Here is a 56343-nt window from a genome sequence, read left to right on the forward strand (position 1 = left end):
TGGTCGTCAACACTAAGCGGCACACGTTGACGCAAAACGGCCCCGAAAGGGGCCGTTTTGCGTTAGTGCATCAGGCTTACTGCTTGTCCTGGGTCTTGTGCTCGAAGTCGCTGGCGTCGTGGCGCTCTCTAAGCTGCTCGCTTTCTTCGCCCTTGATGTTGTTGACCATACGCCCGCGCTTGACCGCCGGGCGCGCGTCGATCTCGTCGGCCCAGCGCATCACGTTCTCGTAGGTGTGTGCCTGTAAAAACTCCGCCGCCTCGTACACGCGGTTTTTCATCAGCGCCCCGTACCAGGGGAAGATCGCCATGTCGGCGATGGTGTACTCGTCGCCGGCCATGTAGCGATTCTCGGCCAGGTGCTTGTCGAGCACGTCGAGCTGGCGCTTCACTTCCATGGTGTAGCGGTCGATCGGATACTGGTAGCTTTCCGGCGCATAGGCATAGAAGTGGCCGAAGCCGCCGCCGAGCATCGGCGCGCTGCCCATCTGCCAGAAAAGCCAGGAGAGCGTTTCGGTACGTTTGGCCGGCTCATGCGGCAAAAAGGCGTCGAACTTCTCAGCCAGGTAGAGAAGAATCGAACCGGATTCGAAGACCCGCTGGGGTGGGTTGACGCTGTGATCCATCATCGCCGGGATCTTGGAATTCGGGTTTATCTCGACAAAGCCGCTGCCGAACTGGTCGCCTTCGCCGATGTTGATCAGGTAGGCGTCGTACTCCGCCTGCTCTATCCCCTTTTCCAGCAGCTCCTCGAGCATGATGGTGACCTTGATGCCGTTGGGCGTGGCCAGCGAATAGAGCTGAAGAGGGTGTTTGCCCACCGGCAGCGGTTTCTCTTCCCGCGCGCCCGCCGTTGGGCGGTTGATGTTTGCAAACTTGCCGCCGTTGCCGGCTTCCCACTCCCATACGCGGGGCGGCGTGTAGCTATCGCTCATCGTCACTGCTCCTTTTCGCTCAATAGTGGCCTATCGATAGGGTGGCGCATCGAGGTGATGGGCGCTTGAAACCCGACCCTTGTAACGTAGCCTCTGGTCATCAATGGGGCTAGTGAAACCCGGCTACAAGGGTGTATGTTGTATTAGTTTTTATGCAAACAAACGAATGAACGATAAAACTGCACGATAGGGCTGCACGAAAGGAGAGGCGGATGCGAACGATCGGGGTGCTGGGCGGCATGAGCTGGGAGTCCACGCAAAGCTACTACCAGGCGTTGAACGAAGGCGTCAATGAGGCGCTGGGTGGCTTACATTCGGCCTCTCTCATCATGGAGAGCGTCGATTTCGCCGAGATCGAGGCACTGCAGCGCGCGGGTGACTGGCACACGGCCGGCGAGTACCTGGCCCAGGCGGCAAAGCGTTTGGAGCGCGCCGGCGCCGGCTGCTTGGTGCTGGCCACCAACACCATGCATAAGGTCGCGCCCGCGATCGAGGCGGCCATCGACATTCCGCTTTTGCACATTGCCGATGCTACGGCCGAGCAGTGCCAGAAAGACGGCATCAAGCGGGTCGGGCTGCTGGGTACGCGCTTTACCATGGAGCAGGATTTCTACAAGGCGCGGCTCAAGGAGCGCTACGGCATCGACGTCGTCATTCCCACGGACGACGAGCGCGAAAGCGTTCACCGGATCATCTTCGAGGAGCTTTGCCGCGGCGAGATCAAGGAAGAGTCACGCAAGCGCTATCTCGATATCATCGAAGGCCTGCAGGCCGAGGGAGCCGAGGCGGTGATTCTGGGTTGTACCGAAATCGCGCTGCTGGTGGAGCAGCAACACACTAGCGTCGCGCTTTTCGATACCACCGCCCTGCACGCGGCGAAGGCAGTGGCATGGTCGCTGGAAGGCGCCGCTAAGCCTTAAACGACGGTCAGGGTGACGTCGATGTTGCCACGGGTGGCGTTGGAGTAGGGGCAGACGGTATGCGCCTTCTCGACCAGCGACTGAGCGGCGGGCTTGTCCATGCCGGGCAGGCTCACCTGCAGCTCGACTTCGATAGCAAAGCCAACCTCGACGGCGCCGATGCCTACTAGCGCATCGATGCTCGCATCCGAGGGCAGCTTGACCTTCTCCTGGCTTGCGACGTGCTTGAGCGCGCCGAGAAAGCACGCCGCGTAGCCGGCGGCGAAGAGCTGCTCCGGGTTGGTGCCACTGCCGCCGGCGCCGCCAAGCTCTTTGGGCGTGCTGAGATCGACATCCAGCGCGCCGTCAGAGGATTTTGCGTGACCTTCGCGGCCACCGCTAACGTGGGCCTCAGCGCGGTAAGCGATTTTTTCGATAGACATGACGTCTCCTTATCGTGAACAAAAAAGCGAGGGCAGGTCGTGGGTGCCCATAAGCTGGAGGTAATGTAGTACCTCTGCGCCCATATCGCTATGATTGGACGTTAGTCGTAGCAAAGGCGTTTTGCTTTGACACGCTACCGGGGGCTGGTTAGCCTTCTGCGTTGTATTGTTACCGGTAACAGAGCGCTGTCGAGCAATGCGCTGCCGGTGTAGTGCTTTTCTCTTTTCATACGTCGGTCGAGCGCCGCGCACCCCTGGGAGACGAAACCAATGACCGCCACTTCCTGCCGTATTCTGGTCATGGGCGTTTCCGGCTGCGGAAAATCCCTGGTGGGCCAGCGCCTCGCCGCCGAGCTTGGCGCCGAGTTCATCGATGGCGACGACTATCACCCGCCGGCCAACGTGGCTAAAATGGCCAGCGGCACGCCGCTCGACGACGGCGACCGCCAAGGGTGGCTGGAAACCCTGGCCGGGTTGTTCGCTACGTATCGCCGCGAGGACAAAACCGTGGTGATCGCCTGCTCCGGGCTCAAAAAGCGCTATCGCGACTGCCTGCGCACCGGCGACCCGGCGCTCGAAATTTTGTACCTCGAAGGCGAGCCTGCGCTTTTGAAAAAGCGCCTGACCACCCGCGAAGATCACTTCTTCAAGGGCGAGGCGATGCTGGCGAGCCAGCTCGAAGCGTTGGAGGCCCCCGACGAGCAGGAGGCGATAGCGCTGTCGATTGCGCTGACACCCGAACTCATTGCCAAGCGCTTCATCACGCGCTTGGCCGGCAAGCGCTGATACACGGTGCACTTTTCGCGCCGACGTTTGAGGCTGGCTTGGCGCGTTCGATAAAAGGCCCGTAACTTGTGAAGAAAAAACGTCCCACCCTGCAGGACATCGCCGAGCGCGTCGGTGCGACGAAGATGACCGTCAGCCGCTGTCTGCGCGACCCGCAAACGGTGTCCGAAGGCCTTCGCGAGCGGATCTTTAGCGCCGCCGAGCAGGTGGGCTACATTCCCAACCGTGCCCCGGAGCTTCTTTCGCGAGCGAAAAGCCGCTCCATTGGCGTGCTCGTACCTTCGCTGACCAACCAGGTGTTCGCCGACGTCATCCTGGGCATCGAAACCCATACCGAGCCTGCGGGTTTTCATCTGATGCTCTCGCACTACGGCTATAGCCCGGCGCTCGAGGAGCAAAGCCTCGCCTCGCTTTTGTCCTACAACGTCGACGGCGTGATTTTGTCGGATCACGAACACACGCCGCGCAGCCTGCGCATGCTGGAGACCGCGGGTATTCCCATCGTCGAGATCATGGATACCCACCGCCTGCCGCTTCATCAGGCGGTGGGCTATGACAACGTTCAGGCCGCCGACGACATGGTCAGCGCCATGATTGCACGCGGGCGCCGGCGCATCGTTTATCTTGCCGTTCGCTTGGACGAGCGTACCCGCCAGCGCCAGCAGGGCTACGCCCGCGCCATGACTCGCCACGGGCTCGAGCCGGTCACGCTGCAAAGCGCCGAGCGCTCTTCTTATAGCGTCGGGGCGTCGCTGATGCAGACCGTGCTGCGCGACTACCCAGGCACCGACGGGCTTTTCTGCACCAACGACGATGTCGCCATCGGCGCCTACTACGAGTGCCTGCGCCTGGGCGTACGCGTACCGCAGGCGATGGCGCTGGCAGGCTTTCACGGTCACGATGTGGGCCAGGCGATGACGCCCAGGCTTGCCAGCGTCATCACCCCGCGCCGGGCGATCGGCGAGGCGGCGGCGAAAGCGCTGCTGGAGCGCATCGATAGCGATACAGGTAAAGACAGAGACGCCCACCCGATGCTCGATCTGGGCTATCGCATCGAGCTGGGCGAGACGCTGTGACGCGCTGGTGGGTGCCCGGGGAGTTCGCTAGAGTAGGGGCTCGATATCGCCACGGAGCGTTAATGTGAAGATCCAGCAGTTGACCATCTACCCGGTAAAATCCCTTCAGGGCATTGATCTTGACGAGGCGGTGGCCACGCCCCAGGGCTTGGCCTGGGACCGTCGCTGGATGTGGGTCGATTCCGCCCAGCGCTTCGTCACCCAGCGCCAGCTCCCCGCGCTTGCAAGCATCGGTGTGGCGCTCACCGACACGGCGCTGGTGCTTTCCCACCGAAGCGCCGGCGAGATCGAAATACCGCTCGAGGAGCCTGCGGGCAAAATCCGCCTGGTCACGGTGTGGCAGGATCACTGCAAGGCCATCGCCGAGCGTGAGGAGGTGTCGCGCTGGCTGGTGGCGGCGCTTGGCGAGCAGGCCCAGGGGCTTTGTTTGGTGCGCTTTGCCCAAGGCTTCACTCGTTACGTGGAGGCCGACTATATGGACGGCGATGTCGCCGATACCCACTTCGCCGACGGCTATCCGTATCTGGTGGCCACCACCGGCTCGCTCGCCGCGCTCAACGAAGCGCTCGAGGCCCAGGGCCAGGACGCGGTGCCGATGGCGCGCTTTCGCCCCAATATCGTCCTCGACGGCTTTGAGGCCTGGGCGGAAAACGGCTGGCAGGCGCTCGATATCGACGGCGCGGCGCGTTTGACGTTTCGCAAGCCCTGTAAGCGCTGCACCATCATTACCGTAGACCAACGCCTGGGCGTCATCCCCGTCGCTTCCGAGCCGCTAGCGACGCTGGTCAAGCTCAAGACTCAGCCCGCGCTCAAGGGCGGCTACTTTGGTCAAAACGCCACGCTCGACCAGCGCGCTGAAACGACACTTCGTGTGGGGGCGGCGGCTGCACCAGTGCCGCTACGCACGTGAAAATAACAGGAACGTCGATAGCGCTCGCTTCGAGCCATGGTGACCCTTTCAAAGTAGGGCATTTACGTTGTGAAAAAGCCGCTTTTCGGCACTTTCGCTGAAAGTAGGCTACGCTTGGGGATGGGATAACGGGATGGTTTCCCGGCCCTTTTGAGTAACCAGGCAATTGATTGCAACAGGAGTGTTCCATGGATAGTAAAGCGAATGCGCATTGGGAAGGTGGCTTAAAAGATGGCAAGGGCAAGATCGCGACCGAAAGCGGCGCGGTAGATGCCGGCTACTCCTTCAAGCAGCGTTTCGAAGGTGAGAAGGGCACCAACCCGGAAGAGCTGATCGGCGCCGCGCACGCGGGCTGCTTTTCGATGGCGCTTTCAATGATTCTAGGCGACAAGGGCTACACCGCCGACGCCATCGATACCCAAGCCACGGTCACGCTGTCACAAAGCGACCAGGGCTTCGATATCTCTAAAATTCATTTGGACGTCGAGGCCACCGTTAGCGGAGCCGATGACGCCGCGTTCCAGGAAGCCGCGGAAACCGCCAAGGCCAACTGTCCGGTCTCCAAGGTGCTAAAAGCCGAAGTGACCATGAACGCCAAACTCAAAGGTTAAGTCATTGGTGGGTTAGTTCGAGTCCGATTAAAGGCGCTGTCTTCGACAGCGCCTTTTTAATGCAAAATAGTGGCCGCTTTAGAACAAGTGCCACCCTGAAAGGGCAGGCGATAGGTCTCACTTCATTTTATACCCATAAAAAAGCCCCGACCTGAGCCGGGGCTTTTAGTGTGGACCTAATAGAATTAGCTATTCGCGTCCATTTCTTCGTCGTCCATATCGGCATCGTTTTCCATGCCGGTATCGCTGTTCATGCCGTCATCATTCATTTCTTCGCGATCGCCGTCACGATCATAACCTTCGGCTTCTTCGAGCGCTTCCTGGGTGGCGTTGACACGAATCACGTAATCATCGTTGTCTTCGTCCATGGTCAGGTCCAGAGAGTCCCATTCGATGGCGACGTCTTTTTCGCCCATACCCAGGAAACCGCCTACACCTACTACGACCGCTTGGATTTGGCCATCCATATCAATGATCAGATCGTTGATGGTGCCGATCTCTTCGTCTTCTTCAACGGCGCTGAGTACCGAGTTGCCGGTCAGTGCATCAGCGTGAAAGCTGTTTTGCGGCGCGGACGTGAGATACGTTGCATCCATGTCGCCAGAGTGCTGCATGGTCGCTGAGTTGTCGGACTGCGCGTTCGGCTCGGCGGCGTTGTCGGACTGAGCGTTGGCGCCTGCAGCGAACATGAATGCCGGTACCATCAGCGTGCCGAGAAAAGCGGGTTTGATCATTTTCATTGCGATTGCTCCTTGCGTTCGTAGTAAGGCATGGGCGTTAAACCGATACCTCAACCTTGAATAGCCACAGCCTTTAAAAACGCGATTGAAAAGGTCTTTAAAAGACAGCTGGCTATTTTCCTGGTGGTAAAACCACTTCTTGCTTTACACCCTGCGCGCCAAAAGGCAGTTAGGGCGTGTCGTGCGATCAGGCTTGAAACTACGGGGGTAGCTCGTTGACCTTGTCGTGCGCTTTCCTGCGCGGACACTTCTCAAGGTAGACGCTGTGGATGGCTTTGCAATAGCTATACAGGCTGATTTTTCTAAAAAGCCTTTATCTAATTTTTTTACAACCACTTGGCTCTTTTTTTTAATTTAGATTAACGCGCTGGATCGAGCACGCCGCTCAAGGAAGCGTTGCGCCGGAACCAGCCGGCAATGCTGCTTCTGGGGTGGCGGGTGGGTAGCACTTCGTGTGGGATGGTGTCGGAGAGAAAGCAGGCGAAGGTGCCGGCTTCGGGTACCACGCGTGCCACTTCGCGCTCCGGGTCGTTGGGATCGAAAATCACCATCTCGCCGCCGCCGTCACGTGGCCACTCGGGCGTCAGGTAGCCGACCGTTGAGACTACCCGGTTGGCGCGACCGCGAAAGCTATCCAAGTGGCGCTTGTAGAAGGCGCCGGTCGGGTAGTGGGCGAAGTGCGCCTCGTACTCGAACAGCCCCAGAAACAGCGTCTGGTTGAGTGCGACCTGCAGGCGCTGCATGGCACTTAGATAGGCGCGCTGCGCTTCGCTTTCCCGGTTCAGCCAGTGGATGGCGTCGCCGCGAATGTCCTTGCGCAGATGGTGCTCGCGGCCGCGGCCGATCCCCGCCTCTTCGAGCGCCTGGGCCTCCTTGAGCCCGTAAAGCTCCCGCTCGAGGCTCGCGCAAAGGCCCGCGTCGATCACCCCTTTGCCTACGTACCAGCCCTGTTCGACCAGCGCGTCGATCAGCTCGCCTTCGGCGCGGGAGGCGAACGCCTCGACAGAGGAGAAAGGGGCGTGGGTCATGATCGACTCCGACGTTTCGGAGCCGCGTCGATATCGCCTTTTTTAGGCACGCGCTGGGTGCGCTCCGGGTGGTGTTTGAGCGTGCCGGCCGGGCGCTGGTAAAGATCGATCTCCATGCCGAAGCCCTTGGCCAGAAGCTCGACCAGCATCATGGCGGAAAGCCCCCAGATGACGTGATCGTCGATCTGATAGCTCGGCACGTAGTGGGCAACGCCGTCCACGTTGATGACATCGGTGTAGGTTCGCTTGTCTTGTAGAAAGTGGCTCAAGGGCACCTCGAAAATGGCGTCAAGCTCGCCGGGGTCGGCTTTCAATTCGAGATCCGGCGCGATGATGCCGACCCAAGGCGTCACGCAGAGCCCGTGCAGCGAAATGATGTCGGAAAGCTGGCCGATACGCTCCACCTCGTTCGGCGCCAGGGCGATCTCTTCTTCTGCTTCGCGCAGCGCCGTGTGGTAGAGATCCCGGTCGCCCGGTTCGCGCTTGCCGCCGGGAAAGGCCACCTGGCCGCTGTGGGTCGAAAGATGGCTCGCGCGGCGCGTGAACAGCAATGTGGGCTCGGGGCGGTCGACGATCGGCAGCAGTACCGCCGCCTGTAAAAGTTTGGCGCGGCTCAACTCTTTTGGTCGATAGTGTTGCAGCTCTTTACGTAGTTTCTCTAACATGGCATTTCCGTCGAATGTGCGCTCGAAAGGGCAGTCGGCACCGGGTCGATCGCCACACCTTATCAGCAGTTGAGATACCAACATGAATTTTTGTAGCCAGTGCGGTGAAAAAGTCCGCTTTGCCGTTCCCGAAGGCGACGACCGCCCGCGCTACCTGTGCGACGCCTGCGGCACGATCCACTACCAAAACCCGCGTATCGTGGCCGGAACGCTCCCGGTGCAGGGCGACAAGGTGCTGCTATGCAAGCGCGCGATCTCACCGCGCAAGGGCTACTGGACGCTACCCGCCGGCTACATGGAAAACGCCGAAACCACCCGCGAGGCTGGCCTTCGCGAAACTCGCGAAGAGGCGCAAGCCGAGGTCGAGATCGAAAGTCTCTACACGCTTATCGACCTGCCCCATATCAACCAGGTCTACATGATCTTTCTGGCCGGGCTAGAGGGCGAGTTCGGCGCTGGCGAAGAGAGCCTCGAGGTGGCGCTGTTCGCCGAACAGGACATCCCATGGGACGAACTTGCCTTTCCCACCATCGAGCGCACGCTCAAACACTTCTTCGAGGACCGCAAAAGCGGTCGCTTCCCGCTACACATGAGTACTGTTACCCCGGAAGATCGCGAGCGCTATTTCGGCAGCGCCTGAGGCGCTCGGGATGGCTTCACCGGCGCGAATCACTCTTCTAAAAGCCGGGCGTAGACCCATATTAGCGAATCAACGCCGACAGGGCTTGAGCGCGGGGTCGCAGTCAGTGGGTTTTTTTAATGGCATTTTCACGATGATAACCAAGCCACGCCATGGATAAATTCGAGGTCAAGCTGGATCAGGCCGCCCGCGCGGCCTGGCTCTCCTACGTGGGTGGGCTGACCCAGGACGACATCGCCGCTCAGCTGGGTGTCTCGCGCCCCGGCGTGCAGCGCCTGCTCTCGCTTGCCCGCCAGGAGGGGCTGATCAAGGTGCAGATCGATCACCCCATTTCGTCGTGCATGGCCTTGGGCCGGGCGCTTGGCGAGCGCTTCGGGCTTGGCTACTGCGATGTGGTGCCAGCCCAAACCGGCGCCCCGGAAAGCGCGGCTTTTTATCTGGCGGTGGCCGGCGCCCGGCGCCTTGCCCACTTCGTGGAGCAGAGCGAGCCCTTGACGCTGGCGCTGGGCGCCGGGCGTTCGGTGCGCGCCACCGTCGAGGCGCTGGGGCGTATCGAGCGCGCCCAGCACCGCTTTGTGTCGCTGATCGGCAACGTCGCCCGGGACGGCTCGGCCAACCGGTTCGACGCGGTGATGGCGCTGGCGGACAAGACCGGCGGCGAGCGCTTTTTGCTGCCGGCGCCGGTGGTGGCGCAGTCGATCGAGGAGAAGCGCGCGCTGCTCGACCAGCGCCTGTTCAAGGCGATCGGCGAGGTCGCGGCGGCTTCCAAAGCGGCGTTCATCGGGGTAGGGCGCATCGATGGCCAGGCAACCCTCTATCAGGATCACTTCATTAGCCAAGCGGAGCTCGACGAGCTTTTGGCGCTCGAGGCCGTGGGCGAGCTTCTGGGCTGGCCGCTCAACCAGCATGGCGAGCTGATCGAGTGCTCGATCACCCGGCGCGTCACCAGCCTCCCGTTGACGGCGTTTTCCCAGCAGACGATGGTGGCGATCGCCGGCGGCCGCGACAAGGGGCCAGCGATTCTGGCGGCGCTGCGCGGCGGCTGGCTCAAGGGGCTAATCACCGACGAAGCCGCTGCGCGCTACGTGCTCGAGGCGCCTTGAGCCGTCGTCTTGACGAGCGTGGCGCTCGCCTGGCGGTGTTAGCGTAAAGTCTTAGCCTGCGGGCTTTGCTTTTTTTTGCGTTAAGGCCGATCATTTGTTCGAGTAATGATCAAAAACATCAGTACCATAACAAGACACTATCCGTTCAAGGAGTGCCGTATGCGTTTCGCCCATCATTGGCCGCTTTGCGCGCTGGCCGCCGGTATCGCGCTGGCAGGCCAGGCCCAGGCTCAGTCACAAGACCAGTCCCAAACCGAAATCACCGTGGCCACCGTCAACAACAACGACATGGTCATCATGCAGAGTTTGACCGACGCGTTTGAAAGCGAGCACCCGGACATCACCCTGGACTGGGTGGTGCTCGAGGAGAACGTCCTGCGCCAGCGCATGACCACCGACATCGCCACCGGCGGCGGCCAGTTCGACGTCATGACCATCGGCGCTTATGAGGCGCCGATCTGGGCCGAGCGCGAGTGGCTGGCCCCGCTGGACGACCTGCCGAGTGATTACGACATCGACGATCTGCTGGGCTCGGTGCGCGATGGCCTGAGCTTGAACGGCACGCCGTTCGCGCTGCCGTTCTACGCCGAAAGCTCGATGATGTATTTCCGCAAGGATCTGTTCGAGCAGGCCGGCATCGAGATGCCGGATCAGCCCACTTGGGATCAGGTGCACGACTGGGCGGAGCAGTTGCACGGCAGCGAAGAGGGGCTGGCGGGCATCTGCCTGCGCGGCAAGCCCGGCTGGGGCGAGAACATGGCCTTCGTGACCACCCTGGTCAACACCTACGGCGGGCGCTGGTTCGATGAGGAGTGGCAGCCCGAGCTCACGTCCGAGCCTTGGCAGAACGCCATCGAATTCTATGTCGATCTGCTGGGTAATTACGGGCCGCCCGGAGCGAGCTCCAACGGCTTCAACGAGAACCTGGCGCTCTTTGCCCGCGGCAACTGCGCCATGTGGGTCGACGCGACCTCCGCCGCCGGCAAGCTTTACGACCCGGACGAGTCGAGCGTGGCTGACAACCTTGGCTTTGCGCCGGCGCCAGTCGCCGAAACGCCCAAGGGCTCGCACTGGCTCTGGACCTGGGCGCTGGCGATTCCGGCCTCCTCGGAGAAAAAGGACGCCGCGAAAGAGTTCATCACCTGGGCGACCTCGAAAGAGTACATCGAGCTGGTCGGTGACACCGAGGGCTGGACCAGCGTGCCGCCGGGCACCCGCGAGTCGACCTACGCCAACGAACAGTACCAGGATGCGGCGCCGTTTGCCGACTTCGTGCTTCAGGCGATTCAGGACGCCGACCCCACCGACTCGACCCTCGAGCCCAACCCCTACACCGGGGTGCAGATCGTCAACATTCCCGAGTTCCAGTCGATCGGCACTCAGGTCGGCCAGAGCATCGCCGCTGCGCTGACCGGCGACACCAGCGTCGAGCAGGCCCTCGATAGCGCTCAGCGCGCCACCGAGCGCACCATGCAGCGCGCCGGCTACTACGACTGACCCTCAGGCGCCCGCCACCGCGGGCGCCTTTTCGTTTTCACGCTTGCGGGCAGGTTTTGCCATGACCAGAACACGCGCGTCGGGCCGCAGGGTCGGCGGGTTCAGGGCGCTGTCGCTTCAGGCGCCCGCCGTTACGCTGCTGCTTTTATGGATGCTGATACCGCTGGGGATGACCGTCTGGTTCTCCTTCCAGCGCTACAACCTTTTGATGCCGGGGATGACCGGCTTCGCCGGGTTCGAAAACTACGAGTACCTGCTCACCGACCCGGCGCTGTGGTCCGCCATGGGCACCACGCTCTTGCTGGTGGGCTGGGTGCTCGCCATTACCGTGGTCGGCGGCACACTGTTGGCGGTGCTTTTCCAGCAGCCGTTTTTGGGCCGGGGCGTGGCCCGGGTGCTGGCGATCTCGCCGTTTTTCGTCATGCCCACGGTAAGCGCCCTGGTGTGGAAGAACATGATGATGCACCCGTCGAGCGGGGTGCTGGCCTGGCTTTCCAATCAGTTCGGCCTGCCGGCGATCGACTGGTTCTCGTCGCTCCCACTGACCTCGATCATCATCATCGTTGCCTGGCAGTGGCTGCCCTTTGCGCTGTTGATTCTGCTCACCGCGCTTCAGTCGCTGGACGAGGATCAGGTCGAGGCGGCGCGCATGGACGGCGCGGGGCCGGTGGCGATCTTTTTCTACATTACGCTTCCGCACCTCAAGCGGGCGATCAGCGTGGTGATCATGATCGAGATGATCTTTTTGCTCACGATCTTCGCCGAGATATTCGTTACCACCTCCGGCGGGCCCGGGCTTGCCACCACTAATCTGGCGTACCTGATCTATATCCGGGCGCTGCTGGATTTCGATGTCGGCATCGCCTCCGCCGGCGGGGTGGTCGCCATCATTCTGGCCAATATCGTGGCGATCTTTCTGGTGCGCATGGTTGCCAAGAACTTGGATGACTGAGAACCTGGATGACTGACATGAGCGATTGTTTATGAGTACGCCCAACTCCTACGCCGCCCCCGGCGGCTCGGGTCGTTTCAAGCGGCTACTGCTTGCGCTGCTGGCCTGGGCGGTGGCGCTGGTGATCTTCTTTCCCATCCTCTGGATGGTGCTCACCGGCTTCAAGACCGAAACCGCGGCGATCGCCGACCCAAGCTTTATCTTCTCGCCGACGCTTGAAAGCTACCAGGCGGTGCAGGCGCGCTCGGGTTACGCGCGCTTCGCCCTCAACAGCGTCGCGGTCGCCTTCGGCTCCACGGCACTGGCGCTTTTGATCGCCATTCCCTCGGCCTACGCCATGGCGTTTTTACCCACCCGGCGTACCAAGGGCACGCTTTTATGGATGCTCTCGACCAAGATGCTGCCGCCGGTCGGCGTGCTGGTGCCGATCTATCTGATCTTTCGCGACGTCGGGCTTTTGGACACGCGCACCGGGCTGATTCTCGTCTACACCCTGATGAACCTGCCCATCGTGGTCTGGATGCTCTACACCTTCTTCAAGGACATGCCGCGGGACATCCTCGAAGCCGGGCGGATGGACGGCGCCTCCACGCTTCAGGAAGTGGTGTATCTGCTTTTGCCGCTGACGCTGCCTGGCATCGCCTCCACCGGGCTCTTGTCGGTCATTCTGAGCTGGAACGAGGCGTTCTGGAGTCTCAACCTGACCTCGTCCAAGGCCGCGCCCTTGACCGCCTACATCGCTTCGTTTTCAAGCCCCGAAGGGCTTTTTTGGGCCAAGCTCTCGGCGGCCTCGACCATGGCGATCGCGCCCATTCTGATCCTTGGCTGGATGACCCAAAAACAGATGGTCCGTGGCCTGACCTTCGGCGCCGTCAAGTAAGGAGTTTTTCATGGCAACGCTTGCGCTCAACAACATCGTCAAACGCTTTGGCGACACCGAGGTCATCAAGGGCGTCAATCTGAACGTCGAGGACCGCGAGTTCGTGGTGTTCGTCGGCCCCTCCGGCTGCGGAAAATCTACTTTAATGCGTATGATCGCCGGGCTCGAAAGCGCTACCAGCGGCGATATTCTGATCGACGGCGAGCGCATGAACGACGTAGGCCCCGCCGACCGGGGCCTAGCCATGGTGTTTCAAAGCTACGCGCTTTACCCGCACATGAGCGTTGAGGACAACATGGGCTTCTCCATGCGCCTGGCCGGGGTGCCCAAGGCGCAGCGCCGCGCCCGGGTGCTCGAGGCGGCGAAGATTCTGCAGCTCGAACCGCTTCTGGATCGAAAGCCCCGAGCGCTCTCCGGCGGCCAGCGCCAGCGGGTCGCCATTGGCCGGGCGATCGTTCGAAACCCCAGCATCTTTTTGTTCGACGAGCCGCTGTCGAACCTGGACGCCGCGCTCAGAGTGCAGATGCGCATCGAGCTCGCCAGGCTCCACGAGGAGCTCGACGCCACGATGATTTACGTCACCCACGACCAGATCGAGGCGATGACCATGGCGGACAAGATCGTGGTGCTTCACGACGGCGTGGTCGAGCAGGTGGGCTCGCCCATGTCGCTTTATCATCACCCGCGAAACCGCTTCGTGGCGGGGTTCATCGGCTCGCCGAAAATGAACTTCTTCGCGGTGACGGTGGTGTCCGCCGGCGCGGACGGTGTCGAGGTGACGCTGCCCGGCGGCGCTGCCTGCCATGTGCCGGTCAACGGTGAAGGCGTCGCACCCGGCGCCACGCTTGAGCTTGGGGTGCGCCCGGAGCACCTCTCGATCGAGGAGGCAGGCACGCTCGGCGGGCGCATTCAGGTGTTGGAGCGCCTTGGCGGGCAAACCTCGCTCTACGTCGAGATGGAGAGCCAGCTTCTAACGATCATGGCCGACGGCGACGTCGCCTATCGCGTGCACGATTCGGTGCGTTTTGGCTTCGATGCAAGCCGGGCGCACCTGTTCGACCAAACCGGGCTTGCGCTCGAAAGCCTAAAGGCGCACCCGCTGGCCGCGCTCACCCGCCAAGACAACCGCGCCGAGGCCGGTACCCAAAGTGAAGAGGCGGCGCCATGAGGGCCGTTATCTTCGACTGCGACGGGGTGCTGGTGGACAGCGAAATTCTCGCCGAGCATACCCTGCAAGCGCATCTTCAGGCGTGGCTACCGGACGTGGACGTCGCCGCCGAGCTGAATCAGGCGCTCGGCATGACCACCGCCAACATCATCGCCCACCTGCAGACGCTGAGCCGCCATACGCTGCCAGGTAACGCCGTCGACCAGGTGGATGCGGCCATCGAGGCGCGTTTGAAACGTGAACTGCGCGCCATCGAAGGCGCGAGTGAGGCGATAACAGCGTGCTCTCACGTCACCGCCGTGGTATCCAACAGTCACCGCCGCCGTGTCGAGGCCTCGCTTGCCGCCACGGGGCTCGACAGGGTGCTCGATGGGGCGCTGATCGTGACCGCCGAGCAGGTGGCAAACCCCAAGCCCGCGCCGGACCTTTACCGGCTGGCGGCAAAAAAACTCGAGCTACCGCCTCAGGCGTGCCTGGCGGTGGAGGATAGCGTGGCCGGCGTGCGCGCCGCCGTCGCCGCCGGGCTGGCCGTGGTCGGTTTCGTCGGTGCCAGCCACCTGGACGAGCGCCAGGCCGAGCGGCTATTTGATGCCGGCGCCTGGCGGGTGATCGCGCGCTTTGATGAGCTCGGCGCGCTCGTCGCGTCCTGGAGCGCCGGCGCGCTCACCGCCAACTCCTCTTTGTAGGCGCTCCCGGCGCTTGTCGTTTAGCCCCCTTTTTTCAGGAGACTTCCATGGTTAGGCTCACGCAAAACGCGCTGACCGCGCTTGACGCCGCGGTGACTGTGCCGAGTTATGATCGCCGCGCCGTGAGCGCTGGCATCGTGCATGTCGGCGTGGGCGGCTTTCACCGCGCCCACCAGGCGATGTATCTCGACACGCTGATGAACCAGGGCGAGGCGCTCGACTGGGGCATTGTGGGGGTGGGCGTAATGCCCGGCGACAAGCGCATGCAGGAGGTGCTGTCACGCCAGGATCACCTCTATACGCTGGTGGTGAAGCACCCCGACGGTACGCTTGAGCCCCGCGTGATCGGTAGCATGGTCGATTATCTTTTCGCCCCGGACGATCCGGACGCGGTGATCGAGGCAATGGCGGACCCGGCCATCCGGATCGTGTCGCTCACCGTGACCGAGGGCGGTTACAATTTTCACCCGGTCAGCGGCGCTTTCAATCTGGACAACCCGCTCATAAAGCGCGATCTGAGCGCTCCGGATCGCCCGGCCAGTACCTTTGGGCTGGTGGTCGAGGCGCTGGTGCGCCGTCGCGCGCGGGGGCTTTCACCGTTCACGGTCATGTCCTGCGACAACATCCAGGGCAACGGCGACGTGGCCCGGCGCATGTTCTCGGCGTTTGCGGCGGCGCGTGAGCGCGAGCTCGGCGAGTGGCTCGAGAATAACGTCGCTTTTCCCAATTCGATGGTCGATCGCATCACGCCGGTCACCGTGGCCGACGATATTGATGAGCTTGCCCGCCGCTTCGACGTCGAGGACGGCTGGCCGGTGGTGTGCGAGCCCTTCACTCAGTGGGTGCTGGAGGATCACTTCCCGCTGGGCCGCCCGCCTTTCGAGGCGGCCGGCGTGCAGCTGGTCGACGACGTCGAGCCGTTCGAGCTGATGAAGCTGCGCCTGTTGAACGCGAGCCATCAGGCGCTGACCTATTTTGGCTATCTGGCGGGCTACCGCTACGCCCACCAGGTGTGCCAGGACCCGCTGTTCGTCGAGTTTTTGCGCCGTTACATGAAAGAGGAGGGCGCGCCGACGCTGGCGCCGGTGCCGGGTATCGATCTTAACGCCTACCAGCGCACGCTGATCGAGCGCTTCGCCAACCCGGAAATCCGCGACACCCTGGCACGGCTTTGTGCCGAAAGCTCGGATCGTATCCCCAAGTGGCTGGTGCCGGTGATTCGCCACCAGCTCGACCACGAGGGTGAAATAGCGCTGAGCGCGGCGGTCGTGGCCAGCTGGGCGCGCTACGCCGAGGGCGTGGACGAGCAGGGCGAGCCGATCGAGGTGGTCGACGCGCTGCGCGAGCCGCTGATGGCGATTGCACGCAACAACCGTACCCGGCCCGAGGCGTTCGTCGAAAACCGCGAGCTCTTTGGCGATCTGGCCGACAGCCCGCGCTTCATGGCAGCGTATCGTGAGGCGCTTTCACTGCTGCACGAACGCGGCGCGCGCGCTACGCTTCAAGCACTGATCGCCTCTAAAGGAAGCTCGTGATGTACATCGGTGTGGACTGCGGCACCCAAAGCACCAAGGTGGTGGTACTGGACGTCGAGAAAGGGGGCATTCTTGGTGAAGCCAGCCGCGCCCACCTGTTGGAAGAAGGGCCGAACGGGCGCCGCGAGCAGGCCCCCGCCGAGTGGCTCGCTGCCTTTAGAGGCGCGTTCTTTGATGCCATCGAGCGCGCCGGGATCGACGCCCGCGCGGTGCGCGCCATCGGCGTTTCCGGCCAGCAGCACGGCATGGTCGCACTCGACGCCGACGGGGTGCCGGTCTACCCGGCCAAGCTCTGGTGCGATACCGAGACCAGCAGCGAGAACGCTGCGCTGGTCGAGCGCCTGGGCGGCGAGGCGGGGTGTCTGGACAAACTCGGCCTGGTGCTGCAAACCGGCTATACCGCTTCCAAACTCGCTTGGCTCAAACGCCATCATCCCGATGCCTACCGGCGCATCGCCACGATCCTGCTGCCTCACGACTACCTCAACTTTTGGCTCACCGGCGAGCGGGTCACCGAGGCCGGCGACGCCTCGGGCACTGGCTATTTCGATACCCGTGCCCGCACCTGGCAAACCGAGGTGTTTGGCCAGATCGCCCCGGAGCTCGACCCAAACCGGGTCCTGCCGCGCCTTTTAAAGCCTTATGAGCCCGCGGGCGTGGTGCGCTCGCGCATCGCCGCGGAGCTTGGCCTGAGTGACGCCGTGGTGGTCTCGAGCGGCGGCGGCGACAACATGCTCGGCGCCATCGGCACCGGCAATATCGCCCGCGGAATCGTCACGCTGAGCCTGGGCACCTCCGGCACGGTGTGCGCCTACTCGCCCGAGCCGGTCGAAAGCGATAACGCCATGGTGGCCAACTTCTGCGCAAGCCACGGCGGCTGGCTGCCGCTGATCTGCACCATGAACGTCACCTCCGCCACGACCCGCGTGCGCGAGCTTTTTGGGCTCGATCTCGACGCCTTTGGCGAGCGGGTAGCAAAGGCTTCGATCGGCGCCGACGGCGTGACCTGCCTTCCGTTTTTCAACGGCGAGCGGGTGCCGATGCTGCCCAACGCCGCCGGCGATTTTTTAGGCCTTACGAGCGTGAACATGACTCAGGCCAATCTGTGCCGCGCGGTGGTCGAAGGCGCGAGTTTCGGGCTTCGCTACGGGCTGGATCTGCTGGGCGATCTGACCGCCGGGGCGAGCCAGATTCGTCTGAGTGGCGGCGGCGCCAAAAGCCCGGTTTGGCGCCAGATGGTGGCGGATATCACCGGCACCGAGGTGGTGTGCCCGGACATCACCGACGCCGCCGCGCTCGGCGCTGCCCTGCAGGCGGCCTGGTGCGAGCAGCAGTCACAGGGCACCACACTCGAGGCGCTTTGCCAGCGACTGGTGCATCTGGATGCGGCCTCGCTTGCCGAACCCGACTTTGAGCGCGTCGACGCCTACCGCCACGTCTACCGGCGCTATCGGCAGGCGCTCGACGAGCGCCACGGCATTGCCTGATATAAGCTTATCCCTGTAGGGTTTTGGCACCGCACGATTCATCACTCGATCCATTGTTCGATCGAGGCTGCCATCGACCACGGGGAGAGCGCCATGAACGCCGAGCTACTCGAGATTCTAAGCGTGCTGCAGCTTTCGCCCCGCGGTGGCTTGACGCCCTTGAGCGGCGGCGATATCGCCGCGGTGTTCGAGCTCGACACCGCCGAGGGGACGGTGGTGATCAAGCAGGACGACCCGGCGCGCCTACGCGGCGAGGCCGAAGGGCTTCGCGCGCTGAAAGGAGCGGGCAGCTCGCTGATCATCCCCGAGGTGCTCGGCCAGGCCGGCGAGTGGCTGGTAATCGAGGCGCTGCACACCGTACCCCGCTCTCGCCTGGGGGATATCCAGCTTGGCGAAGGGCTTCGCGAGCTTCACGCCGTGATCGGCAGCGAGCACGGCTGGCTACACGACAACGCCTGCGGACGCACGCCCCAACCCAACGCGCCCATGAGCGACGGCCGCGCTTTCCAGCGCGAGCGCCGCCTGCTGGCACTCGCTCGCGCCTGCCTCGATCAGCGCCTTATCACCCCTGAGCTTTACGCGCGCATCAACACTCAGGCGCAAACGCTCGAACAGTGGCTGCCGGACGCCTCGCCGTGTCTAGTGCACGGCGATCTCTGGACGGGTAACGTGCTTTATACCGCTCGGGGTCCCGCGCTAATCGACCCCGCAGTGTATCGCCACTATCCCGAGGTGGATATCGCCATGCTGACGCTGTTTGGCGAGCCCGGCGCTGCGTTTTTCGATGCCTACTGGAACGGCTTCGCCCCGCAGGACTGGCCCCGTCGCGAAGCGCTTTTTCAGCTCTATCCGCTGCTCAATCACGTGCTGCTGTTTGGCGACATGTACCTTGGCGGGGTCGAGCGCTGTGTAAAAACGCTGGAGCGCTCGAGCGTCTGAGAGGGAAGGGCGGGCGAAAAACGGGCGCGAGAAAAGCGTACTTTTTACGCGTTTGACTAAAGTAAGTTGCGTTAGACTTGACGTTTGGCCGGACACAGTTTTGGTCGAACTTCAAGGCTAGCATACATACATGAATGTAACTATAATGCCACCCTTTCACACGCTCACTGTGTGGCGCACCATTCCACGTTGACACCTAGAGGCACTCCCATGCGACTGGCACACTGGGCAGTCAATGCCCCCCTTCGCCCTTTAATGTTAGCCGTACTGGCAAGCTCGATCGCGCTGCCCGTTCAAGCGGCGGATCTGATCACCATTACCCGCGACGCGCTCAATAACAACGCCGAACTCGCCTCCGCCCGCTCCGAGTTTTCCGGTGTCGAAGCGGCTCGCGACGTCGTGGGCGGCGAGCTTTTGCCCCAGGTGAGCGCCTCGGGTAACGCGGCGCACAATCGCCAGTTCGAAAGCCAGTCAGCGGGTGGTTTGGAAACCGGCGCACCTACCGGCGGCGGCGCAGGTGCCGCAACCGGCGGCGGGCGTGGCCAGGAGGATAGCTACAACTCATTGTCGCTGTCGCTCGAGGCCACTCAGGCGCTTTTTAACGCCGCGACGGCGCGTCAGGTCGACCAGGCCGAGCGCCAGATCGACCAGCAGGTTTACATCCTGGCGGCGACCGAGCAGCAGCTTCTGATCGATGTCGTTACGGCCTATTTCGATATTCTTCGCGCCTACGAGGTGCTCGAAGCCAGGCGCGCCCAGGAGCGGGCGATCGGCCGTCAGCTCGAGCAGTCCAGCGAACAGTTCGAGGTTGGGCTGATCGCCATTACCGAAGTGGAAGAGGCGCGTTCGAGCTTCGACCAGGCTCGCGCTGAGCGGATCACCGCCGAGAGCAACCTGCAGGTCGCTTTCGAAGCCCTGGAGCGGCTCACCGGGCGCCGCTACGCCAATATCGAATCCCTCGGTGACATGCCCATTGGCCTGCCGGCACCCAGCGAGCGCGACTACTGGGTCGACCAAGCGCTCGAGCGAAACCCCGAGGTGCTGGCCCAGCGCGCCGGTATCGAGGTTTCCCGCGCCGGCGTCGAGATCGCCCGCGCCGGGCGGCTGCCGACGCTTTCGGCCTTCGCCAACTACCAGTACGCCGATTCCGATATCGACTACCTGAGCGGCCACGACGCCTCGGGCCAGGTCGGCGTGTCGGCGAGCGTGCCGCTCTACACCGGTGGTAGCACCAGCGCCAACATTCGCCAGAACACCTTCCAGCTCGAAAGCAGCCAGTACGATTTCGAATCCCAGCGCCGCACCACCATTCAGCAGGTGCGCTCGCTTTACACTCAGGTGAGCAACAACGTCGAAACCGTCGACGCGCGCCAACAGGCGATCGTTTCCACCCGAAGCGCGCTGGAAGCGACCCAGGCCGGCTACGAGGTGGGCACGCGTAACATCGTCGACGTGCTCAACGCCGAGCAGAACCTGTACAACGCGATCGCCAACTACGCCGAGTCACGCTACGACTACGTCATCAACCTGCTCTCCCTGCGCCAGCAGTCCGGGCTTCTGGACGTGGCGGCGCTCGAGGAGGTCAACGGCTGGCTGACCGGCGAAGACGTCAATTTCACGCTGCCTGAAACCAGCGACGGCGACCGCTACGAGAACGCGATGGACATCGGCGCCCCGCCACGGCGCGAATCCTCTTCTTCCTCCACGACCTATTCCGCGGCCGAGTACGCCCCCGCGCGTCGCCAGCCCGGTGGCTACGGTGGCTATGGCGGCGGTTACGACGGTGGCTACGGCCCCGGCGGTTACCAGCAGGGCGGCTCCCCGCAGGGCGGCTATCAGCAGGGCGGCGGGTATCAGCAGGGCGGCTCTCCGCAGGGGGCGAGTCAGCCTGGGATTGGTAGCGGCGGCGTGGGTGCCGGTCAGCCCGGCGGCTATTGATATTAGAGGGCCTGACCGGCGGCATCGCCTGGCAGGCCCTTGAAGCCTCGATTATCAGAACACCGGTCACCAGAACGCCGGTCGTCAGAAGTGCGATCCATCGATCATTGATCGCCAAAAAAGAGTCATACATGGGAATTCGACGCATGAGAAGAGCGATTCACTCAACGAGAGCGAGTCTAGTGACGCTGATCGCGGCGCTGGCGCTGACGGCCTGCGGTGGTGATGAAGAGCCTCAACAGCAGCAGCAATCCTCCGAGGAGAAGCCACCGCACAAGGTGGCGGTAGCCGAGGTGGAGCGCCAGGATCTGCCGATCGATCAATCCTATCCCTCGCTTTTGCGAAGCGACAATGAAGTCGTGGTCATCGCCCGGGTCGACGGCGCGCTCGAGGAGCGACTGTTCGAGCCCGGCCAGATGGTCGAGCAGGGCGATTCGCTCTACACCATCGAGCCCGACCGCTATCAGGCGACGGTAAATCAGCGTCAGGCCGATCTGCAAAGCGCGCGGGCCGAGTACGCGCGTGCCCAACGCGACGCCGAGCGCTTCGAGCAACTGTTGCGTCAGAACTCGGTGAGCCGCCAGCAGTACGACCAGGCCCAGGCCGACCAGCGCGTCGCCCAGGCAAGCGTCGCCCAGGCCGAAGCGGCGCTTTCCAGCGCCAACCTGGACCTGGACTACGCCGACGTGACCGCCCCGGTCGGCGGCATGATCAGCCTGAGCCAGATCAACCTGGGCAACGTGGTCACCAGCGGCACCGAGCTTGCCACCATCACTCCGCTCGACCCGCTCGAAGTCCGCTTTCAACTGCCCCAGCGCGACGCCTTCGAGCTTCGCCGTCAGCTACGCGACAGCGACACCAATTCGACCATCATCGCGCGGTTGACCGTGCCCGGCTTGAGCGGCAGCGACGACGCCGAACTCGCCGGCGAGCTGGACTTTCTGGGTTCGCGCGTGGACAACGGCACCAGCACCGTGCAGGCGTCGGCCACCTTCGACAACCCGGATGCCGCCGTGCTTCCGGGCCAGTTCGTGCGCGTACGTCTGGACGGTCTCAAGCGCTATAGCGTGATCGCCGTGCCGGAAATCGCCGTCACGCAGGGCCTGATGGGCCCGCGGGTTTACACCCTGGACGACGAAGACAAGGCCCGCGAGCGCACCGTGCAGCTCGGTGACGTGGCCGGCCCCTGGCAGATCATCGTCGACGGGCTGGAAGAGGGCGAACGTGTGATCGTCGGCGATCCATCCGGCATCGAGCCGGGCATGGCCATCGACCCGCAGCCTTTCGATGGCGACGCCGACGATATTGTCGAGGACGTCGAAGAGGCCGAGGCGCGCGAAGAGCGTGAGCAGGCCGAGCAGGCCTCCGACATGGCCGGCGGCGGCATGCCGACGGGTGAGGGAGAAGAGGGTGCGCAATAATGAACTTCTCTAACTTCTTCATCAGCCGACCGATATTCGCCACGGTACTGGCGATTATCGTTACGCTGATCGGCGCGATGTCCATGCGCATACTGCCGATCGAGCAGTATCCAAGCGTGGTGCCGCCGACGGTGTCGGTTCAGGCGCAGTTTCCCGGCGCCGACGCCGAAACCGTGGCGCAAACGGTGGCAGCACCCTTGGCCGAGGCGATCAACGGTGTCGAGGACATGCTCTACATGACCTCGAACAGCTCCGACAACGGCTCCATGAGCCTGAGTGTGGCGTTCAACATCGGCACCGACGGCGACATCAACACCATCAACGTCAACAACCGCGTTCAGGGCGCGCTTTCTCAACTGCCCGAGCAGGTGCAGTCACAAGGGGTGCAGGTCGAGCTGCGCTCGGACTCGATTCTGATGCTGGTGGCGTTGATCTCGCCCAACGGCGACTACAACCGCGTCTACATGCAAAACTACGCCACGCTGAACATCCTCGACGAGCTGCGCCAGGTGCCAGGCGTGGGCAATGCCGAGGTGCTCGGCGGCGGCGAGTTCGCCATGCGCATCTGGATGGACCCGGACAAGCTGGCGCAGTACGACCTGACGCCGAGCGAAGTCGCCAGCGCCGTGCGTACGCAGAACACCGAGATTCCCGCGGGTAACCTGGCCTCGGCGCCGCAGGGTGAGCCGCGCGCCTACACCTATACGATCACCGCCGGCGGGCGACTGACCGACCCGGACGAGTTTCGTAACATCTATCTGCGTACCAATCCGGACGGCTCGTCGCTGCGCCTGCAGGACGTGGCCCGCATCGAGCTCGGCGCATCGTTCTACGGTGTGGATGCGCGTTTGAACGGCGCCACCATGACGCCGATCATCATCAACCAGCAGCCTGGCGCCAACGCGCTCTCCACCGCCGAAGCGGTGCGCTCGACCATGGAGGATCTGAAATCCCGCTTCCCGCCGGGGCTCGAGTACGTCACGCCTTACGACACGACGCTGTTCATCGATGCTTCCGTGGAAACGGTGCTTCACACCTTCATCGAAGCGTTTTTGATCGTGGCCGTGATTCTGTTCATCTTTTTGCAGAACTGGCGCTTTACCGTCATCGCCATGTCGGTGGTGCCGGTGGCAGTCATCGGCACCTTCGCCGGGTTTTACGTGCTTGGCTACTCGATCAACCTGCTGACGCTGTTCGCGCTGGTGCTGTCGATCGGGATCGTGGTCGATGACGCGATTCTGGTGGTCGAAAACGTCGAGCGCGTGATCAGTGAAGACGAAGACATCACCGTGCGCGACGCGACGATTCAGGCCATGCGCGAAGTGGGCGGGCCGGTCATCGCGACCTCGCTGATCATGGCAGCGGTGTTCGTGCCGGTGGCGTTTTTGGGTGGTTTCACCGGGCAGATCTATCAGCAGTTCGCGATTACCGTGTCGATCTCGGTGGCGCTGTCGGCGCTGATGGCGTTGACGTTCACCCCGGCGCTGTCGGCGATCTTCATCAAGCACAACCTCAATCACGACCGGCCGTCGAAGTTTCGCCGCGCCATTCGCACGCCGCTGCGCCTGTTCGATCGCCTGTTCGCCGGTATTACCGCGGCCTACATGTGGTGTGTGAAAAAGCTGGTACGCTTTTGGCTCTTGGCACTGGCGATCACCGTAGCCATCGGCGCGGGCTCGTACTGGATGTACGTGTCCACGCCCTCCACGCTGGTGCCGGAAACCGACCAGGGTATTGTGCTTGCCAGCGTATCGCTGCCGGACGCCGCCTCGCTCGACCGTACCCAGACCTACATGGCGAAACTCAGCGCCGAGATCGAAAAGATCGAGGGCGTCGAGTACGCCTCGGCCGTGGCGGGCTACGACCTTCTGGCCAGTGCGGTCAACACCGCGCGCGGGGTCATCTTCGTCAATATGCTGCCCTGGGGCGAGCGTGACTTGACCGCCGACGCGCTGGTTGGGCGCATCATGCAGCTGGGGGCCAGTATCGATGGCGGTAGCGCCATGGCGTTCAACGTGCCGCCGATCATGGGGCTTTCGACCACCGGCGGTTTCACCGGCTACCTGCAGTCCTTCGACGGCGCCTCGACCCGCGAGCTTTACGAAGCCTCGCTTCAGGTCATGGGCGCGGCGAATCAGCACCCGATGCTCTCCCGGGTCTTCTCGACGTTCAACGTCAACGTGCCGTCCTACAAGGCCCACATCGACCAGCAGAAGGCGCTGAGCTATGGCGTCGCGCTCGAGAACATCAACTCGGCGCTCGCCAACACCTTCGGTAACGGCTTCGTTAACTACTTCAGTTACCAGAACCGTAACTTCCAGGTGTATCTGCAAAACGAGGACGAATTCCGTAAAACGCCGGACGACTTGAACAATGTCTACGTGCGTGGCGGCAGCGGCGATCGTATTCCGCTCTCGGAGTTCGTGACTTTGGAACGCCAGGTCGGCGCGTCGGTGGTCTCGCGCTTTGGGGTCTACACCGGCGCCCAGTTCCAGGGCGGCGCCGCGCCGGGCTACAGCTCGGCGCAGGCGATCCAGGCGATGGAAGAGGTCGTGCTCGACACCCTCGGCCCGAACTGGGGCATGGGCTGGACCGGTACCGCGTATCAGGAAGCGAACCTGGGCAATGCCGCCATGATTGCCATCGTGTTCGGTATTCTGATGGTGTTTTTGATCCTGGCGGCGCAGTACGAAAGCTGGGCGCTGCCGCTGGCGGTATTGACCGCCACCCCGTTCGCCTTTCTTGGCGGTATCGCCGGTATTGCGCTACGTGGGCTGGACACCAGTGTCTACGTGCAGATCGGTATGCTGGTGGTCGTGGGGCTGGCGGCGAAGAACGCCATCCTGATCGTCGAGTTCGCCGAGCTTCAGCGCAAGGAAGAGGGCAAGAGCATTCGTGAAGCGGCCATTACCGCGGCGGAGCTGCGCTTTAGGCCGATCGTCATGACCTCGCTCGCGTTCATCTTCGGCACGCTGCCGCTGGCACTGGCTACCGGCGCGAGTGACGTGAGCAGTCACCATATCGGCACCACGGTAGCCGTAGGCATGGCGTCGGTAGCGATTCTGGGCAGCCTGTTCGTTCCCACGTTCTACGCCATGATCGCCTACAGCGCCGACTGGCTGCGGCGCAAGACGCGGGGCAAACAGCACGATCAAAACGACCGGCGCGACCAAAGTGACGGGCGCGGCGAGCATGATGATCGCATCGCCCACGATCCTCAGTGATCGCGCGGTAATGCAGGCGGGCCTTCGGGCCCGCTTTTTTTTGCCCGCTTGATTGGTGTCAAGGCGCGCTTGGGCAGAGGCGAGTAGTTTGATCTAAACTTGCTAATGAAACGTTTGAGTCTGCATCCAATACCATAACAGCAGGCCAAACCGACCAGGCAACCACCTGGAGGAGGCACGCCATGCAACCGATCCTTTCGGCCGCCCTGAACTTCCCGACCATCGTTTTCACCTTCGTGCTGGGCCTTTTAGCGCTTTACTGGCTGCTGGTACTGATCCGACTGGCACCGCTGGAGCTTTTCGAGCGCGACAGCCTGCGCGATGACCACATGGCCAGCACGCTGGTATCGCTTGGCTTTATCGGCGTACCCGCCACGCTCGCGCTGACCGTTTTGATACTGCTCGCCGGTGCGCTTTCGCTGGCTCTGGAGCTCTTGGTGCTGAGCTCGTTGGATCTGGGCATGCTGCGCGTGCCGCTGGGCGTGGTGATTCTCTGGGCCACACTGGCCGTAGCATCCCCATTGGCCGCCGCTATTTGCCAGGGCCTGGCACGCGGGCTTTATCGCTTCGCGCCCTTCAAGCGGCGAAGCCTTTTAGGTGTGACCGTGAAGGTGACCGCGCTCAACGGTGCAGAGCATGCCGAGGCCGTGGTCGACGGGAAACCGGGCTGTAAGGTAAACCTTCACTGCAAACACGACGATGCCTTTACCGAAGGCGAGCGCCGGGTACTAGTGAAATATCTAAAAGATGAGGGGGCGTACCGTAGCGTGGAAGTACAAACCTACATGGAGACGCGCGAGCGCCTGAATCAGCTGCGTTTGCGTCACAAGCATCAGGAAACGGCGCACTCGAACTAAAAGGTTTCTGTTCTGACTATCACGCAAAAGCCCGCCAAGAGGCGGGCTTTTTGCTGGACGCTGTGGGCTATAACCACGCTAACGTCTTATCAGCAAAATAAGAGCGTCGATGATCTCGGCGCCGCGCTCGCTGAGCGAGTAGCGGTCCGGCGTGCGCAGCCAGTCGTGAAATAACCCGCCGAGCGCTGCCTGCAAGAGCCGGGTCGCCACTTCCGGGGTCAGGCCTTCGCGAAGCTGGTGCTGCTCGTAGGCCGCTTTGAACAGACAAAGCATTTCGTCGAAACACTCTTCGTTGATCTCGTTTTGCATTTCGAGCGGGTTGATATCGCTAAAGAACTCGCAGCGGTGCAGCAAAATCGAGAGCGTGCGCCGGTAGTGAGGCTGCTCCAAGCGGCTCATGCCGGCCAGGCATGCGCGGTGTACGGCATCCAGCGGTAAAATGTCCGGGTCGACGTTTTGAACCTCTTCGACCAGCGACTGAAAGGGCATGCGCACGCGCTCGATCAGCGCCATGAACAGATCGCCCTTGTTTTTGAAATGCCAGTAAACCGCTCCGCGAGTAACGCCGGCGTGCCGGGCCACCTGCTCGAGCGAGGTACGCGCGACGCCTTTATCGAAAAACACCTCTTCGGCCGCGTCCAGCAACGCTTCGCGCGTAGCGGCCGCTTCTGCCTTGGTTTTTCTAGCCATAAACGCAACCCTGGTAACGACGTCGAAGGAGCGATATTTTATCTTAAACACCGCCGTTTTACATTCAAAACTGTATGGTTAACTGACCGACGTCATTCGCGCGCTCAATCAACGCCTTAAGCGGCCGATAAGCGATAGATTATCCAGCACCGGCGCTCGCAGTGCGCGCCGACGCCTCATCAGGAGTGCTCATGGCACAAGCCCCGTTTCAGATCGCAGGCCACACCCTTCAGCCCGGCCAACGGCTACAAATCGACGTGCCGGTGGCGCGGCTTTACACCCACACGCCGCTGCATATCTCCATCGAGGTCGTCCACGGGCGCCGCGAGGGGCCTGTCATGCTGGTGTGCGGCGGCATTCACGGCGACGAGATCAACGGCGTCGAGATCGTGCGCCGGCTTCTGCGCTCGCGCTCGATCAATAGCCTGAGCGGTACGCTAATCGCCGTGCCCGTCGTCAACGTTTTCGGCTTTTTGCAGCAAACCCGCTATCTGCCCGACCGGCGCGATTTGAACCGCTGCTTTCCGGGGAGTGACAAGGGCTCGCTCGGCGGGCGCATCGCCGCGCTGTTGCGCGAGGAGATCGTCGATCACGCCACGCATATCATCGACCTGCACACCGGCGCCATTCACCGCACCAACCTGCCGCAGATTCGCGCTCAGCTCGAACCCGACAGCGAAACCGCGCGCATGGCCGACGCCTTCGGCGCGCCGGTGGTGCTCAACGCCGAGCTTCGCGAGGGCAGCCTGCGCCACTACGCCCAGTCCCGCGGCATTCCCGTACTCACCTACGAGGCCGGCGAGGCGCTGCGCTTTGACGAGTGGGCGATCGCTCCGGGCGTGCGCGGCATTCTACGCGTGATGCGCCGGCTCAAGATGCTGTCCGGCGAGCAGCGCCGCCGCCTGCCTGCCCCGGCGGAGCTTGCCAACGGCTCGAGCTGGGCGCGTGCGCCGATCGACGGCATCCTGCGCCCCAAGGTGCGCCTGGGCGCGCGGGTCGCCAAGGGGGAAGTGCTGGGCCGAGTGGCGGACCCATTCGGCAACGATGAAGGCGATGTCGTTTCGATGGCGGACGGCATCGTGATCGGCATGAGCCGTTTGCCGCTGGCCAACGAAGGCGAGGCGCTCTATCACATCGCCCGCTTTGACGAGATCGAAGAGGCGGAAACCGCCATCGAGAGCTTTCAGTCGAGTCTCGAGCCGGTCACCGACCCAATGTATTGAAATGCTGTATTGAAAACCTGTATTGAAACGCTGTATTGAAACGCTGTATTGAAGTGCTGTACCGAAAGATTTGCGCCGCCGAGCGTCGATAAAAAAATGCCCCGGCGGCGTCACTAATACGCCATCGAAATGTCATAGTTTAAAACCCCGGATAAAAGCGAAGCTGATCGTCTAAGGCTATGGACACTATAGGCGGGGTTTGGCGTCGCCACGTGGCATGATGGTGACATCCTGGCTATAACTGTGGATCAAAGCGCCAGTTAGAACGCATTAGTGGCCAAGAAGGCCCGTACAAAGGTGGCCCCTCGAGGCCCCGGATCGTGACATGGAGGAAGGGTATGACAAACGGTAAATCCAACTACACCACCACGGACGCCGGTATCCCGGTAGCAAGCGACGAGCATTCGCTTTCCGTCGGCGCGGACGGCCCGATCGTACTGCACGACCACTACCTGATGGAGCAGATGGCGGCCTTCAACCGGGAAATGATTCCGGACCGTCAGCCCCACGCCAAGGGCGGCGGCGCGTTTGGCCATTTCGAAGTCACTCACGACGTCAGCCAGTACACCCGCGCCAAGTTTCTGCAGAAGGGCAAGAAAACCGAAATGCTGGCGCGCTTCTCCACGGTTGCCGGTGAGTCGGGCAGCCCGGACACCTGGCGCGACCCGCGCGGCTTCTCGCTGAAGTTTTACACCGAAGACGGCAACTTCGACATGGTGGGTAACAACACCCCCGTGTTCTTCGTGCGCGACCCGCTCAAGTTCCAGCACTTCATCCACTCGCAAAAGCGTCGAGCCGACAACGGCCTGCGCGATCACGACATGCAGTGGGATTTCTGGACGCTCTCGCCGGAGTCTGCCCACCAGGTCACTTGGCTGATGGGTGATCGCGGCGTACCCGCTAGCTGGCGCCACATGAACGGCTACTCCAGCCACACCTACATGTGGGTCAACGACAAGAGCGAGCGCTTCTGGGTCAAGTACCACTTCAAGACCGACCAGGGCATCAAGTGCATGACCCAGGAACAGGCCGACGAAATGGCGGGTACCGACGCGGATTACCACCGTCGCGACCTGTTCGACGCCATCAAGCGCGGCGACAACCCGACGTGGACACTGCACGTGCAGATCATGCCCTTCGAGGACGCCAAGACCTATCGCATCAACCCGTTCGATCTGACCAAGGTGTGGCCGCACGACGACTACCCGCTGCAGGAAGTGGGCAAGATGACGCTCGACCGCAACCCGACGGACTTCCACTCCGAAATCGAGCAGGCGGCGTTCCAGCCGAGCAACTCGGTGCCGGGCACCGGCTTCTCGCCGGACAAGATGCTGCTGGCGCGCGTCATTTCCTACGCGGATGCACACCGTGCTCGCCTGGGCGTCAACTACCAGCAGATCCCGGTCAACGCGCCGAAAACCCAGGTGAACAGCTACGCCCAGGGCGGCCGGATGCGTATCGCCAATTCGACCGACCCGGTCTACGCACCCAACAGCAAAGGCGGCCCCCACGCCGACCCGAAGGCTTTCCCGGAAGACGCGGTATGGGAAGCGGATGGCGAGTTCGTTCGCGCCGCCTACACGCTGCGCCCGGACGACGGTGACTTCAACCAGGCCAACGATTTGGTCAACAAGGTGATGGACGACGCCGCGCGTGATCGCCTGGTGAACAACATCGTCGGGCACGTTTCCGGGGGCGTGGAAGAGCCGGTGCTGTCGCGGGTGTTCGAATACTGGAAGAACGTCGACCAGGCCATCGGCGAGCGCGTCGAGAAGGGCGTGATGGAAAACCGCCAGAAGGCCGGCAAGTAAGCCAAGCCTTTCAAGCGCTAAGTAAGCTCCACCCGCCACGGTACGCCGTGGCGGGTTTTTTTATGCCGCGGTTTCGGGCTCGCGGATCAGGCCGAGAGCATCGTCATAAAGGCGCAGGCCCGCACCTTCCTTGTGAGCGTGCTCGGAAAGGTGACGCCGAAAGCGTCGCCCGCCCGGGCAGCCTTGGAAAAGCCCCAGCAGGTGACGGGTGATGTGGTTGAGCTTCGCGCCTTCATCGAGCCGCGTTTGGATGTACGGGCGAAACGCCTGCGCCGCGTCCAGCCGGCTCATGGCCGGGCCGGGCTCCCCGAAAATCGCCTGATCGACTCCGGCCAGCAGCCACGGGTTCTGATACGCCTCGCGCCCGACCATGACGCTATCGACGTGCGCAAGCTGCGTCTGACACTCCTCGAGCGTCTTGATGCCGCCGTTAATGCCAATATGAAGCTCGGGGTTCGCGGCTTTCAAGCGGTGTACGCGCGGGTAGTTCAGCGGCGGCACGTCGCGGTTCTGCTTGGGCGACAGCCCCTGCAGCCACGCCTTACGCGCGTGCACGGTAAACGTGGTGCAGCCGGCCTCGGCCACCATAGCGATAAAGCGCGCCAGGTCCGCGTCCTCGTCCTGGTCGTCGATACCGATCCGGCACTTTACCGTCACCGGAATCGACACCGCCGCCTGCATCGCCTTCACCGCCGCCGCCACCTTCTCCGGGTAGCCCATCAGGCACGCGCCGATCAGGTTGTTCTGCACCCGATCGCTGGGGCAGCCCACGTTCAGGTTCACCTCGTCATAGCCCCACTGCTCGGCAATCGCCGCACACTCGGCGAGCTCACCCGCGTCGCTACCGCCAAGTTGCAGCGCAATCGGATGCTCCACCTCGGTGTAACCCAGAAAGCGCTCGCGCGGCGAGCCGTGCAAAATTGCCCCGGTGGTCACCATCTCGGTGTAGAGCAGGGTGCGGCGGGTCAACGTGCGGGCGAACGCGCGGTAATCGCGGGTCGTCCAGTCCATCATGGGCGCCACCGAGAAGCGGCGGCCCCGGTCGGCGCTATTTTCGTTCGTAAAATCGGTCATGGAAATCGGTTCTTTAGCTGTATAAATATATAGCTATAGTATGGGTATGGCTGAAACGAGCGCTGTGAACAACCGGTAGTGACGAGCCGCGGCTCGACGGAAAGCTGATTTGTGGCGGGTCGTTTCATGCACGATCAATGGGATTGGCGGTATTGTACGGAAGAAAGCGGAGTACTCACAGCGCGAGAAGCCAAAGGTGACAAGAAAGCTCGGGGCAGGCTCCGCGCAACGGCGTTGGTTTGAGCGAGCAAATTGAAACCAAAAAATGGGCGCTATTGAGATAGTGATGATGACCCTGGTAGGTTAAGCTCGCTTAACAGAAGCGAAGGTTGCAGAGCGTTCATGTTGGCTTTTGAGGTCGAGATGATGAGCAGGGCAGGGCATGGTTCAACTTGAACGGATGCAGAGGTTTTTTTAATGGGCGACCTTATGGTTGGTGAACAGATCATCAAGCGGGTGCAGCGGTTGGCTGAAGGCGCGCTGTACCTGATCAGTGATAACGAACTGTACCAGCCGGAGATGATCAAGCCGTAGGACATGGGGGATCTAGAGATTCTGGGGCGATGTGAGATTCGGATTGGGCGGGTGGTTTAATTTTTAATTAGGGAAAGTTATGCGTCATAATTACTATAAAAGTGTCCATTTTTACGACATTGCTGTCTATTGTACATGTCGAGGAATTAAGGATAACTCTGGTAATCCTATAAGGTATCGTTCGCCTTTGGATATAAACGTTATGCTTGCCGAATTGTCAGGAATGAAGAAGTCTTTTTCCGAGCCGCTGGCTATTGGGAAGAATGAATATTATCTGGAGGGATTTTTAAAAGAGAATAAAGCTAAATATGTAGTTAAAGATGACGAGGATTTAGATAAAGTTGATAAAAGCATCTCAGAAGAAAGTGATGCTGAACCAGTAGATCTTGCTGATAATGAGCCTGATCCGGCTATTAGTAGAATGTTTAACAGTAGTACTTTGGATGTTTATCTTTAGGATATAAAACAGTTTCCAGATTTTTTTGCTCTGCTGATAAACTTTACTAATTTAAAAAGCGCTCATAGTGTGGTTAGAGATATTTCAAGTGGGCAAAGAAATGAAAATAATCTTACCCAGAGCGAAGGTGGTGACCATTCCGCTCACATAGTAATCTTTAAGGAAAAGAAAGGCGATCGTCAAGTTTGTTTGGTAGAAAGGACAAATGGGCTGCAGGGAGCTGCTTTAAAATCGTTTTTTGACTATCTAGGTAAGTTGGTAGCTGAAGAAAATACTGACTCTTTCACAATCGATCACCCTGAAGGGTTGTTAGATAATAAAGGAAGAGTAAAGAAAAGAATGATCTTGCCTAAATTTAATTTTCATGGCTATCCTTCAGAGCAGTTTTTTGAAGACTTAGAAAATGGTCGTATGAACAGTATCAGTTTAGTTGGTGAAGCAAACCAAATGCGTGGTATAGGAGACGATCTTCCTCCTGAGTTCAGAGAAGTAGCGATTCAGCTTGATGCAGACTTGTCAAAGCTTGAAAGCTGGAGAGAATTTATTGGTAGAAATATTATATATGGTAAAGAATATAATTTAGAAAAACTTCGTGTTAAATTTACAGATGCAAGTGGTTCTTCACATACCACTGAGATAGAATTTGATGATGACTTAAACGACGGTAATTTAAAGTACGTGAAGAAGCGCCGTGTTGGTATGAGTTTTAGGCCAAAATCTTCCTATGATCAGATTAACGTGAACTTCTTAAAGAAGATGCTGGAGGTGTGTGATGGTTAGCTATAAAATAATAATTTATCAGCTTACTAGGCCGGTATCATACTTGTTTATTAAGCACTCCGATAAATATATTTATGACTGGGTGGTGCCTTCCATCCTGTTGGTGACTACATCAGTTTTGTTTTTTTTATTATCCATAGATTTTTTTAATCTATATCTATTGGTTGGTAAAATATCAACTCTACTAGCAGCCCTGCCTGGTTTTTTTATAGCGGCTCTAGCAGCAGTGGCTACTTTCAATCGGTTAGATATTGATAAGCCTATGTCTAAGGAGAACCCCCCTAAAATTGAAACTCTGATAAACACTCAATATAAAGATATGCCTCTTTCAAGAAGGAGGTTTCTATGCATGCTCTTCTCTTTTTTGACTGTTCAGAGTATTTTTTTGTCTTTCTTAGGTTTTATACCTGAGAGTTTTGTTTTTTATGACCCAAGCAATAGTAATGTACTAATCCATCATGGTGTTTCAATTGCTTATTTTTTGGTTTTCTTCTTTTTCTTTTTTCAGCTTTTAACTACTACTATGCATGGTTTATATTATTTAGGTGATAAAATCCACTATTAGAAGTTTTTTATTTCTACTTTGTTAGTTTTCACTTGTTATCTAATGTATCGTATCTAGCTGACTTTTTGTTTAATACATAAAAAATTCTACTCGTTTTTTATTTAAAGCCTTCGCAGTTTTTAACGCATTATCCATAATCCTTGTTAGTTGCTGATAATTTTTACAGTATAAGTCTCTAGTGCACGGTGCATCGCATCGCTGTAGGGGGAGTTAGCACTATGCGCTTGAATTAGTATTTTTTCTGCTTGGTCGGTGATTATATAAGCCCCCTGTGGAGGTAGGAATGATTGAGCTAGAACAGCAATATATCAGATTGTTGAATGAAATAAAAAACTGTCACTCAAAAAATGCTTTTCGCTCAGCCTTGCATCACTTAGATAAAGCTAAAATTTTGTACGACCTTGATAAGGAAATGTGTGTTTTTCGGGCCATAACAGCAGAAGAAGAGGCGGCGTCTGGCTTAATGCTTTCACTGAAAGAAGGTGGATATAAGCTTTCTAATAAACTTAAGCATCGTGATCATGTTCACAAAAGTGCTATTTATCCTTTTATATCCTTGGTGCAAATGGCGTTTGGGTACTCACTTAAAAATAGTTGCATTCGGTTAGGGTTGGCTATTGTTGATAATGAAAATGAATTTTCATTAAAAAGCTACCATACCATCCCAGGTTTAAATCTTTATTCATACCCTATGCCTCCACTGAATTTTGAATTTAAGTTAAATGGGGATTCCATTTCCTACGATAAACAGATTAGTGACTACTTAGACCATGTTGGAGAGGGAGATATTGTTAAGTATGTTAAAGATATAGCTAATATCAGAAATAAAGTGCTTTATGCAAGTAATGATGGTTGCCCTAGTGTGGAGATTAAAAAAACTTTTGTAGAAGGGAAGAAAAGAAAGGTTTTAGAGATGTTGGCAATATATCTGCTTACTAAGCCTTATGCAGAGAACCAGCTTTTTGTTCAGCAAAGTATTTATGCATATTTAAAGATGTTGAAAGCTATTTCTAGTGAGATTGGTTTAGTTGAGTGAATTTTTAAGCCTTAAGTAACTACTTTCTCTTCCCCGCTATCTCATCCGTATACGCCTTCATCAGCTTATCCTATTGCGTCGTATACCGCGGACTGCGATGCGCGCACCGCAAATGCCACGGCGCGTTCTTCTCCGGTAGGCCCCGCCGTACCGTGCCCTTGCCCATCTTCTCGTTCAGCGCGTCCATGGCGGCCATGAGCTGTTGGCTGCGCTGGCGTTCCTCTTCCGTTTGCGGGGTTTCCATCAGGCTGAGCTGTTGGCGGTGCTGGTCGGTGAGGTCGAGCATCATCACGCCGGCTTTCTTGTATTTATAGTTGGGCCGGTAGATCTTCTGCAGCGCTACGTTGGCCGCGTAGAGGATTTCGTGGGTGTCCTGGGTGGGACGTTCGAGCTCGACCAACAGACTGGGGGAGTACTGAGGTTGGTCCTGTCGGAAGCGGTCGGTTTTGAGGAGCACCAGCACGGCGCGGGCGAGGCTTTTTGCGTGCTAAGCTTCTAAGCACCGCGCTGGGCTTGGTAGAACAGGGCACCTGTGTATGAGCATGAACATCTCGTCGATCTAGTAGGATTCGACTTTGGCAGTTTCCTGCTCAAGAATGCTTCGCACCCTGTAGGGTATATAGCCGAATAGCTCGTAGCTGGAGGCGTACAGCGGATCTCGCTGGGCTCAACCTAATCACACGCAAAGTGGACGGGCATAGCCTTCTCGATACTCAGCAGTAGAAGTGCTGGAACGTGATAAATACGGGGCAGGTGCTGTAAATAACTGTGTGGACCGATACAGGGGAAACGATGGTCATTAAAACCGTACTGGCGTTATCTACGCTAGCGCTATCAAGCCTGGCAATGGCTGCCGATATACCGCGCTTTGAAGTTGAGGCCATTTGCAAAGAAATTTCTGGCGATAGCCACGATATGTTCAATTTTTGCATTGAGCAGGAGCAAAAATCCTACAATCAGCTGCGCGATGAAGCCGAATCGATTGATGCGCGAACGATGAGCTATTGCACCGAGGGAGCTGGCGATAGCTATGAGGTGCTGCTGTTTTGTATAGAGGATGAAACCGATGATGAAACCGACCCCGCCAATCCCCTGAAATCTTTCAGCTTTGACTAGCTATCGATTGGCTAGTGGTAGACGGGGAGGGAGGATTCATCAATGCCGAGCAGTTTATGGGAAGCAGGTCGACGTGGTGCTGGGCGGTGTAAGCGATCTTTGAAGTGGCGGGGCGTTGTTTGATAAATCGGAGGCAGGTGCTGTAAATAAGTGTGTATACCGATACAGGGGAAACGATGGTCATTAAAACCGTACTCGCGTTATCTACGCTAGCGCTATCAAGCTTGGCAATGGCTGCCGATATACCGCGTTTTGAAGTTAAGGCCATTTGCAAAGAAATTTCTGGCGGTAGCCTCGATACGTTCAATTATTGCATTGAACAGGAGCAAAAATCCTACATTCAGCTGAGCGATGAAGCTGAATCGATTGATCCCCGAACGATGAGCTATTGCACCGTGAGGGCTGGTGATAGCTATGATTTTCTGCTGTCTTGTATAGAGGATGAATCGGATGATGAAAACGAGCCCGCCAATTCGCTGAGTTCTTTCAGCCTTGACTAGCTATCGATTGGCTAGTGGTAAACGGCGAGGAAGGATTCATCAATGCCTAGCCGTTTAGTGGAAGCAGGTAGACGTTGTGCTGGGCGGTGTAAGTGATCTTTTGCATGACGCGACCGTGATCGACTACAGCGAATATTCAGAAGCCTTGCAACGCTGAAGGTGTCGCCAAGAAGCTCGCGTTTTACTGCCGGAAGCTTCGCGACGGATGAGCACCCGCCATGGCGGGCGGGCTTACTGCTTCAGAGGAGGCGGCTCTATCCAATTAGCCGCTATCTCACATCGAATGTTCGTGCCAAAACCACCATCGTTTAAATCGTGCGATACCTCGGCCACGATCCAGTTGGCTGTGTCGATGGGTGGCTTGAAGCCGCTCACCCTGACCGGTGATTCCGGCTGAATACTCGCCTGGCCCAGCGCCAAGGTTAGTTCGCACTCCGCCACGCCTCGCTGAATACGTTGCAACTCGTTGTACGCCGCGGCTAGTGCGTCGTCCTCAGAGGCGTAGGTGGCCGTAGCCGTTTGGCGTTATCATCCATACCGGTCAGCACGGTTTGGCGCTCTGCACCTCGCGTGTCGTTCCGGTACGCTTTCATGCCGCTGTGGCCGTCGTGGTTTTCCAAAATGATATCGCGCTGGTCAACAGGCCGCGCTGTTGCCGTCCACTTACTCGAGCGTGAGGGTGAAATCGATCTGCTCGGCGGCACCGTCGCGGAAAAGGTGGCCTCCACGCGAGTGACGACCCAAAGGCCGTACTGGTGGCCCGTGCCCTCAAAAAGCAGTCAGGCGTTGCCCTGGTTGGCCATGTCGCGGATCTCGTTGAAGCTGAAGCGCCCGCCGGTGAACGACGGCAGTAGGGTGCCGAAAAGCGTGGTTCTTTTGGAGCAGGGAGGGGACGGTGTCATTACGCTTTATCCAGCCGGGCAAACTTACTCAAAATGCCTTTGTGGAAAGCCTAAGCGGCAAGTTTCGAAACGAATGTCTGAATCGTCAATGCTTCACGACGATAGTTGAGGCAAGAGCAGAGATAGCGGCGCGGCAAGACCATTACAATCATGTACGTTCCCACAATTCGCTCAATTATCTGCCGCCCGTTTAATATGCTCTCCGGGCGGCATAGTGTGGAAAATCACATTGAGTCAGCGGTATTAATTCAAGGAAAATATCCGGTGATGATCGGCTAGGTCGCTGAAAAGAGTATTCAAGTTCTTGTCTAATCTTCTATGCTCGGTCTTCACCATACCATCAAGAGAACCCTATGCCACGTCTTCATTCATTGGCTTTGTTAGCCCTTTTTCTGCCCTGCACGCTGTGGGCGCGGGACGATTTTCAATCCGGGTTGTGGCGAGTTGATATGACGACGTTCAACCTGCCGCGCGCTGAAGGTGATGCGCCGGTCTCTAGCGCAACCGAGACCTTGTGCCTGACGCCGGAGCAGGCGCAGAGCCCGCAGGGCATGGTACAAGCGATTTGGGGCCAGCTCTCCTGTGACGATGTCGAGATCGATTACCGCAACGGTGGTGCGAAGGTGTCGGTGGGCTGTGGTGCAAACGACAGCGCTATGCGCTCTGTCGATACGCTGACGTTCGATAGCCCCTCCGCGGTCACCAGCGAGCTGAAAACCCATTCCCACGGCTACACCGCGCAAACGCTGAGCGAATACCGCTGGCTAGCAAGCGACTGCTAATGACGCGCCGCCACCTTTAATGGTATAGCGTAGAGGTCGGGTTCGTTGAGAGGTGCGGGTATGTTGAAAGCACGCGGTGGTATCGCGGCGGTGGCGGTGAGTCTTCTATGGCTTTCCGGCTGTAACGAACAGATGGATGAAGCGCCGCGGGTGGTCGAGGAAGTGCCCAGCGACGCGGTGGTCGAGAACGTTGCGAGCGAACCCGAGCGCGCGCTGATCGATGTCGAATTTTCGCTGCACGCCGGGTTGAGAAGCGATCGGCGTTTAACCGTCGAAGGTACGTCCAACCTGCCGGACGGCACGCGCGTTCAGGTGATCGTGGAGCGTGAAATCAGTAGCGTGCGCTGGCAGTCGCGCACGACGATCAGCGACGGCCAGTTCGCGGCCGGGCCGTTTGGCTCGGGAAGCGGGCTGCCGGACGGCGGGTACCTCGTACAGGTGCAGTCGAGCGAGGGCAGTGTTCAGCCTCAGGCCGTCCAAAACGTGATCGGTCGTGAAGGCGAGTACCTGTCAGGCGAGCTCGTTACCCAAACTCGCCACGGACTGGGGCAGGTAGCCACCTACTCACGGCGCTTCCTGGTGGGGAGTGAGCCAAGACGTACGCGTGACCAGGTGGACGTGATTGAAGAGTGAATAGGGTGCTTTAGGCAGGACACCAGTGAGCGATAACAACGGCGTGAATCTCTTCACCGCTCGGCGTTTTGGCAAAATGCACGAGCTGGAATTGATCGTCACGCTTGACCAGATAATGCCCGGCCTTGTGGAACACGTGCGTCGGGCCAAGCAACAGAAGATCGCCCGGGGAGGCGGGAGCGAAATCCGTTTTGGCACCGGGCGTGGTCATCACGCAGGGCGCTTTCCAGTCAATTTTAAGCGGCAGGTGAGCCGGCGGCGTGAGCATCGTCGCCTGCACTTGCTCCCAGGGAAGGGGGCCCTGGTGCGTCAGTGTCAGTAGCGGCGGCGCGCTGTCACCCTCGAGCAGCGTGGCCAGCGAACACTCCAGTGCGTCGGCCAGCGCCACCAGGCGTTCGTGGCCAATCTGCTTGATCGCCCCCGACTCCCAGTACGATATCGTTACATCCGACACGCCAACTTTTCGGGCAAGGGCAGCTTTGTTTAGCTTCACCCGTTGCCTGAGCTGTTTAATACGTGATCCAAGCGATTCCATTTTATTTTCCCATCGATGAGCCAAACAAACGCGTTTGATTTACTTCCATTGATGCCAATGGTCAGCCTGTTCCTGCTGATGCAACGAGCCGTTGCATCAGCACGGTCATGCATCATAGGCAGTGTGCCCAAAATAGCAAAGACCCTCCGAAAACAGCTGCTATATCCCTAGCAACTTTTGTTAGGACGTCAATCTGGCCAGGATGTTCCATCGATAGGCTGTTTGATGATCATTGAGCGCGTATAATGGCGCCCATGCTCGATGTTAAAAGGATATCTGAATGACCGTACGCACGCGTATAGCGCCTTCTCCTACAGGAGACCCCCACGTCGGCACGGCGTATATCGCGCTGTTCAATCTGTGCTTTGCGAGAAAGCTCGGCGGCGAATTCATTTTGCGTATCGAGGACACTGACAGGGTGCGCTCGACGGCGGAATCCGAGCAGATGATTCTGGACTCGCTGCGCTGGCTGGGCATCGAGTGGGACGAAGGCCCGGACGTGGGCGGCCCGCACGGCCCGTATCGGCAAAGCGAGCGCGGCGACATTTACGCCGAGCACGCCCAGAAGCTGCTCGACGCCGGTCACGCCTTCAAGTGCTACCGTACCAGCGAAGAGCTCGACGAGCTTCGCGAGGCGCGTAAGGAAGCCGGCCTGCAGCTGGCGCTCAAACCGGCGGACCTGGCGCTGGATGACGCCGAGCAGGCGCGCCGCGAAGCCGAGAACTGGCCGTTTGTCGTGCGCATGAACGTACCCGTCGAGGGCGTGTGCGTGGTCGAGGATATGCTGCGCGGTCGCATCGAGGTCGACTGGGCCCAAGTGGACGCGCAGATTCTGGTCAAGTCCGACGGCATGCCGACCTACCACATGGCCAACGTGGTGGATGATCACCTGATGGGGATCACTCACGTGCTGCGCGGCGAGGAGTGGATCAACTCCGCGCCCAAGCACAAGCTTCTTTATGAGTACTTCGGTTGGGAAATGCCGGCGCTTTGTCACATGCCGCTTTTGCGTAATCCGGACAAGTCGAAGCTGTCCAAGCGCAAGAACCCGACCTCGATCAACTACTACCGCCGCATGGGCTTTTTGCCTCAGGCCGTGACCAATTACCTGGGCCGTATGGGCTGGTCGATGCCCGACGAGCGCGAGAAGTTCAGCCTCCAGGAAATGATGGACGCCTTCGATATCCAGCGGGTATCGCTGGGCGGGCCGGTGTTCGATCTCGAAAAGCTCACCTGGCTCAACGGCGTCTATATCCGTGAAGACATGGACGATGACGCGCTGCTCAAGGCGTTGCGCGAATGGGCGTTCAACGAAGAGTACGTGCGCCAGATTCTGCCCCAGGTGCGTACCCGGGTGGAAACGCTCTCCCAAGTCGCGCCGCTGGCCGGCCACTTCTTCTCCGGGCTGCCCGCCATTACGGAAGCCGACTTCGAGAGCGTGAAGCTCGAGCGCGAAGAGCTGGTCAAGCTTCTACAGTTTCTGGTGTGGCGCTTCGAAACGGTGCCGGCCTGGAACAAGGAGGCGCTTCTGGCTGAAGTTCAGACGCTGGCCGGCGCCTTCGATCTCAAGATGAAGGCGTTTTTGGCACCGGTGTTCATCGCCATCACCGGCTCAAACGCGAGTACCTCGGTCATGGACGCCATGGCGATTCTGGGCTCTGACGTGACCCGTGCGCGGCTTCGCCACGCCATCGAAGTGCTCGGTGGGGTCTCCAAAAAGAAGGCGAAACGCTTCGAAAAAGAGTTTCGCGCGCTCTAGGCGCTCGCTTGCTAGCCACGGCCCGCCAAACGGGCGGGCCGTGCTCTAGGCCAAGCGTGAATTCGCCGCTTTTCTGGTTGACGAAGGCGAGGCTAATCAGTACTATACGCATCGTCTTCACGACACGTGGGGCCTTAGCTCAGCTGGGAGAGCGCGACACTGGCAGTGTCGAGGTCAGCGGTTCGATCCCGCTAGGCTCCACCACCGCAAGTTTGTGATTACACGTCCCATTCGTCTAGTGGTCCAGGACACCGCCCTTTCACGGCGGTAACAGGGGTTCGAACCCCCTATGGGACGCCACGATCCTTCCTCCAGAAACACCATTTTTGACTTCTTTTTATATCGCACCCTTAACATGGGTTAGCGAGAATTTCTGTCGTTTGAACCCCGCGTTTTAAGCCATTTTTTGCCTTTTTGGGCTTGACTTGTCCACTTGATCTGTTCCGTAGGGCGGGTTGTGCACAAGAGCTGTCCAACTGCCCAAAAAATCAGCGATTTAAGATTATCTTAATTAAATCAATAACTTAGTTTAGATCAAAAAGTAACCAATTTAAAGAAAAGCCACTGTTCATGGCGATTTCGGGACGTTTTATGATGGTTGTAAACAGGGTTATCCACAGATAGTGTGGAAAACGCGATTTCCTTGCCGTGTTGGAAAATTGTCAAGGCAAAAATGGTCGAAATCGCCAACTTTTTAGCGCTCCAAGAGGCGGCGATGTGCCGGGTTTTGGCTTGCGATGATCACTTATCGGGCGCGGGGTGTGAACGGCTTTGAAAAGCGCCTTAAGCCGTCAGCGAGCTTGTTTACAGCGTACTATCAGTGGCTATGGATCAGTGACTATATAGAAGCAGGGAAGGGCGCTGCGGCGCGCACAGCGTGACGCTCAAGGAGTGCGGGGTTACGCGCGTCTTTGTCCTGACGCAAAAAGGCCGCCCGGAGGCGGCCTTTTGATTGTGCACGGTTCACTTGTGCACGATCCACTCAAGAACAATCCATTCAAGAACGATCGATTCAAGAGCAGTGGCGCGTTACTTTTTGGTGGGGTAGTCGCGCTTGTCGTGGCCGGTGTAAAGCTGGCGCGGACGGCCGATCTTGTAGCTCTCGCTGAGCATTTCGTTCCAGTGCGAGATCCAGCCGATGGTGCGTGACACGGCGAAGATCACGGTGAACATATTGGTCGGGATGCCCATCGCCTTCAGGATGATGCCGGAGTAGAAGTCGACGTTCGGGTAGAGCTTGCGCTCGATGAAGTATTCATCTTCCAGCGCGATCTGCTCAAGGCGCTTGGCAATCTTGAGCTGCGGGTCGTCGGCCATGCCGAGCTCGGCCAATACTTCGTCGCAGCTCTCTTTCATTACCTTGGCGCGCGGGTCGAAGTTACGGTAGACGCGGTGGCCAAAGCCCATTAGCTTGAACGGGTCTTCCTTGTCTTTCGCCTTGTCGACGAAGCGCTGGATGTTCTCTTCCGAGTCGTCGCCGATCTCGTCGAGCATCGCCAGTACCGCTTCGTTGGCGCCGCCGTGAGCCGGGCCCCAAAGCGCTGCGATGCCGGCGCTGATGCAGGCAAACGGGTTGGCACCGGTCGAGCCTGCCAAACGCACCGTAGAGGTGGAGGCGTTCTGCTCGTGATCGGCGTGGAGCATGAAGATGCGGTCCATCGCCTTGGCGTAAACCGGGTTAATCTTGTACTCCTCGCACGGGTTGCTGAACATCATGTAGAGGAAGTTCTCTGCATAGCTCAGGTCGTTGCGCGGGTAGTTGAACGGCTGGCCGACGTTGTACTTATGTGACATCGCGGCAAGCGTGGGCATCTTCGCGATCAGGCGGATGGCGCTGATTTCACGATCTTCCTGCTGGGTGATGTCCATATGGTCATGGTAGAACGCGGCAAGACCGCCTACGACGCCACACAAAATCGACATCGGGTGCGCGTCGCGGCGGAAACCCTTGAAGAAATTGTTGATCTGATCGTGAACCATGGTGTGGTTACGAATGCGGGTTTCGAAATCCGCGTACTGCTCTTCAGTCGGCAGTTCGCCGAACAGCAGGGTATAGCAAACCTCTACGAAATTGGACTCTTTGGCTAGCTGGTCGATCGGGTAGCCGCGATGCAGCAGCATGCCCTGTCCGCCATCGATATAGGTGATCGCGGATTGGCAGGAAGAGGTGGACATGAAGCCAGGGTCGTAGGTAAACAGGCCTTCGCCACCCAGGCCACGGACGTCTACGACATCGGGGCCCAGCGTGCCGGAATAAATAGGTAGCTCGATCGGGTCAAGACCGTCTACCGTCAAGGTCGCTTTCCTGTCAGCCATGAAGGCCTCCTTTCGAATTCGGTTTGGGACGTAAAGTCGTTGTTTCGCTTACCGCGCCGGCGAAAAGGCTCGCCTACTATAGAAGCGTGCGACTTTTTGTCAATTAGCCTTAATAGTCGCCGTAATTGTACAAAAGCTATTATCTGGTCGTGCTTTTGTCTAATTTTAAGAGGCTGGTGAAGAAATTATTCTTCAGACGTACTAGAATAAAGCGGTTAACAGGCTTATGAAGCTAGCGGTCTATCGAATACTATAGTCATGCTGCAACGCAAAATCGACTCTACCTGGTGGCAATTTTTAGTAGTCACAGTCGAGTTAGACCTGCGTTCGGTTTGTAAGCCGGGGCGAAGGTTCTTATAATCCACCGCGCGCGACCGACCTCGAGTTAGTCGGATGCGACTTGGCAACGGCCGAGCCCCTTCCAGCAACCACTGCCCGCTCGGGGTTAGCCCGAACCTTCGCAGAGTGGGCCAAAAGAGTGTGTATAACGCCGTGAATAGCAAACGACCCGTAAACCTGGACCTTTCGACAATCCACTTTCCCCTGCCGGCGCTGACGTCGATCACACACCGTATTACGGGTGTCATCCTGTTCGTCGGCCTGATCTTTGCCTTCTGGGCACTGGGGGAATCCCTCTCTTCACCGGCCGGTTTCGATGCCGTGCGTGACGCGCTGGCCACCAACATTCTCGCCAAGTTCGTTGCCTGGGGTCTGCTGTCTGCGCTGGCCTTTCACTTCGTGGCGGGTATCAAGCACCTGCTGATGGATGCCGATATCGGTGTCACCCTGGAAGGTAGCGTTCAAAAAGCGCAGATCACCGTTGTCGTCAGCGCAGTTCTCATCATCTTGGCAGGAGTTTGGGTATGGTAACCAACATTACGAGTTTCGGTCGTAGCGGACTCTCCGACTGGCTCATGCAGCGCGTATCCGCCGTGATCCTTGCGCTTTATACGCTGTTCATCGTGGGCTACCTGCTGTTCAACCCCGATCTCGACTATTACACCTGGAGCGGGCTTTTCAACCAGATCTGGATGCGGATCTTCTCGCTGTTGGCCTTCATTTCTATCGCCGCTCACGCCTGGATTGGCCTTTGGACAGTCACTACCGACTACCTCAAGTCCACTCGTCTGCGTGTCGGTGCCCAGGCGCTCATCATTCTGGCCATCTTCGTTTACCTGGTCTGGGGCATTCAAATTCTGTGGGGAGCTTAATCCATGTCTAACCTTCGTAGCCTGACGTTTGACGCCATCATCATCGGTGGCGGTGGCTCTGGCCTGCGCGCTGCTCTGGAACTTGCCAAGTCCGGCAAGAAGACAGCGGTTCTCTCTAAAGTGTTCCCGACCCGTTCGCACACCGTATCGGCTCAGGGCGGCATTACCTGCGCGATCGCCTCATCCGACCCGGATGACGATTGGCGCTGGCACATGTACGACACCGTCAAGGGCGGCGACTACATCGCCGACCAAGACGCCGCTGAGTACATGTGTTCCGAAGGCCCGAAAGCGGTCTTCGAGCTCGAGCACATGGGGCTTCCGTTCTCGCGTTTCGATAACGGCCGTATCTACCAGCGCCCCTTCGGCGGCCAGTCGAAGAACTTCGGTGAAGGCGGTCAGGCCGCGCGTACCTGCGCCGCCGCCGACCGTACCGGCCATGCGCTGCTGCACACGCTTTATCAGAACAATCTCAAGAACAACACCACGTTCTTGAACGAGTGGTACGCGGTCGATCTGGTCAAGAATGCCAGTGGCGACGTCGTGGGCTGTATCGCCATGTGCATCGAGACCGGCGAAGTGGTTCACGTCAAATCCAAGGCCACGGTGCTCGCCACCGGCGGCGCAGGTCGTATTTACGCGTCGACCACCAATGCCCTGATCAATACCGGCGACGGTATCGGCATGGCGCTGCGCGCCGGCTTCCCCATGCAGGACATGGAGATGTGGCAGTTCCACCCGACCGGTATCTACGGTGCCGGCACGCTGGTCACCGAAGGGTGCCGCGGCGAGGGTGGCTACCTGATCAATAAGGATGGCGAACGCTTCATGGAGCGCTATGCGCCCAACGCCAAGGACCTGGCCGGCCGCGACGTCGTTGCCCGCTCCATGGTCATGGAAATCCTCGAAGGCCGCGGCTGTGGCGACGAGGGCGACCACGTCTTCCTGAAGCTCGACCACTTGGGTGAAGAGGTGCTGGGCAAGCGTCTGCCGGGTATCGTCGAACTCTCCAAGACCTTCGCCCACGTCGACCCGGCCAAGGATCCGATCCCGGTCGTGCCGACCTGCCATTACATGATGGGCGGTATCCCGACCAACGTTCACGGTCAGGCCATCATGCAAAACGAGTCCGGCGAAGATCAGATCATCAACGGTCTGTTTGCCTGCGGCGAAGCGGCCTGCGTATCGGTTCACGGCGCCAACCGCTTGGGCGGCAACTCGCTTCTGGATCTCGTGGTCTTCGGTCGCGCGGCGGGCATGTTCATCGAAGGCGCTCTCAACGAAGGTATCGAGTACCTAGACGCCTCCGAGTCCGACATCGAAACCGCGATGAAGCGGATTACTCGCTGGAACGAGTCCGAAGGCGGCGAAAGCATTCCCGAGCTCAAGGCCGAGCTTCAGAGCATCATGCAGAACTCTTTCGGCGTGTTCCGTAAAGAGGACAACATGCAGGAAGGCGTACAGAAGCTGTCCGAACTGCGCAAGCGCATTGCGAACGCCCACCTGCCGGACAAGTCTAATGCCTTCAACACCGCACGCGTTGAAGCGCTCGAGCTCGATAACCTGATGGAAGTGGCTGAAGCAACGGCGATTGCTGCCCTCGAGCGTAAAGAGAGCCGTGGTGCGCACTCGCGCTACGATTATCCTGACCGTGATGATGTCAACTGGCTGAAACACTCGCTCTACTTCCCGCTCACCAAAGAGCTGAAGCAGCGCGACGTCAACTTCAAGCCGAAAACCGTTGATACGTTCGAGCCGAAGGTTCGTACCTACTAATCTTCGTACTGAGTCAGTCTGTGTACTGAGAGGGAGTCACAATGTCCAATCTTCAGGTATCGATATACCGTTACAACCCGGAAACCGACTCCGCGCCCTACATGCAGGAGTTCCAGGTCGACACCAAGGGTCGCGACGTGATGGTGCTGGACGTTCTGCACATGATGAAAGAGCAGGACAGCGGCCTGGCGTTTCGTCGCAGCTGCCGCGAAGGCGTGTGCGGCTCGGACGGCATGAACATGAACGGCAAGAACGGACTGGCGTGCATCACGCCGCTGTCCGACGTGGTCAAAAACGGCAAGCTGACCCTGCGTCCGCTGCCGGGTCTGCCGGTCATCCGCGACATGGTCGTGGATATGGGTATCTTCTATAAGCAGTACGAGCGTATCCAGCCGTACCTGCAAAACGATACCCCGGCGCCGGCCATCGAGCGTCTGCAGTCGCCGGAAGATCGCGACAAGCTCGACGGTCTGTACGAGTGCATTCTGTGCGCGTGTTGCTCGACCTCGTGCCCGTCGTTTTGGTGGAATCCGGACAAGTTCGTTGGTCCGGCGGGGCTCTTGCAGTCCTACCGCTTCCTGGCGGACACCCGCGACAACGCGACTCGCGAGCGTCTGACCGATCTTGAAGATCCGTTCTCCGTGTTCCGCTGCCGCGGCATCATGAACTGCGTGGCGGTGTGCCCCAAAGGGCTCAACCCGACCCGCGCGATCGGCAAGATTCGCGAAATGCTGCTGGCGGATGCCACGTAACTCGTTAATCTTTTGAAAAAAGACAAGTGAAGTGCAGGTTGTCGTACAAAGTTACTTAAATCCCGGCGCTTCGCTTGTTATCATAGAGTACGACATGTGGTGCGACGCTGCGTCGCAGTATCAAACAGCCACGTTTAAAAGCCGGTGCCCTTGTACCGGCTTTTGAGCATGAACTGCCAGCGAATTGCTGGATATTGAGCCACGTGAAGGTTTCCGGCCTCAGGTCGGTGCCGCCGGTCATTGATTCGCCCCGCCGGCAGGGCACAAGCGATGTCGCCGCATGGTGCAGCGATACCGATACCACCCCATCAGTGTAGGGTGACCGAGAGATGCAACAAGGCATAATGGAGTTGATGTGGCGTTCCTCTCACGTTAGTGGCGGCAATGTTCACTACGTGGAAGCGCTTTACGAGCAGTACCTCGACGATCCCGATTCTGTCCCTGACGAGTGGCGCCGCTATTTCAAAGAGCTGCGCGAGTCCGACGACAGTGCCTCCCAGGATGTTCCGCTTAGCCCCATTCGTGATCAGTTCTACCAGCTTGGCCGCGAAAGCCGGCCCGGCCAGGGCGCGGCCCAGGTCGACAGCGGTGAGAACAAAAAGCAGGTCAAAGTCCTGCAGTTGATCAACGCGTATCGCTTCCGCGGTCATCAAAAGGCGAATATCGACCCGCTTGGCCTGCGAAATCCTACCCCCATTCCGGATCTTGATCTGTCCTTTCATCAGCTTTCCAAAGCGGATCTCGATACCGAATTTCAGACCGGCTCCTTCTTTTTGGGCATCGACAAGGCCCCGCTGCGTGACATCGTCGACGCGCTCGAGCAGACCTACTGTCGCTCGATCGGCTGCGAGATCATGCACATCGTCGATACCGAAGAGAAGCGCTGGCTCCAGCGCCGTTTCGAATCGGTCAGAAGTGCGCCCACGTTCAGCGAAGACGTGCGCAAGCACGTGCTCGAGCGCCTGACCGCTGCGGAAGGCCTCGAAAACTACCTGGCTTCCAAGTACCCGGGCACCAAGCGCTTCGGTTTGGAAGGCGGCGAAACCTTCGTGCCGATGATGGACGAGCTGATTCAGCGCGCCGGCGGCTACGGCACCAAGGAAGTCGTGATCGGCATGGCCCACCGTGGCCGCTTGAACCTGCTGGTCAACATTCTGGGCAAGAACCCGGCGGATCTGATCGACGAGTTCGACGGCAAGAAGGTCATCGAGCGCGGCTCCGGCGACGTCAAGTACCACCAGGGCTTTAGCTCGAACGTCATGTCACCCGGCGGCGAAGTGCATCTGGCGATGTCTTTCAACCCGTCGCACCTCGAGATCGTGGCGCCGGTGGTCGAAGGCTCAGTGCGCGCCCGTCAGGATCGTCGTCAGGACGCCGACGGCAGCAAGGTGCTGCCGATCAACGTACACGGCGACGCGGCCTTTGCAGGCCAGGGCGTGGTCATGGAGACATTCCAGATGTCCCAGACCCGTGCCTACAAGACCGGTGGTACGGTGCATATCGTCATCAACAACCAGGTCGGTTTCACCACCTCGAACCCGCTGGACGCCCGCTCGACGGAGTACTGCACCGACATCGCCAAGATGGTTCAGGCGCCGATCTTCCACGTCAACGGCGACGATCCGGACGCGGTGATCCACGCAGCCCAGGTGGCGCTCGATTACCGTCAGCAGTTCAAAAAGGACGTGGTGATCGATCTGGTTTGCTACCGCCGTCGTGGTCATAACGAAGCGGACGAGCCCTCCGGCACCCAGCCGATGATGTACGCCAAGATCAAGGACCACGCCTCTTCGCGTTCGCTCTACGCCAAGCGGCTGGTCGAGCAGGGCGTGCTTTCGGAAGAGGACGCCAAGGCAATGATCGAGACATACCGCGACGATCTGGTCGCTGGTAATCACGTTGCCAACGCTTTGGTTCAGGAGCCGAACAAGTCGCTGTTCGTCGATTGGGCGCCGTACCTGGGCCATGAGTGGTCCGGTGATGCCGACACCACCGTCGACATGAAGCGCCTGCAGCAGCTGGCCGCGAAAATGTGCGAAATCCCGGATGGGGTCGACGTACAGCGCCAGGTCGCCAAGATCTACGAAGACCGGCGCAAGATGCAGGCCGGCGGCATGGGCGTGAACTGGGGCTTCGCCGAGACGCTTGCCTATGCCACGCTGCTGGATCAGCACCACCCGATCCGCATCACCGGTCAGGACGTGGGCCGCGGTACCTTCTCGCACCGCCACGCCGTGATTCACAACCAGAAAGACGGCACCACCTACGTTCCGCTGCAGAACATCGCCGACGGTCAGCCGCGCTTCACCATTCACGACTCCATCCTCTCGGAAGAGGCGGTGCTGGCGTTCGAATACGGCTACTCGACCACCGCGCCCAACGATCTGGTGATCTGGGAAGCGCAGTTCGGTGACTTCTTCAACGGCGCCCAGGTGGTGGTGGATCAGTTCATCTCCTCCGGCGAGACCAAGTGGGGACGGCTTTGTGGTCTGACCATGCTGCTTCCGCACGGCTACGAAGGTCAGGGCCCCGAGCACTCCTCGGCACGCCTGGAGCGCTTTTTGCAAATGTGCGCCGAGCACAACATGCAGGTGTGCGTGCCGACCACGCCGGCGCAGATTTTCCATCTGCTGCGCCGTCAGGTCATCCGCCCGCTTCGTAAACCGCTGATCGTCATGACGCCGAAGTCGCTTCTGCGCCACAAGGATGCGACCTCTAGTCTCGAAGATCTGGCTCAGGGCAAATTCCATATGGTGCTGCCCGACCAGGCCGAGCGCCCGGCGGAAGAAGTGACGCGGGTCATCATGTGTGCCGGCAAGGTCTACTACGATCTCGCCAACTGGCGCGCCGAGTACGAGCGTAACGACACGGCGATCATTCGCCTCGAGCAGCTTTACCCCTTCCCGAAGGAAGAGCTTCTCGAAGTGCTGGAGACGTACCCGAACCTCGAGGATGTCGTCTGGTGTCAGGAAGAGCCGATGAACCAGGGCGCCTGGTACCCGAGCCAGCATCACATGCGCACCGTCGCCGACATGCTCAAAAACGGCCTCGGCCGCGAGTTGAAATTTGCTGGACGTCCGGCCTCTGCGGCACCCGCGGCAGGTTACATGTCCGTTCACACTGAACAGCAGCGCCAGCTGGTGGAAGACGCTTTTAACCTATAAGCGGCCACCGGGTTTAGAGAACCTATTAAGGGAAATGACATGGCAACTGATATCAAAGCGCCAACCTTTCCGGAATCCGTTGCCGAGGGCACGGTCGCCGCTTGGCACAAGAAGCCGGGTGACAGCGTCGAGCGCGACGAGCTGATCGTCGAGATCGAAACCGACAAGGTCGTGCTCGAAGTCGTGGCCCCGGAAGCAGGCACGTTGACCGACGTGATGGCCGAAGAGGGTGACACCGTCGAGTCCGAGCAGGTGCTGGGCAAGATCGGCGAAGCAAGCGGCGGCGGCGAAGAGAAAGCCGAGAAGTCCGAGAAAGACGACGGCGGCGAGAAGCAAGAGAAAGACACCGGCGACGAGAAACAGGATGCCAAGCAGGAGAAATCCGGCGGCGGCAAGCAGCACGACGTCAAAGCGCCGAGCTTCCCGGAGTCGGTCCAGGAAGGCACCGTCGCCACTTGGCACAAGAAAGTCGGCGAAGCCGTGAAGCGCGACGAAGTGCTGGCGGACATCGAAACCGACAAGGTCGTGCTAGAAGTCGTCGCCCCTGCGGACGGCGCGCTTGCCGAGATCAAGGCCGAAGAGGGCAGCCAGGTCGAGTCCGAAGCGGTACTGGCCATCTTCTCTGAAGGCGGCGGTAGCGAAGGCGGCGACAGTGGCAGCAAGGCTGACGATAGCGCCAGCAAAGCCTCTGACAGCGAAAGCGATGAAGGCGCCGACGAGAAAGTGGGCGACAAGATCGTGGCCCCGGCGGCGCGCAAGATGATCGCCGAAAACGATCTCGACGTGTCGAAAATCGAAGGCACTGGCAAGGGCGGCCGCATCCTGAAGGAAGACGTCCAGAAAGCCGTGAAAGACGGCAGTGCCAAGAAGTCTTCCAAGTCCTCTGCACCGGCCAAGAAAGCCGCTGCACCGGCCGCCGCAGAAGGCGAGCGCGCCGAGAAGCGCGTGCCGATGACGCGTCTGCGCAAGACCATCGCCAAGCGCCTGGTCGAAGCACAGCAGACCGCCGCCATGCTGACCACCTACAACGAGGTGGACATGGGCGCGGTGATGAACCTGCGCGCGCAGTACAAGGACACCTTCCAGAAGGCGCACGACGTCAAGCTCGGCTTCATGGGCTTCTTCGTCAAGGCGGCGTCTGAAGCGCTCAAACGCTTCCCGGACGTCAACGCCTCTATCGATGGTGACGAAATCGTCTACCACGGCTACCAGGACATCGGCGTGGCCGTGTCCACCGACCGCGGTCTGGTCGTGCCGGTCCTGCGCGACACCGACGCCATGAAGATCGCCGATGTTGAAAAAGGCATCGTCGACTTCGGCAAGCGCGCCCGCGACGGCAAGCTCGGCATCGACGAAATGCAGGGCGGTACCTTCACCATCACCAACGGCGGTATCTTCGGCTCGCTGCTTTCCACGCCGATCATCAACCCGCCGCAAACGGCCATTCTGGGTATGCACAAGATCCAGGAGCGCCCGATGGCGGTCAACGGCAAGGTCGAAGTGCGCCCGATGATGTACCTGGCGCTCTCTTATGATCACCGCATGATCGACGGTAAGGACGCGGTTCAGTTCCTCGTCACCATCAAGGAACTGCTCGAAGACCCGGCGCGTCTGCTGCTCGACGTATAAGGTCTTGCGCCGCCGGGTTGAAACTCGGCGGCGAACCCCGACGTTTCGTTCAGGTGTTTCAAGTTATCGCCCCAGGCCCCGGATTCGTGTTTCGATTGGCACGATTGAAGCGCACGCATTCAGGGTCACCATGCGAAAGGAGCCAACATGGCTGACAAGTTTGATGTAATCGTTATCGGTGCCGGCCCCGGTGGCTACGTAGCCGCCATTCGCGCCGCCCAGCTGGGTCAGAAAGTCGCCTGTGTCGAGAAGTGGCAGGGCAAGGAAGGCAACGTGGTTCACGGCGGCACCTGCCTGAACGTGGGCTGCATTCCGTCCAAGGCGCTGCTGGAAGCCTCGCACAAGTACGTCGAAGCCAAGCACGACTTCGACGATCTGGGCATTCAGGCCAGCGACGTCTCCATGGACGTCACCAAGATGATGGCCCGCAAGGACAAGATCGTTAAGAACCTGACCGGCGGCATCTCTGGTCTATTCAAGGCCAACGGCGTCACCGCGATCGACGGTACCGGTAAGGTCGTTGCCAACAACCAGGTTGAAGTCACCGACCTGGACGGCAACGCCACCAAATTTGAGGCCGACAACATCGTCATCGCCGCCGGCTCCGTGCCGGTCGAAATCCCGCCGACGCCGCTGACCGACGACCTGATCGTCGACTCCACCGGCGCGCTTGAATTCAAGGACGCGCCGAAGCGTCTGGGCGTGATCGGCGCCGGCGTCATCGGTCTTGAGCTTGGCAGCGTTTGGAACCGTCTGGGTTCTGAAGTCACCGTGCTCGAAGCAATGGATTCCTTCCTGCCGATGGTCGACACCACCGTCGCCAAGGAAACCCAGAAACTGCTGAAAAAGCAGGGTTTGGACATCAAACTCGGCGCCCGCGTCACCGGCTCGGAAGTGAAGGACAACGAAGTCGTCGTCAAGTACACCGACGGTGACGGCGAGCAGGAAATCACCTTCGACAAGCTGATCGTCTGCGTCGGCCGTCGCCCCTACACCAAGGGCGTGATCGCCGACGACGTCAGCATCGAACTCGACGAGCGCGGCTTCATTTTCGTCGACGACCAGTGCCGCACCAACGTGCCGGGCGTTTACGCCATCGGCGACTGCGTTCGCGGCCAGATGCTGGCGCACAAGGCCTCGGAAGAGGGCATCATGGTGGCGGACATCATCGCCGGCCACAAAGCCGAGATGAACTACGACGCCATTCCGTGTGTCATCTACACCGCCCCGGAAGTCGCCTGGGTAGGCATGACCGAGCAGGATGCCAAGTCCAAGGGCATCGAAGTCAAGACCGGTACCTTCCCGTTTGCCGCTAGCGGCCGCGCCATGGCGAACAACGCCACCGAAGGTAGCGCCAAGGTGATCGCCGACGCCGAAACCGATCGCATTCTGGGCGTACACATCGTCGGCCAGCACGCCGGCGAGCTGATCGCTCAGGCCGTGATCGCGATGGAATTTGGCTCCAGTGCCGAAGATCTGGCGCTGACCTGCTACGCCCACCCCACCATGTCGGAAGCGGTACACGAAGCCGCACTGGCTGTGGACGGGCACGCCATTCACATGGCGAACCGCAAAAAGCGCAAGTAAGTCCGTGACGGCGCTCACTAACAAAACTGTGTAACAACCGGGCTGTGTAATAACCAGACGGTGTAATAACCAGGCGCCACTGTAAGGTGGCGCAACGCCTCGACCGGTTTTCGGAGCGAGGCACGGGGATGGCCGGTGCCCGGCATCGGCCATCGTTCGAGTCACATGCAACCAATGGCATGAATCGATGAACCTTCACGAGTATCAGGGCAAACAGCTGTTTGCCGATTATGGCTTGCCGGTATCCAAGGGCTTTGCCGTGGACACGCCGGAAGAAGCGGTAGAAGCGTGCAAAAAAATCGGCGGTGAAATGTGGGTCGTCAAGGCTCAGGTTCACGCAGGCGGCCGCGGTAAAGCGGGCGGCGTCAAGCTGATCAAGGACCCGGCAGAAGCCAAGGCGTTCGCCGAGCAGTGGCTGGGCAAGAATCTCGTCACCTACCAGACCGACGAAAAAGGTCAGCCGGTTGCCAAGATTCTGGTCGAGAACTGCACCGACATCGCCGACGAGCTCTATCTGGGCGCGGTCGTCGATCGCACCAGCCGTCGTGTCGTCTTCATGGCCTCCACCGAAGGCGGTGTCGACATTGAAACCGTCGCCGAAGAGACGCCGGAAAAGATTCTGAAAGCCGAGATCGATCCGCTGGTCGGCGCGCAGCCCTACCAGGCGCGCGAGCTCGCTTTCAAACTGGGCCTGAAAGGCGACCAGATCAAGCAGTTCACCAAGATCTTCCTGGGTCTTTCCAAGCTGTTCCACGACAAGGATCTGGCGCTTCTGGAAATCAACCCGCTGGTCATTACCGATGAAGGTAACCTGCACTGCCTCGACGCCAAACTCGGCCTCGACAGCAATGCGCTGTACCGTCATCCGGACCTGCAGGAAATGCGTGACCCGAGCCAGGAAGACCAGCGCGAAGCGGATGCGGCCAAGTGGGAGCTCAACTACGTAGCGCTCGACGGCAACATCGGCTGCATGGTCAACGGCGCGGGCCTAGCGATGGGCACCATGGACATCGTCAACCTGTCTGGCGGTAAGCCGGCCAACTTCCTTGACGTTGGCGGCGGCGCGACCAAAGAGCGCGTAGCTGAAGCGTTCAAGATCATTCTGTCTGACGATAACGTCAAGGCCGTACTGGTCAACATCTTCGGCGGCATCGTGCGCTGCGACATGATCGCGGAAGGCATCATCGGTGCGGTCGAGCAGGTCGGTGTCAACGTACCGGTCGTCGTGCGTCTGGAAGGTAACAACGCCGAGCTGGGTGCCGAGAAGCTGGCCTCCAGCGGTTTGAACATCATCGCTGCCACCAGCCTGAGCGACGCCGCTCAGCAGGTCGTCAAAGCAGCGGAGGGCAAGTAATGAGTATCCTGATCGACAAGAACACCAAGGTCATCTGCCAGGGGTTCACCGGTGGCCAGGGCACGTTCCACTCCGAGCAGGCGATTGCCTACGGCACGCAAATGGTCGGCGGTGTAACGCCGGGTAAAGGCGGCCAAACGCATCTGGGCCTTCCGGTCTTCAACACCGTTGCCGAAGCGGTCGAGGAAACCGGCGCCGAAGCCAGCGTCATCTACGTACCCGCGGCGTTCTGCAAGGACTCCATCCTTGAAGCCGCCAATGCCGGTATCAAGCTGATCGTCTGCATCACCGAAGGTATCGCAACGCTTGATATGCTCGACGCGAAAGTAAAATGCGACGAGCTCGGCGTTTGCCTGATCGGCCCGAACTGCCCCGGTGTCATCACCCCCGGTGAGACCAAGATCGGCATCATGCCCGGTCACATCCACCAGCCGGGCCGCGTGGGCATCGTCTCTCGCTCGGGCACGCTGACCTATGAAGCGGTCAAGCAGACCACCGATCACGGCTTCGGCCAGTCCACTTGTGTGGGCATCGGTGGCGACCCGATTCCGGGCTCCAACTTCATCGACATCCTCGAGATGTTCGAGAAGGACCCGAAAACCGAAGCCATCGTCATGATCGGCGAGATCGGCGGCACCGCGGAAGAAGAAGCGGCGGCCTACATCAAGGACAACGTCTCCAAGCCGGTCGTTGCCTACATCGCGGGCGTGACTGCGCCTCCCGGTAAGCGCATGGGCCACGCCGGTGCGATCATCTCCGGCGGTAAAGGCACTGCGGACGACAAATTCGGCGCTCTCGAAGCGGCGGGTGTCAAAACCGTTCGCTCGCTGGCCGAAATCGGCGACGCGCTGAAGGAAGCGACCGGCTGGTAAATGTTGCCGCTCGGTTCACGCGTACGTCAAAAGGGCACCTTCGGGTGCCCTTTTTAGTGTCTGGCCGTTGGCTCTTTATCGAGCGTCGTTTAAGCCCGTTTGAGCCAGCGCGCGCCCAGCAGCAAAAATACCGGCGCCCCCACGGCAAGATACAGATGATAGCTCACAAGCCGCCACACCAGCACCGCCGCCGCCACCTGCTCATGAGCCATCAAGGGCAGCAGCAGGGTGCCCACACCCAGCTCCGCCGCACCCGCACCACCGGGCAAAAAGCTGAGCTGACTGGCCGCCATTGCCAGCATTTGAACCATGAACGTCCAGAGCCAGTCCGCCTGCCCGCCCACACCGATCACCGCGATGAACAGAAGGCTATAGCGCAGCACCCAGTGAAGCGCGGTCAGCAGCAAAATGGCGGCAAGAGTGGGTTTGGGCAGGCGCAGCGTCATCGCCAGCGCCCGCCGGCCGCGCAGCAGCCGCCTCGCCAGCCAGCGCCGCCGGACAGCGTGCGGTCTCGATTTAGGGCGCAGGCGCAAAAGCCCCGGCAGATAGATAATCACGAGCGCGAAGACCGTGATCAAAACTCCCAGACCCAGCAGGGCGGCCTCGATCAGCCCCTGATGGGGCCAGCGCGTCTCACCGGTGAGCGAGGCTGCGACCGCCACGCCCAGCATGCTCAGAAAAAAGAGCGAGTCGCAGCCCTGGTCGATCAAAAACACCGCGGTGCCTTTGGCCGGCGGCACGCCGCGCCTGGAAAGCAGTGCCAGCAGCGTGACCGGGCCGCCGCTTCCGCCTGGCGTGGCGCAAAGCGCGAACTTGGCCGCAAGCTCGATACCGAGCGCGCTGCGCTGATTCAGCGTGGCAATACC

General features: G+C 59.7%; 50 protein-coding genes, 2 tRNA genes and 3 pseudogenes (1 of these 55 only partly in view). 42 read left to right on the forward strand and 13 right to left on the reverse strand.

Annotated elements, in window-relative coordinates; genetic code table 11:
* Window positions 1-76 precede the first annotated feature (76 nt).
* Entirely contained in the window at window positions 77-934 is an 858-nt protein-coding gene (gene yghU, locus MQW23_RS04590; protein WP_252106631.1) for a glutathione-dependent disulfide-bond oxidoreductase, read from the reverse strand.
* Between the two features lie 212 nt (window positions 935-1146).
* Between yghU and MQW23_RS04595 the strand changes: the two genes are divergently transcribed.
* Window positions 1147-1854: an aspartate/glutamate racemase family protein gene (locus MQW23_RS04595; protein WP_252106632.1), complete on the forward strand. Its 708-nt coding sequence runs from the start codon at window positions 1147-1149 to the stop codon at window positions 1852-1854.
* Here MQW23_RS04595 and MQW23_RS04600 read toward each other — a convergent pair.
* Window positions 1851-2276 carry an organic hydroperoxide resistance protein gene (locus tag MQW23_RS04600; protein ID WP_252106633.1) on the reverse strand — a complete coding sequence of 142 codons (426 nt, stop codon included), beginning with the start codon at window positions 2274-2276 and terminating at the stop codon, window positions 1851-1853. The two genes, MQW23_RS04595 and MQW23_RS04600, sit on opposite strands and share 4 nt — an antisense overlap.
* Before the next feature lie 270 nt (window positions 2277-2546).
* Between MQW23_RS04600 and MQW23_RS04605 the strand changes: the two genes are divergently transcribed.
* The 4 genes from MQW23_RS04605 (at window position 2547) to MQW23_RS04620 (ending at window position 5659) form a co-directional block, all read left to right on the forward strand.
* Window positions 2547-3062 carry a gluconokinase gene (locus MQW23_RS04605; RefSeq protein WP_252106634.1) on the forward strand — a complete coding sequence of 172 codons (516 nt, stop codon included), beginning with the start codon at window positions 2547-2549 and terminating at the stop codon, window positions 3060-3062.
* Window positions 3063-3130: 68 nt separating this feature from the next.
* On the forward strand, window positions 3131-4138 hold the full coding sequence (locus tag MQW23_RS04610; RefSeq protein ID WP_252106635.1) for a substrate-binding domain-containing protein: 1008 nt from the start codon (window positions 3131-3133) through the stop codon (window positions 4136-4138).
* Window positions 4139-4202: 64 nt separating this feature from the next.
* Window positions 4203-5048, forward strand: a complete 846-nt coding sequence (locus tag MQW23_RS04615; RefSeq protein ID WP_252106636.1) for an MOSC domain-containing protein — start codon at window positions 4203-4205, stop codon at window positions 5046-5048.
* 188 nt (window positions 5049-5236) lie between these two features.
* Window positions 5237-5659, forward strand: a complete 423-nt coding sequence (locus MQW23_RS04620) for an OsmC family protein (protein WP_252106637.1) — start codon at window positions 5237-5239, stop codon at window positions 5657-5659.
* 185 nt (window positions 5660-5844) lie between these two features.
* Here the strand turns inward: MQW23_RS04620 and MQW23_RS04625 are convergent, their stop codons facing one another.
* The 3 genes from MQW23_RS04625 to MQW23_RS04635 form a co-directional block, all read right to left on the reverse strand.
* Complete coding sequence (locus tag MQW23_RS04625) at window positions 5845-6399, reverse strand: PRC-barrel domain-containing protein (RefSeq protein ID WP_252106638.1); 555 nt, start codon at window positions 6397-6399, stop codon at window positions 5845-5847.
* A gap of 359 nt (window positions 6400-6758) precedes the next feature.
* Window positions 6759-7427 carry a 2OG-Fe(II) oxygenase gene (locus MQW23_RS04630; protein ID WP_252106639.1) on the reverse strand — a complete coding sequence of 223 codons (669 nt, stop codon included), beginning with the start codon at window positions 7425-7427 and terminating at the stop codon, window positions 6759-6761.
* Complete coding sequence (locus MQW23_RS04635; protein ID WP_252106640.1) at window positions 7424-8092, reverse strand: CoA pyrophosphatase; 669 nt, start codon at window positions 8090-8092, stop codon at window positions 7424-7426. Before MQW23_RS04635 ends, MQW23_RS04630 begins: the two co-directional genes overlap by 4 nt.
* Window positions 8093-8174: 82 nt before the next feature.
* Between MQW23_RS04635 and MQW23_RS04640 the strand changes: the two genes are divergently transcribed.
* The 14 genes and pseudogenes from MQW23_RS04640 to MQW23_RS04705 all read left to right on the forward strand — a co-directional run bounded on the left by MQW23_RS04640 (window position 8175) and on the right by MQW23_RS04705 (window position 26419).
* Window positions 8175-8732 (forward strand): NUDIX hydrolase, encoded by a 558-nt coding sequence (locus tag MQW23_RS04640; RefSeq protein WP_252106641.1) that lies wholly within the window; start codon window positions 8175-8177, stop codon window positions 8730-8732.
* Between the two features lie 152 nt (window positions 8733-8884).
* Window positions 8885-9835 carry a sugar-binding transcriptional regulator gene (locus tag MQW23_RS04645; protein WP_252106642.1) on the forward strand — a complete coding sequence of 317 codons (951 nt, stop codon included), beginning with the start codon at window positions 8885-8887 and terminating at the stop codon, window positions 9833-9835.
* Between the two features lie 159 nt (window positions 9836-9994).
* Complete coding sequence (locus MQW23_RS04650) at window positions 9995-11332, forward strand: ABC transporter substrate-binding protein (protein WP_252106643.1); 1338 nt, start codon at window positions 9995-9997, stop codon at window positions 11330-11332.
* A 61-nt stretch (window positions 11333-11393) separates the two neighbouring features.
* Complete coding sequence (locus MQW23_RS04655; protein WP_252106644.1) at window positions 11394-12284, forward strand: carbohydrate ABC transporter permease; 891 nt, start codon at window positions 11394-11396, stop codon at window positions 12282-12284.
* Between the two features lie 31 nt (window positions 12285-12315).
* Window positions 12316-13164, forward strand: a complete 849-nt coding sequence (locus tag MQW23_RS04660; protein WP_252106645.1) for a carbohydrate ABC transporter permease — start codon at window positions 12316-12318, stop codon at window positions 13162-13164.
* Between the two features lie 10 nt (window positions 13165-13174).
* On the forward strand, window positions 13175-14332 hold the full coding sequence (locus MQW23_RS04665; protein ID WP_252106646.1) for an ABC transporter ATP-binding protein: 1158 nt from the start codon (window positions 13175-13177) through the stop codon (window positions 14330-14332).
* The gene (locus MQW23_RS04670) at window positions 14329-15018 is read left to right on the forward strand and encodes an HAD family hydrolase (protein WP_252106647.1); all 690 of its coding nucleotides are present in this window, start codon (window positions 14329-14331) and stop codon (window positions 15016-15018) included. The genes MQW23_RS04665 and MQW23_RS04670 overlap by 4 nt, the downstream gene beginning before the upstream one ends.
* A 47-nt stretch (window positions 15019-15065) precedes the next feature.
* The gene (locus MQW23_RS04675; protein ID WP_252106648.1) at window positions 15066-16553 is read left to right on the forward strand and encodes a mannitol dehydrogenase family protein; all 1488 of its coding nucleotides are present in this window, start codon (window positions 15066-15068) and stop codon (window positions 16551-16553) included.
* Entirely contained in the window at window positions 16553-18040 is a 1488-nt protein-coding gene (xylB, locus tag MQW23_RS04680; RefSeq protein ID WP_252106649.1) for a xylulokinase, read from the forward strand. Before MQW23_RS04675 ends, xylB begins: the two co-directional genes overlap by 1 nt.
* A gap of 93 nt (window positions 18041-18133) precedes the next feature.
* Window positions 18134-18979, forward strand: a complete 846-nt coding sequence (locus MQW23_RS04685; RefSeq protein WP_252106650.1) for a fructosamine kinase family protein — start codon at window positions 18134-18136, stop codon at window positions 18977-18979.
* 210 nt (window positions 18980-19189) lie between these two features.
* Window positions 19190-20659, forward strand: a pseudogene (locus tag MQW23_RS04690) (TolC family outer membrane protein); the annotation flags it as partial.
* Between the two features lie 404 nt (window positions 20660-21063).
* Entirely contained in the window at window positions 21064-22338 is a 1275-nt protein-coding gene (locus MQW23_RS04695) for an efflux RND transporter periplasmic adaptor subunit (protein ID WP_252106651.1), read from the forward strand.
* Window positions 22338-25562 (forward strand): efflux RND transporter permease subunit, encoded by a 3225-nt coding sequence (locus tag MQW23_RS04700; RefSeq protein ID WP_252106652.1) that lies wholly within the window; start codon window positions 22338-22340, stop codon window positions 25560-25562. Before MQW23_RS04695 ends, MQW23_RS04700 begins: the two co-directional genes overlap by 1 nt.
* A 182-nt stretch (window positions 25563-25744) precedes the next feature.
* Window positions 25745-26419 (forward strand): hypothetical protein, encoded by a 675-nt coding sequence (locus tag MQW23_RS04705; protein WP_252106653.1) that lies wholly within the window; start codon window positions 25745-25747, stop codon window positions 26417-26419.
* A 78-nt stretch (window positions 26420-26497) separates the two neighbouring features.
* Here the strand turns inward: MQW23_RS04705 and MQW23_RS04710 are convergent, their stop codons facing one another.
* Window positions 26498-27109 carry a TetR family transcriptional regulator gene (locus MQW23_RS04710; protein ID WP_252106654.1) on the reverse strand — a complete coding sequence of 204 codons (612 nt, stop codon included), beginning with the start codon at window positions 27107-27109 and terminating at the stop codon, window positions 26498-26500.
* A gap of 191 nt (window positions 27110-27300) precedes the next feature.
* Here MQW23_RS04710 and MQW23_RS04715 point away from each other — a divergent pair, with 191 nt between their 5' ends.
* Window positions 27301-28332, forward strand: a complete 1032-nt coding sequence (locus MQW23_RS04715; RefSeq protein ID WP_252106655.1) for a succinylglutamate desuccinylase/aspartoacylase family protein — start codon at window positions 27301-27303, stop codon at window positions 28330-28332.
* Window positions 28333-28670: 338 nt separating this feature from the next.
* On the forward strand, window positions 28671-30143 hold the full coding sequence (locus MQW23_RS04720; protein WP_252106656.1) for a catalase: 1473 nt from the start codon (window positions 28671-28673) through the stop codon (window positions 30141-30143).
* Window positions 30144-30203: 60 nt separating this feature from the next.
* Here MQW23_RS04720 and dusA read toward each other — a convergent pair whose 3' ends face one another.
* The gene (dusA, locus tag MQW23_RS04725) at window positions 30204-31217 is read right to left on the reverse strand and encodes a tRNA dihydrouridine(20/20a) synthase DusA (protein ID WP_252106657.1); all 1014 of its coding nucleotides are present in this window, start codon (window positions 31215-31217) and stop codon (window positions 30204-30206) included.
* A gap of 613 nt (window positions 31218-31830) precedes the next feature.
* Between dusA and MQW23_RS04730 the strand changes: the two genes are divergently transcribed.
* The 4 genes from MQW23_RS04730 to MQW23_RS04745 all read left to right on the forward strand — a co-directional run bounded on the left by MQW23_RS04730 (window position 31831) and on the right by MQW23_RS04745 (window position 34589).
* On the forward strand, window positions 31831-32208 hold the full coding sequence (locus MQW23_RS04730) for a hypothetical protein (RefSeq protein WP_252106658.1): 378 nt from the start codon (window positions 31831-31833) through the stop codon (window positions 32206-32208).
* Between the two features lie 69 nt (window positions 32209-32277).
* Window positions 32278-32988, forward strand: a complete 711-nt coding sequence (locus tag MQW23_RS04735) for a hypothetical protein (protein WP_252106659.1) — start codon at window positions 32278-32280, stop codon at window positions 32986-32988.
* Window positions 32981-33553: a hypothetical protein gene (locus tag MQW23_RS04740; RefSeq protein WP_252106660.1), complete on the forward strand. Its 573-nt coding sequence runs from the start codon at window positions 32981-32983 to the stop codon at window positions 33551-33553. The genes MQW23_RS04735 and MQW23_RS04740 overlap by 8 nt, the downstream gene beginning before the upstream one ends.
* Before the next feature lie 283 nt (window positions 33554-33836).
* The gene (locus MQW23_RS04745; protein WP_252106661.1) at window positions 33837-34589 is read left to right on the forward strand and encodes a hypothetical protein; all 753 of its coding nucleotides are present in this window, start codon (window positions 33837-33839) and stop codon (window positions 34587-34589) included.
* Between the two features lie 70 nt (window positions 34590-34659).
* Here MQW23_RS04745 and MQW23_RS19555 read toward each other — a convergent pair whose 3' ends face one another.
* Complete coding sequence (locus tag MQW23_RS19555) at window positions 34660-34833, reverse strand: DUF4113 domain-containing protein (RefSeq protein ID WP_442908582.1); 174 nt, start codon at window positions 34831-34833, stop codon at window positions 34660-34662.
* 12 nt (window positions 34834-34845) lie between these two features.
* Window positions 34846-35058, reverse strand: a pseudogene (locus MQW23_RS19560) (DinB/UmuC family translesion DNA polymerase); the annotation flags it as partial.
* A gap of 323 nt (window positions 35059-35381) precedes the next feature.
* Here MQW23_RS19560 and MQW23_RS04755 point away from each other — a divergent pair.
* On the forward strand, window positions 35382-35705 hold the full coding sequence (locus MQW23_RS04755) for a hypothetical protein (protein ID WP_252106663.1): 324 nt from the start codon (window positions 35382-35384) through the stop codon (window positions 35703-35705).
* A gap of 176 nt (window positions 35706-35881) precedes the next feature.
* Entirely contained in the window at window positions 35882-36205 is a 324-nt protein-coding gene (locus MQW23_RS04760; RefSeq protein WP_252106664.1) for a hypothetical protein, read from the forward strand.
* Window positions 36206-36984: 779 nt separating this feature from the next.
* Here MQW23_RS04760 and MQW23_RS04765 read toward each other — a convergent pair.
* Window positions 36985-37107: a phage tail protein gene (locus MQW23_RS04765; protein ID WP_252106665.1), complete on the reverse strand. Its 123-nt coding sequence runs from the start codon at window positions 37105-37107 to the stop codon at window positions 36985-36987.
* On the opposite strand from MQW23_RS04765, the pseudogene MQW23_RS04770 reads away from it, so the two are divergent.
* The 3 genes and pseudogenes from MQW23_RS04770 to MQW23_RS04780 all read left to right on the forward strand — a co-directional run.
* A pseudogene (locus MQW23_RS04770) lies at window positions 37068-37301 on the forward strand (integrase core domain-containing protein); the annotation flags it as partial. The gene MQW23_RS04765 and the pseudogene MQW23_RS04770 overlap by 40 nt on opposite strands.
* Before the next feature lie 159 nt (window positions 37302-37460).
* The gene (locus MQW23_RS04775) at window positions 37461-37889 is read left to right on the forward strand and encodes a DUF3617 domain-containing protein (RefSeq protein ID WP_264297471.1); all 429 of its coding nucleotides are present in this window, start codon (window positions 37461-37463) and stop codon (window positions 37887-37889) included.
* 60 nt (window positions 37890-37949) lie between these two features.
* Window positions 37950-38522: a hypothetical protein gene (locus MQW23_RS04780; protein ID WP_252106667.1), complete on the forward strand. Its 573-nt coding sequence runs from the start codon at window positions 37950-37952 to the stop codon at window positions 38520-38522.
* 10 nt (window positions 38523-38532) lie between these two features.
* Here the strand turns inward: MQW23_RS04780 and MQW23_RS04785 are convergent, their stop codons facing one another.
* The gene (locus tag MQW23_RS04785; protein WP_252106668.1) at window positions 38533-39057 is read right to left on the reverse strand and encodes a helix-turn-helix domain-containing protein; all 525 of its coding nucleotides are present in this window, start codon (window positions 39055-39057) and stop codon (window positions 38533-38535) included.
* A gap of 280 nt (window positions 39058-39337) precedes the next feature.
* On the opposite strand from MQW23_RS04785, the gene gltX reads away from it, so the two are divergent.
* The 3 genes from gltX (at window position 39338) to MQW23_RS04800 (ending at window position 41116) form a co-directional block, all read left to right on the forward strand.
* Window positions 39338-40816: a glutamate--tRNA ligase gene (gltX, locus tag MQW23_RS04790; protein WP_252106669.1), complete on the forward strand. Its 1479-nt coding sequence runs from the start codon at window positions 39338-39340 to the stop codon at window positions 40814-40816.
* Between the two features lie 128 nt (window positions 40817-40944).
* Window positions 40945-41020 (forward strand) — tRNA-Ala (locus MQW23_RS04795).
* A 20-nt stretch (window positions 41021-41040) separates the two neighbouring features.
* Window positions 41041-41116, forward strand: a tRNA-Glu gene (locus MQW23_RS04800).
* A 729-nt stretch (window positions 41117-41845) separates the two neighbouring features.
* On the opposite strand, the gene gltA is transcribed toward MQW23_RS04800, so the two are convergent.
* Window positions 41846-43132 (reverse strand): citrate synthase, encoded by a 1287-nt coding sequence (gene gltA, locus MQW23_RS04805; RefSeq protein WP_252106670.1) that lies wholly within the window; start codon window positions 43130-43132, stop codon window positions 41846-41848.
* Window positions 43133-43624: 492 nt separating this feature from the next.
* On the opposite strand from gltA, the gene sdhC reads away from it, so the two are divergent.
* The 9 genes from sdhC (at window position 43625) to sucD (ending at window position 55477) form a co-directional block, all read left to right on the forward strand.
* Complete coding sequence (sdhC, locus tag MQW23_RS04810; RefSeq protein WP_252106671.1) at window positions 43625-44002, forward strand: succinate dehydrogenase, cytochrome b556 subunit; 378 nt, start codon at window positions 43625-43627, stop codon at window positions 44000-44002.
* A complete protein-coding gene (gene sdhD / locus MQW23_RS04815) occupies window positions 43996-44343 on the forward strand; it encodes a succinate dehydrogenase, hydrophobic membrane anchor protein (RefSeq protein ID WP_252106672.1) in 348 nt (115 codons plus the stop codon). The genes sdhC and sdhD overlap by 7 nt, the downstream gene beginning before the upstream one ends.
* A 3-nt stretch (window positions 44344-44346) precedes the next feature.
* Complete coding sequence (gene sdhA, locus MQW23_RS04820) at window positions 44347-46119, forward strand: succinate dehydrogenase flavoprotein subunit (RefSeq protein ID WP_252106673.1); 1773 nt, start codon at window positions 44347-44349, stop codon at window positions 46117-46119.
* Between the two features lie 41 nt (window positions 46120-46160).
* On the forward strand, window positions 46161-46871 hold the full coding sequence (locus tag MQW23_RS04825; protein WP_252106674.1) for a succinate dehydrogenase iron-sulfur subunit: 711 nt from the start codon (window positions 46161-46163) through the stop codon (window positions 46869-46871).
* A gap of 329 nt (window positions 46872-47200) precedes the next feature.
* Window positions 47201-50035: a 2-oxoglutarate dehydrogenase E1 component gene (locus tag MQW23_RS04830; RefSeq protein ID WP_252106675.1), complete on the forward strand. Its 2835-nt coding sequence runs from the start codon at window positions 47201-47203 to the stop codon at window positions 50033-50035.
* Window positions 50036-50074: 39 nt separating this feature from the next.
* Window positions 50075-51664 (forward strand): 2-oxoglutarate dehydrogenase complex dihydrolipoyllysine-residue succinyltransferase, encoded by a 1590-nt coding sequence (gene odhB, locus MQW23_RS04835; RefSeq protein ID WP_252106676.1) that lies wholly within the window; start codon window positions 50075-50077, stop codon window positions 51662-51664.
* A gap of 147 nt (window positions 51665-51811) precedes the next feature.
* Window positions 51812-53251, forward strand: a complete 1440-nt coding sequence (gene lpdA, locus MQW23_RS04840) for a dihydrolipoyl dehydrogenase (RefSeq protein WP_252106677.1) — start codon at window positions 51812-51814, stop codon at window positions 53249-53251.
* Window positions 53252-53438: 187 nt separating this feature from the next.
* Window positions 53439-54605 carry an ADP-forming succinate--CoA ligase subunit beta gene (sucC, locus tag MQW23_RS04845; protein ID WP_252106678.1) on the forward strand — a complete coding sequence of 389 codons (1167 nt, stop codon included), beginning with the start codon at window positions 53439-53441 and terminating at the stop codon, window positions 54603-54605.
* Entirely contained in the window at window positions 54605-55477 is an 873-nt protein-coding gene (gene sucD / locus MQW23_RS04850; RefSeq protein WP_252106679.1) for a succinate--CoA ligase subunit alpha, read from the forward strand. The genes sucC and sucD overlap by 1 nt, the downstream gene beginning before the upstream one ends.
* 89 nt (window positions 55478-55566) lie before the next feature.
* Here sucD and gpgF read toward each other — a convergent pair whose 3' ends face one another.
* On the reverse strand, window positions 55567-56343 hold the 3' portion of the coding sequence (gpgF, locus tag MQW23_RS04855) for a glucosaminyl phosphatidylglycerol flippase (protein WP_252106680.1). It continues 228 nt past the right edge of the window; the window shows 777 of its 1005 coding nt (coding positions 229-1005); its start codon lies off the right edge, out of view; the stop codon is at window positions 55567-55569.

The sequence above is a fragment of the Halomonas sp. S3-1-1 genome, assembly GCF_023757625.1.
GTDB lineage: Bacteria > Pseudomonadota > Gammaproteobacteria > Pseudomonadales > Halomonadaceae > Vreelandella.

What these genes read in the sequence shown, in the direction of transcription:
- yghU (WP_252106631.1), bottom strand. Translation starts at nt 934, where the DNA reads ATGAGCGATAGCTACACGCCGCCCCGCGTATGGGAGTGGGAAGCCGGC.
- MQW23_RS04595 (WP_252106632.1), top strand. Translation starts at nt 1,147, where the DNA reads ATGCGAACGATCGGGGTGCTGGGCGGCATGAGCTGGGAGTCCACGCAA.
- MQW23_RS04600 (WP_252106633.1), bottom strand. Translation starts at nt 2,276, where the DNA reads ATGTCTATCGAAAAAATCGCTTACCGCGCTGAGGCCCACGTTAGCGGT.
- MQW23_RS04605 (WP_252106634.1), top strand. Translation starts at nt 2,547, where the DNA reads ATGACCGCCACTTCCTGCCGTATTCTGGTCATGGGCGTTTCCGGCTGC.
- MQW23_RS04620 (WP_252106637.1), top strand. Translation starts at nt 5,237, where the DNA reads ATGGATAGTAAAGCGAATGCGCATTGGGAAGGTGGCTTAAAAGATGGC.
- MQW23_RS04625 (WP_252106638.1), bottom strand. Translation starts at nt 6,399, where the DNA reads ATGAAAATGATCAAACCCGCTTTTCTCGGCACGCTGATGGTACCGGCA.
- MQW23_RS04630 (WP_252106639.1), bottom strand. Translation starts at nt 7,427, where the DNA reads ATGACCCACGCCCCTTTCTCCTCTGTCGAGGCGTTCGCCTCCCGCGCC.
- MQW23_RS04635 (WP_252106640.1), bottom strand. Translation starts at nt 8,092, where the DNA reads ATGTTAGAGAAACTACGTAAAGAGCTGCAACACTATCGACCAAAAGAG.
- MQW23_RS04640 (WP_252106641.1), top strand. Translation starts at nt 8,175, where the DNA reads ATGAATTTTTGTAGCCAGTGCGGTGAAAAAGTCCGCTTTGCCGTTCCC.
- MQW23_RS04645 (WP_252106642.1), top strand. Translation starts at nt 8,885, where the DNA reads ATGGATAAATTCGAGGTCAAGCTGGATCAGGCCGCCCGCGCGGCCTGG.
- MQW23_RS04650 (WP_252106643.1), top strand. Translation starts at nt 9,995, where the DNA reads ATGCGTTTCGCCCATCATTGGCCGCTTTGCGCGCTGGCCGCCGGTATC.
- MQW23_RS04655 (WP_252106644.1), top strand. Translation starts at nt 11,394, where the DNA reads ATGACCAGAACACGCGCGTCGGGCCGCAGGGTCGGCGGGTTCAGGGCG.
- MQW23_RS04660 (WP_252106645.1), top strand. Translation starts at nt 12,316, where the DNA reads ATGAGTACGCCCAACTCCTACGCCGCCCCCGGCGGCTCGGGTCGTTTC.
- MQW23_RS04665 (WP_252106646.1), top strand. Translation starts at nt 13,175, where the DNA reads ATGGCAACGCTTGCGCTCAACAACATCGTCAAACGCTTTGGCGACACC.
- MQW23_RS04670 (WP_252106647.1), top strand. Translation starts at nt 14,329, where the DNA reads ATGAGGGCCGTTATCTTCGACTGCGACGGGGTGCTGGTGGACAGCGAA.
- MQW23_RS04675 (WP_252106648.1), top strand. Translation starts at nt 15,066, where the DNA reads ATGGTTAGGCTCACGCAAAACGCGCTGACCGCGCTTGACGCCGCGGTG.
- xylB (WP_252106649.1), top strand. Translation starts at nt 16,553, where the DNA reads ATGTACATCGGTGTGGACTGCGGCACCCAAAGCACCAAGGTGGTGGTA.
- MQW23_RS04685 (WP_252106650.1), top strand. Translation starts at nt 18,134, where the DNA reads ATGAACGCCGAGCTACTCGAGATTCTAAGCGTGCTGCAGCTTTCGCCC.
- MQW23_RS04695 (WP_252106651.1), top strand. Translation starts at nt 21,064, where the DNA reads ATGAGAAGAGCGATTCACTCAACGAGAGCGAGTCTAGTGACGCTGATC.
- MQW23_RS04700 (WP_252106652.1), top strand. Translation starts at nt 22,338, where the DNA reads ATGAACTTCTCTAACTTCTTCATCAGCCGACCGATATTCGCCACGGTA.
- MQW23_RS04705 (WP_252106653.1), top strand. Translation starts at nt 25,745, where the DNA reads ATGCAACCGATCCTTTCGGCCGCCCTGAACTTCCCGACCATCGTTTTC.
- MQW23_RS04710 (WP_252106654.1), bottom strand. Translation starts at nt 27,109, where the DNA reads ATGGCTAGAAAAACCAAGGCAGAAGCGGCCGCTACGCGCGAAGCGTTG.
- MQW23_RS04715 (WP_252106655.1), top strand. Translation starts at nt 27,301, where the DNA reads ATGGCACAAGCCCCGTTTCAGATCGCAGGCCACACCCTTCAGCCCGGC.
- MQW23_RS04720 (WP_252106656.1), top strand. Translation starts at nt 28,671, where the DNA reads ATGACAAACGGTAAATCCAACTACACCACCACGGACGCCGGTATCCCG.
- dusA (WP_252106657.1), bottom strand. Translation starts at nt 31,217, where the DNA reads ATGACCGATTTTACGAACGAAAATAGCGCCGACCGGGGCCGCCGCTTC.
- MQW23_RS04730 (WP_252106658.1), top strand. Translation starts at nt 31,831, where the DNA reads ATGCGTCATAATTACTATAAAAGTGTCCATTTTTACGACATTGCTGTC.
- MQW23_RS04740 (WP_252106660.1), top strand. Translation starts at nt 32,981, where the DNA reads ATGGTTAGCTATAAAATAATAATTTATCAGCTTACTAGGCCGGTATCA.
- MQW23_RS04745 (WP_252106661.1), top strand. Translation starts at nt 33,837, where the DNA reads ATGATTGAGCTAGAACAGCAATATATCAGATTGTTGAATGAAATAAAA.
- MQW23_RS19555 (WP_442908582.1), bottom strand. Translation starts at nt 34,833, where the DNA reads ATGGAAACCCCGCAAACGGAAGAGGAACGCCAGCGCAGCCAACAGCTC.
- MQW23_RS04755 (WP_252106663.1), top strand. Translation starts at nt 35,382, where the DNA reads ATGGTCATTAAAACCGTACTGGCGTTATCTACGCTAGCGCTATCAAGC.
- MQW23_RS04760 (WP_252106664.1), top strand. Translation starts at nt 35,882, where the DNA reads ATGGTCATTAAAACCGTACTCGCGTTATCTACGCTAGCGCTATCAAGC.
- MQW23_RS04765 (WP_252106665.1), bottom strand. Translation starts at nt 37,107, where the DNA reads ATGACACCGTCCCCTCCCTGCTCCAAAAGAACCACGCTTTTCGGCACC.
- MQW23_RS04775 (WP_264297471.1), top strand. Translation starts at nt 37,461, where the DNA reads ATGCCACGTCTTCATTCATTGGCTTTGTTAGCCCTTTTTCTGCCCTGC.
- MQW23_RS04780 (WP_252106667.1), top strand. Translation starts at nt 37,950, where the DNA reads ATGTTGAAAGCACGCGGTGGTATCGCGGCGGTGGCGGTGAGTCTTCTA.
- MQW23_RS04785 (WP_252106668.1), bottom strand. Translation starts at nt 39,057, where the DNA reads ATGGAATCGCTTGGATCACGTATTAAACAGCTCAGGCAACGGGTGAAG.
- gltX (WP_252106669.1), top strand. Translation starts at nt 39,338, where the DNA reads ATGACCGTACGCACGCGTATAGCGCCTTCTCCTACAGGAGACCCCCAC.
- gltA (WP_252106670.1), bottom strand. Translation starts at nt 43,132, where the DNA reads ATGGCTGACAGGAAAGCGACCTTGACGGTAGACGGTCTTGACCCGATC.
- sdhD (WP_252106672.1), top strand. Translation starts at nt 43,996, where the DNA reads ATGGTAACCAACATTACGAGTTTCGGTCGTAGCGGACTCTCCGACTGG.
- sdhA (WP_252106673.1), top strand. Translation starts at nt 44,347, where the DNA reads ATGTCTAACCTTCGTAGCCTGACGTTTGACGCCATCATCATCGGTGGC.
- MQW23_RS04825 (WP_252106674.1), top strand. Translation starts at nt 46,161, where the DNA reads ATGTCCAATCTTCAGGTATCGATATACCGTTACAACCCGGAAACCGAC.
- MQW23_RS04830 (WP_252106675.1), top strand. Translation starts at nt 47,201, where the DNA reads ATGCAACAAGGCATAATGGAGTTGATGTGGCGTTCCTCTCACGTTAGT.
- odhB (WP_252106676.1), top strand. Translation starts at nt 50,075, where the DNA reads ATGGCAACTGATATCAAAGCGCCAACCTTTCCGGAATCCGTTGCCGAG.
- lpdA (WP_252106677.1), top strand. Translation starts at nt 51,812, where the DNA reads ATGGCTGACAAGTTTGATGTAATCGTTATCGGTGCCGGCCCCGGTGGC.
- sucC (WP_252106678.1), top strand. Translation starts at nt 53,439, where the DNA reads ATGAACCTTCACGAGTATCAGGGCAAACAGCTGTTTGCCGATTATGGC.
- sucD (WP_252106679.1), top strand. Translation starts at nt 54,605, where the DNA reads ATGAGTATCCTGATCGACAAGAACACCAAGGTCATCTGCCAGGGGTTC.